The sequence below is a fragment of the bacterium genome (genome assembly GCA_026708055.1).
GTDB lineage: Bacteria > Actinomycetota > Acidimicrobiia > Acidimicrobiales > CATQHL01 > VXNF01.
On record JAPOVS010000060.1, the window covers coordinates 57,672 to 106,749 of the forward strand.

The 49,078-nt window shown below is 69.4% G+C and carries 48 protein-coding genes and 1 pseudogene (1 of these 49 running past the window's edge); 21 read left to right on the plus strand and 28 right to left on the minus strand.

What is annotated here, in order from left to right; all coding sequences use genetic code 11:
- From OXG55_13680 to kynU, 5 genes are all read left to right on the plus strand, one after another.
- Positions 1-498, plus strand: partial view of an ornithine cyclodeaminase family protein gene (locus tag OXG55_13680; GenBank protein ID MCY4104290.1) — the 3' portion only. It extends 519 nt beyond the left edge of the window; only the last 498 of its 1,017 coding nucleotides appear in the window; its start codon lies beyond the left edge, outside the window; the stop codon is at positions 496-498.
- The gene (locus OXG55_13685; GenBank protein MCY4104291.1) at positions 498-1,934 is read left to right on the plus strand and encodes an NAD-dependent succinate-semialdehyde dehydrogenase; all 1,437 of its coding nucleotides are present in this window, start codon (positions 498-500) and stop codon (positions 1,932-1,934) included. Before OXG55_13680 ends, OXG55_13685 begins: the two co-directional genes overlap by 1 nt.
- 19 nt (positions 1,935-1,953) lie before the next feature.
- On the plus strand, positions 1,954-2,907 hold the full coding sequence (locus tag OXG55_13690; GenBank protein ID MCY4104292.1) for a dihydrodipicolinate synthase family protein: 954 nt from the start codon (positions 1,954-1,956) through the stop codon (positions 2,905-2,907).
- A gap of 54 nt (positions 2,908-2,961) precedes the next feature.
- Positions 2,962-3,513, plus strand: a complete 552-nt coding sequence (locus tag OXG55_13695) for a 3-hydroxyanthranilate 3,4-dioxygenase (protein ID MCY4104293.1) — start codon at positions 2,962-2,964, stop codon at positions 3,511-3,513.
- Positions 3,514-3,604: 91 nt separating this feature from the next.
- Positions 3,605-4,936 (plus strand): kynureninase, encoded by a 1,332-nt coding sequence (kynU, locus tag OXG55_13700; protein ID MCY4104294.1) that lies wholly within the window; start codon positions 3,605-3,607, stop codon positions 4,934-4,936.
- A 5-nt stretch (positions 4,937-4,941) separates the two neighbouring features.
- On the opposite strand, the gene OXG55_13705 is transcribed toward kynU, so the two are convergent.
- The 7 genes from OXG55_13705 to OXG55_13735 form a co-directional block, all read right to left on the minus strand.
- A complete protein-coding gene (locus OXG55_13705; protein ID MCY4104295.1) occupies positions 4,942-6,195 on the minus strand; it encodes an NAD(P)/FAD-dependent oxidoreductase in 1,254 nt (417 codons plus the stop codon).
- The gene (locus OXG55_13710) at positions 6,192-8,210 is read right to left on the minus strand and encodes a VanW family protein (GenBank protein MCY4104296.1); all 2,019 of its coding nucleotides are present in this window, start codon (positions 8,208-8,210) and stop codon (positions 6,192-6,194) included. The genes OXG55_13705 and OXG55_13710 overlap by 4 nt, the downstream gene beginning before the upstream one ends.
- Positions 8,211-8,425: 215 nt before the next feature.
- Positions 8,426-9,085 carry an endonuclease NucS gene (gene nucS, locus OXG55_13715; GenBank protein ID MCY4104297.1) on the minus strand — a complete coding sequence of 220 codons (660 nt, stop codon included), beginning with the start codon at positions 9,083-9,085 and terminating at the stop codon, positions 8,426-8,428.
- Positions 9,086-9,092: 7 nt separating this feature from the next.
- Positions 9,093-9,968: a 3'(2'),5'-bisphosphate nucleotidase CysQ gene (locus tag OXG55_13720; protein ID MCY4104298.1), complete on the minus strand. Its 876-nt coding sequence runs from the start codon at positions 9,966-9,968 to the stop codon at positions 9,093-9,095.
- A 291-nt stretch (positions 9,969-10,259) separates the two neighbouring features.
- Positions 10,260-11,897, minus strand: a complete 1,638-nt coding sequence (locus OXG55_13725) for a hypothetical protein (protein MCY4104299.1) — start codon at positions 11,895-11,897, stop codon at positions 10,260-10,262.
- A gap of 356 nt (positions 11,898-12,253) precedes the next feature.
- The gene (locus tag OXG55_13730; GenBank protein MCY4104300.1) at positions 12,254-13,003 is read right to left on the minus strand and encodes a glutamine amidotransferase; all 750 of its coding nucleotides are present in this window, start codon (positions 13,001-13,003) and stop codon (positions 12,254-12,256) included.
- A 136-nt stretch (positions 13,004-13,139) separates the two neighbouring features.
- Positions 13,140-14,585 (minus strand): MurT ligase domain-containing protein, encoded by a 1,446-nt coding sequence (locus tag OXG55_13735; protein ID MCY4104301.1) that lies wholly within the window; start codon positions 14,583-14,585, stop codon positions 13,140-13,142.
- A gap of 184 nt (positions 14,586-14,769) precedes the next feature.
- Between OXG55_13735 and OXG55_13740 the strand changes: the two genes are divergently transcribed.
- Positions 14,770-16,080 carry a cytochrome P450 gene (locus tag OXG55_13740; protein MCY4104302.1) on the plus strand — a complete coding sequence of 437 codons (1,311 nt, stop codon included), beginning with the start codon at positions 14,770-14,772 and terminating at the stop codon, positions 16,078-16,080.
- Positions 16,081-16,194: 114 nt separating this feature from the next.
- Here OXG55_13740 and OXG55_13745 read toward each other — a convergent pair whose 3' ends face one another.
- On the minus strand, positions 16,195-19,962 hold the full coding sequence (locus tag OXG55_13745; GenBank protein MCY4104303.1) for a 2-oxoglutarate dehydrogenase E1 component: 3,768 nt from the start codon (positions 19,960-19,962) through the stop codon (positions 16,195-16,197).
- Between the two features lie 295 nt (positions 19,963-20,257).
- Between OXG55_13745 and OXG55_13750 the strand changes: the two genes are divergently transcribed.
- Both OXG55_13750 and OXG55_13755 read left to right on the plus strand, forming a co-directional pair.
- The gene (locus OXG55_13750) at positions 20,258-21,052 is read left to right on the plus strand and encodes an exodeoxyribonuclease III (protein MCY4104304.1); all 795 of its coding nucleotides are present in this window, start codon (positions 20,258-20,260) and stop codon (positions 21,050-21,052) included.
- A gap of 190 nt (positions 21,053-21,242) precedes the next feature.
- Complete coding sequence (locus OXG55_13755; GenBank protein ID MCY4104305.1) at positions 21,243-23,696, plus strand: cation:proton antiporter; 2,454 nt, start codon at positions 21,243-21,245, stop codon at positions 23,694-23,696.
- A gap of 66 nt (positions 23,697-23,762) precedes the next feature.
- On the opposite strand, the gene OXG55_13760 is transcribed toward OXG55_13755, so the two are convergent.
- The gene (locus tag OXG55_13760; protein ID MCY4104306.1) at positions 23,763-23,978 is read right to left on the minus strand and encodes a hypothetical protein; all 216 of its coding nucleotides are present in this window, start codon (positions 23,976-23,978) and stop codon (positions 23,763-23,765) included.
- A 223-nt stretch (positions 23,979-24,201) separates the two neighbouring features.
- Between OXG55_13760 and OXG55_13765 the strand changes: the two genes are divergently transcribed.
- The 3 genes from OXG55_13765 to OXG55_13775 all read left to right on the plus strand — a co-directional run bounded on the left by OXG55_13765 (position 24,202) and on the right by OXG55_13775 (position 28,147).
- A complete protein-coding gene (locus tag OXG55_13765) occupies positions 24,202-25,458 on the plus strand; it encodes a P1 family peptidase (GenBank protein ID MCY4104307.1) in 1,257 nt (418 codons plus the stop codon).
- 127 nt (positions 25,459-25,585) lie between these two features.
- The gene (locus tag OXG55_13770) at positions 25,586-26,632 is read left to right on the plus strand and encodes an LLM class flavin-dependent oxidoreductase (protein MCY4104308.1); all 1,047 of its coding nucleotides are present in this window, start codon (positions 25,586-25,588) and stop codon (positions 26,630-26,632) included.
- Between the two features lie 63 nt (positions 26,633-26,695).
- Positions 26,696-28,147 (plus strand): amidohydrolase family protein, encoded by a 1,452-nt coding sequence (locus OXG55_13775; protein ID MCY4104309.1) that lies wholly within the window; start codon positions 26,696-26,698, stop codon positions 28,145-28,147.
- On the opposite strand, the gene OXG55_13780 is transcribed toward OXG55_13775, so the two are convergent.
- A complete protein-coding gene (locus tag OXG55_13780; protein ID MCY4104310.1) occupies positions 28,144-28,731 on the minus strand; it encodes a PhzF family phenazine biosynthesis protein in 588 nt (195 codons plus the stop codon). The two genes, OXG55_13775 and OXG55_13780, sit on opposite strands and share 4 nt — an antisense overlap.
- Between OXG55_13780 and OXG55_13785 the strand changes: the two genes are divergently transcribed.
- Positions 28,648-29,175, plus strand: a complete 528-nt coding sequence (locus OXG55_13785; protein ID MCY4104311.1) for a hypothetical protein — start codon at positions 28,648-28,650, stop codon at positions 29,173-29,175. The genes OXG55_13780 and OXG55_13785 overlap by 84 nt on opposite strands.
- A gap of 96 nt (positions 29,176-29,271) precedes the next feature.
- Here the strand turns inward: OXG55_13785 and OXG55_13790 are convergent, their stop codons facing one another.
- The 5 genes from OXG55_13790 to OXG55_13810 form a co-directional block, all read right to left on the minus strand.
- A complete protein-coding gene (locus OXG55_13790) occupies positions 29,272-30,090 on the minus strand; it encodes an oxidoreductase (protein MCY4104312.1) in 819 nt (272 codons plus the stop codon).
- Positions 30,091-30,198: 108 nt separating this feature from the next.
- Complete coding sequence (locus tag OXG55_13795; protein MCY4104313.1) at positions 30,199-31,017, minus strand: oxidoreductase; 819 nt, start codon at positions 31,015-31,017, stop codon at positions 30,199-30,201.
- A 96-nt stretch (positions 31,018-31,113) separates the two neighbouring features.
- Entirely contained in the window at positions 31,114-31,941 is an 828-nt protein-coding gene (locus tag OXG55_13800; protein ID MCY4104314.1) for an oxidoreductase, read from the minus strand.
- 99 nt (positions 31,942-32,040) lie between these two features.
- On the minus strand, positions 32,041-32,538 hold the full coding sequence (locus OXG55_13805; protein MCY4104315.1) for a hypothetical protein: 498 nt from the start codon (positions 32,536-32,538) through the stop codon (positions 32,041-32,043).
- Between the two features lie 227 nt (positions 32,539-32,765).
- Positions 32,766-33,041 carry a hypothetical protein gene (locus OXG55_13810; GenBank protein MCY4104316.1) on the minus strand — a complete coding sequence of 92 codons (276 nt, stop codon included), beginning with the start codon at positions 33,039-33,041 and terminating at the stop codon, positions 32,766-32,768.
- Between the two features lie 161 nt (positions 33,042-33,202).
- On the opposite strand from OXG55_13810, the gene OXG55_13815 reads away from it, so the two are divergent.
- From OXG55_13815 to OXG55_13830, 4 genes are read left to right on the plus strand one after another with little or no spacing between them, the layout of a single operon-like run.
- Positions 33,203-33,367: a hypothetical protein gene (locus OXG55_13815; GenBank protein ID MCY4104317.1), complete on the plus strand. Its 165-nt coding sequence runs from the start codon at positions 33,203-33,205 to the stop codon at positions 33,365-33,367.
- Positions 33,360-33,821 (plus strand): ASCH domain-containing protein, encoded by a 462-nt coding sequence (locus OXG55_13820; GenBank protein ID MCY4104318.1) that lies wholly within the window; start codon positions 33,360-33,362, stop codon positions 33,819-33,821. Before OXG55_13815 ends, OXG55_13820 begins: the two co-directional genes overlap by 8 nt.
- 58 nt (positions 33,822-33,879) lie before the next feature.
- Positions 33,880-34,302: a CopG family transcriptional regulator gene (locus OXG55_13825; protein MCY4104319.1), complete on the plus strand. Its 423-nt coding sequence runs from the start codon at positions 33,880-33,882 to the stop codon at positions 34,300-34,302.
- Entirely contained in the window at positions 34,299-34,655 is a 357-nt protein-coding gene (locus OXG55_13830) for a DUF5615 family PIN-like protein (GenBank protein MCY4104320.1), read from the plus strand. Before OXG55_13825 ends, OXG55_13830 begins: the two co-directional genes overlap by 4 nt.
- A 77-nt stretch (positions 34,656-34,732) precedes the next feature.
- Here the strand turns inward: OXG55_13830 and OXG55_13835 are convergent.
- Positions 34,733-34,876 (minus strand): annotated as a pseudogene (locus OXG55_13835) (phytanoyl-CoA dioxygenase family protein).
- Positions 34,877-34,990: 114 nt separating this feature from the next.
- Positions 34,991-35,152: a hypothetical protein gene (locus OXG55_13840; GenBank protein MCY4104321.1), complete on the minus strand. Its 162-nt coding sequence runs from the start codon at positions 35,150-35,152 to the stop codon at positions 34,991-34,993.
- Between the two features lie 101 nt (positions 35,153-35,253).
- Between OXG55_13840 and OXG55_13845 the strand changes: the two genes are divergently transcribed.
- The 3 genes from OXG55_13845 to OXG55_13855 all read left to right on the plus strand — a co-directional run bounded on the left by OXG55_13845 (position 35,254) and on the right by OXG55_13855 (position 36,812).
- Positions 35,254-35,595 carry a DUF2283 domain-containing protein gene (locus OXG55_13845; protein MCY4104322.1) on the plus strand — a complete coding sequence of 114 codons (342 nt, stop codon included), beginning with the start codon at positions 35,254-35,256 and terminating at the stop codon, positions 35,593-35,595.
- 636 nt (positions 35,596-36,231) lie between these two features.
- Entirely contained in the window at positions 36,232-36,687 is a 456-nt protein-coding gene (locus OXG55_13850; protein ID MCY4104323.1) for a hypothetical protein, read from the plus strand.
- Positions 36,684-36,812, plus strand: a complete 129-nt coding sequence (locus OXG55_13855) for a hypothetical protein (protein ID MCY4104324.1) — start codon at positions 36,684-36,686, stop codon at positions 36,810-36,812. Before OXG55_13850 ends, OXG55_13855 begins: the two co-directional genes overlap by 4 nt.
- Positions 36,813-36,819: 7 nt before the next feature.
- On the opposite strand, the gene OXG55_13860 is transcribed toward OXG55_13855, so the two are convergent.
- The 4 genes from OXG55_13860 to OXG55_13875 form a co-directional block, all read right to left on the minus strand.
- The gene (locus tag OXG55_13860) at positions 36,820-37,434 is read right to left on the minus strand and encodes a DUF4276 family protein (GenBank protein MCY4104325.1); all 615 of its coding nucleotides are present in this window, start codon (positions 37,432-37,434) and stop codon (positions 36,820-36,822) included.
- A gap of 11 nt (positions 37,435-37,445) precedes the next feature.
- Positions 37,446-38,696, minus strand: a complete 1,251-nt coding sequence (locus OXG55_13865; GenBank protein MCY4104326.1) for an AAA family ATPase — start codon at positions 38,694-38,696, stop codon at positions 37,446-37,448.
- Positions 38,697-38,741: 45 nt separating this feature from the next.
- Entirely contained in the window at positions 38,742-39,524 is a 783-nt protein-coding gene (locus tag OXG55_13870; GenBank protein MCY4104327.1) for a hypothetical protein, read from the minus strand.
- Positions 39,525-40,174: 650 nt separating this feature from the next.
- Positions 40,175-40,606, minus strand: coding sequence for a phytanoyl-CoA dioxygenase family protein (locus OXG55_13875; protein ID MCY4104328.1), 432 nt, complete (start codon positions 40,604-40,606; stop codon positions 40,175-40,177).
- Positions 40,607-40,904: 298 nt separating this feature from the next.
- Between OXG55_13875 and OXG55_13880 the strand changes: the two genes are divergently transcribed.
- Together OXG55_13880 and OXG55_13885 are read left to right on the plus strand one after the other, a co-directional pair.
- On the plus strand, positions 40,905-41,762 hold the full coding sequence (locus tag OXG55_13880; protein MCY4104329.1) for a hypothetical protein: 858 nt from the start codon (positions 40,905-40,907) through the stop codon (positions 41,760-41,762).
- Positions 41,763-41,791: 29 nt separating this feature from the next.
- Positions 41,792-42,355 (plus strand): hypothetical protein, encoded by a 564-nt coding sequence (locus tag OXG55_13885; protein MCY4104330.1) that lies wholly within the window; start codon positions 41,792-41,794, stop codon positions 42,353-42,355.
- Here OXG55_13885 and OXG55_13890 read toward each other — a convergent pair.
- The 7 genes from OXG55_13890 to OXG55_13920 all read right to left on the minus strand — a co-directional run bounded on the left by OXG55_13890 (position 42,345) and on the right by OXG55_13920 (position 48,693).
- Positions 42,345-43,082 carry a phytanoyl-CoA dioxygenase family protein gene (locus OXG55_13890; GenBank protein ID MCY4104331.1) on the minus strand — a complete coding sequence of 246 codons (738 nt, stop codon included), beginning with the start codon at positions 43,080-43,082 and terminating at the stop codon, positions 42,345-42,347. The genes OXG55_13885 and OXG55_13890 overlap by 11 nt on opposite strands.
- A 163-nt stretch (positions 43,083-43,245) precedes the next feature.
- Entirely contained in the window at positions 43,246-43,911 is a 666-nt protein-coding gene (locus tag OXG55_13895; protein ID MCY4104332.1) for a DUF2290 domain-containing protein, read from the minus strand.
- Between the two features lie 28 nt (positions 43,912-43,939).
- Complete coding sequence (locus OXG55_13900) at positions 43,940-46,099, minus strand: ATP-binding domain-containing protein (protein MCY4104333.1); 2,160 nt, start codon at positions 46,097-46,099, stop codon at positions 43,940-43,942.
- Between the two features lie 305 nt (positions 46,100-46,404).
- Positions 46,405-46,548 carry a phytanoyl-CoA dioxygenase family protein gene (locus tag OXG55_13905; GenBank protein ID MCY4104334.1) on the minus strand — a complete coding sequence of 48 codons (144 nt, stop codon included), beginning with the start codon at positions 46,546-46,548 and terminating at the stop codon, positions 46,405-46,407.
- 20 nt (positions 46,549-46,568) lie between these two features.
- The gene (locus tag OXG55_13910) at positions 46,569-47,165 is read right to left on the minus strand and encodes a hypothetical protein (GenBank protein MCY4104335.1); all 597 of its coding nucleotides are present in this window, start codon (positions 47,163-47,165) and stop codon (positions 46,569-46,571) included.
- The gene (locus tag OXG55_13915; GenBank protein MCY4104336.1) at positions 47,165-47,716 is read right to left on the minus strand and encodes a hypothetical protein; all 552 of its coding nucleotides are present in this window, start codon (positions 47,714-47,716) and stop codon (positions 47,165-47,167) included. The genes OXG55_13910 and OXG55_13915 overlap by 1 nt, the downstream gene beginning before the upstream one ends.
- A complete protein-coding gene (locus OXG55_13920; protein MCY4104337.1) occupies positions 47,716-48,693 on the minus strand; it encodes a nucleotidyltransferase in 978 nt (325 codons plus the stop codon). The genes OXG55_13915 and OXG55_13920 overlap by 1 nt, the downstream gene beginning before the upstream one ends.
- Between the last annotated feature and the right edge of the window lie 385 nt (positions 48,694-49,078).

Below are 49,078 nucleotides of genomic sequence, written 5' to 3' on the forward strand. Positions count from 1 at the left end.
TGGGCGCAGAGGACGTTCGATGTTCCAACTCGGTTCGAGGCGGACATCCGCGACGCACTCGCCGGGGCGGACATCGTCTGCACCACGACGTCGTCCAATGACCCGCTGGTGCTGGAGGACCTGCTGGCGCCGGGGATGCACATCAATGCCGTCGGTTCGAGCGTCTCGTCTGCCCGCGAACTCGATGCGGGCGCCATGAAGCGCTGCCGTCTGTACGTCGACAGCAGAGAGTCGGCGCTCAACGAATCCGGCGACCTCATCCTGGCCGTGCGCGAGGGCGTCATCGACGAGGACCACATCGTGGCGGAGATCGGCGAGGTCCTCGACGGACGGCGGCCCGGTCGCGCCGGCACCGAAGAGATCACGCTGTTCGACTCGCTCGGATTGGCGATTCAGGACATCGTGGCCGCCCGCTTGATCTACGACCGCGCCGTCGCCGAGGGCAGGGGCGCCATGGTCGAGCTGGGAGGCGGCCGTGTGCCGCTCGGGTGTCCGTGATGACCGGCTACCCGGACATCGGTCTCTACATCGGCGGTTCGTGGCGCACGACGGCGGATGGTCTGCCGGTGGTGAACCCGGCGAATGAGCAGGTCATCGGCCGGCTCTCCTGTGCCGGGCAGCAGGACCTGGACGACGCGCTGGAGGCGGCCGCTGAGGGCTTCAAGGTCTGGAGCCGGACCGCCCCGAGGGACCGCGCCGATGTCCTGCGGGCGGCTGCGGCTCTCCTGCGCCGGCGGCAGGACGAGATCGCCCGCGACATCACCTTGGAGCACGGCAAGCCGCTCCGGCAGGCCGCCTTGGAGGTCGTACGGGGCTGTGAGTTCTTCGAGTGGGACGCCGGTGAGGCGGTCCGCGCCTACGGGCGGGTGGTCCCGAGCGGGCCGGGCATCAGCTATGTCGTCCATCAGCAGCCGATCGGCCCGGTGGCCGCTTTCTCGCCGTGGAACTTCCCGATGAGCCAGCCGGCGCGCAAGGTGGCGGGTGCTCTGGCGGCGGGATGCTCCATCATCCTCAAGGCGTCCGAGGAGACGCCGGCGGGCGCCATGCACATCGCCCGGGCGTTCGGTGATGCGGGCCTGCCGGCGGGCGTGCTGAACCTGGTGTTCGGCGTGCCGTCGGAGCTCTCGGAGTACTTGATTCCCCACGGGGCGGTCCGGCTGGTTGCCTTCACCGGTTCGACGGCGGTGGGGCGGCGGCTCGCCGGGCTGGCTGCCGAGCACATGACCCCGGTGCTCATGGAGCTCGGGGGTCACGCGCCGGTGATCGTCTGCGAGGACACCGACGTGAAGGCCGCGGCGGTCGCCTCGGCGGTGCGCAAGATGCGCAACGCCGGGCAGGTGTGCACGTCGCCGACGCGTTTCTTCGTGCACGACAGCGTCTTCGAGGAGTTCCTGGACGTGTTCACCGAGCGCGCCGCGGCGACGGTGGTCGGCGACGGCATGGCACCCGGCGTCGAGATGGGCCCGCTGGCCAACGACCGCCGGCTGGCGGCGCTGAGCGAGCTGGTGGCGGACGCACGCGGCAAGGGAGCCACCGTCACCACGGGCGGGGAGAGGATCGGATCCTGCGGCTATTTCCTCCAGCCCACCGTGCTGGCCGAGGTGCCCGCCGATGCGCGGGTCATGCAGGTGGAGCCGTTCGGGCCATTGGCGGTGGTGAACCGGGTGGGGTCGCTGGACGAGGCCATCGACTGCGCCAACGCGGTGCCCTACGGGCTGGCCGCGTACGGGTTCACTGACCGCGCCGACTACGCGGATCGCATGGTCGAGCGGGTCGAGGCCGGGAACCTGTCGATCAACACGCTGGAGGCGTCGGTGCCCGAGACGCCGTTCGGAGGCGTGAAGTCCAGCGGCTACGGCCGTGAGGGCGGCGTCGAGGGCCTGCACAACTACATGGTCGTCAAGAACGTCTCGCACAGCATCGAGATCGTCTGAGCAGGGTTCCCGCCGCGACATGCGCTACGCCAGAGCCGACGCCAAAGCCCACGCCCGGGCCAACCTGACCGGCATCTGGGCGGCCGCTCTGACGCCGTTCACGGGCGATCTGCGGCTGGACGAGGACGGGTTCCGCCACAACGTCCGCCATTGGGTTGAGGACCTGGGCATCGCCGGGCTCTTCATCTCCGGGAAGCAGGGCGAGTTCTTCTCGATGAGCCTCGACGAGCGCAAGCGGAGCCTGGAGTTGGCCGTTGAGGCCGTCGGGGGTGGGGCGCAGACCATGATGTCCTGCTCGGACCAGAACCTGGACGTCGTCCTGGAGCTGGCCCGCCACGCCCAGGACGCCGGGGCGGACTACATCGTGGTCCACGCCCCGACGCTGCACTTCGCCGCCGAGCACGACGAGACGGTCTTCCGGTACTACGAGACGATCTCGGAGACCGTCGACGTCGGCATGGCCCTGTGGAGCCACCCCGACAGCGGCTACCTGATGTCGCCGGGGCTCTGCAACCGGCTGGCCGACCTGGACAACGTGGTGGCCATCAAGTACAGCGTGCCGCGCCCGCTGTACGCCGAACTCACCGCCGCGGCCTCGGATCGCATCGCCGTGAGCACCGCCTCGGAGGACGACTGGCTCGACAACATCCTCGAACTCGGCTGGAAGCTGTACCTGTGCTCGTCGCCGCCGTACCTGCTGCAGACGGCCGCAGACCGGCGCATGCACGACTACACGCAGGCGGCGTTCGCCGGGGACGCCGCCGGGGCGCGCCGCATCAGCGAGAGCCTGAACCCCGTGCGCGACGCCCTGAAGCGGACCAGGCCCCCCGAGAAGCCCCACGCCCACCAGAAGTACTGGCAGGAACTGCTCGGACAGGTCGGCGGCCGGGTCCGCCCGCCCCTCCTGGAGCTCACCGACGCCGAGAAGGCGGCTACACGAGCGGCCTTCGAGGGGTGCGGCCTGCAGGCGTGAGAGCCCGATCGCAGCCCGGAAACCAATAGGGCCCGAAACCGATAGGGGATCGATATGACAAACCCGGCGCGGCTCAGAACGTTCAACTTCCAGGCGTGGATAGAGGAGCACCGCGATCTCCTCAAGCCGCCGGTCGGCAACCGGCAGATCTGGGAGGACGCCGACCTCATGGTGACCGTCGTGGGTGGCCCCAACCGCCGTACCGACTTCCACGACGATCCCGTCGAGGAGTTCTTCTACCAACTCGAGGGCGACATGGTCCTGAAGGTCATCGAGGACGGCGTGCACTGCGAACTCCCGATCCGGGAGGGCGAGATCTTCCTCCTGCCGCCCCATGTGCGCCACTCCCCGCAGCGCCCCCAGCCCGGATCGGTCGGGCTGGTCGTCGAGCCCAAGCGTCCCGACGGGGCGAAGGACGCTTTCGAGTGGTACTGCTTCGAATGCGAGTCGCTCGTCCACCGCGTCGAGGTGATCCTGACCAGCATCGTGCGCGACCTGCCGCCGCTGTTCGAGCGCTTCTATCGGGACGAGCAACTGCGCACCTGCCCGCAGTGCGGGGCGGTCCACCCGGGCAAGGAATCACCCCCAGGATGGGTGAGGCTGTAGGGCCCGAGATGTCCCGAGCACCTGCGACGTCCCGCCCGCTACGGGCCGCCTCCGGCCAACCGGGCACCGACTGTCCTGTGCGCTCGAGGCCATGACCGCTCCGGACATCCCGCTCACGACCGGTGCCGAGACGGCTGCGGCCCTCGACGCTGCCGATCCGCTGGCGGGGTTCCGCGACGAGTTCCACCTTCCGGCGGGCCGCGACGGAGCGCCGCAGATCTACCTGGCGGGCAACTCGCTGGGGGCCGCGCCGCGCGCCGCCGCCGGCTACGTGAACGCCGAGTTGGATCGCTGGGCCAGCCTCGGGGTGGCCGGACACTTCGCCGGCGAGTCAGCGTGGGCGCCGTACCACGAGTTGCTGACGGACCCGCTGGGGCGGCTGGTCGGCGGGCGCCCGCACGAGGTCGTGGCCATGAACTCCCTCACCGTCAACCTGCACCTGCTGATGGTGAGCTTCTACGACCCCACTGCGGACCGGCACAAGGTCCTCATCGAGGACCACGCCTTCCCCAGCGACCACTTCGCCGTCGAGAGCCAGATCCGCCAGCGCGGCGGCGACCCGGCGCGCTCGCTGGTGCTGGCCCGACCGCGCCCCGGCGAGCAGACGCTGCGGCGCGAGGACCTGCTGGCGCTGATCGCCGAGGCGGGTGCCGAGCTGGCGCTCGTGCTGCTCCCCGGCGTGCAGTACTACACCGGCCAGGTGCTCCCGCTGGCGGAGATCACCGCCGCCGCCCACGACGTCGGCGCCCGGGCGGGTTTCGACCTGGCGCACGCCGTGGGCAACGTCCCGCTGGCGCTGCACGACTGGAACGTCGACTTCGCCGTCTGGTGCAGCTACAAGTACCTCAACGGAGGCCCGGGCGCAGTCGGGGGCGCCTTCGTGCACGAGCGCCACGTGATCGACCGCTCGCTCCCCAAGCTCCTGGGGTGGTGGGGGCAGCGCCCCGACATCCGCTTCGAGATGGGCACCGTCTTCGAGACCGTTCCCAGCGTGGAGTCCTGGCAGCTCTCGAACCCGTCGATCCTCGCCATGGCGGCCCTGCGGGCGTCTCTCGACATCTTCGACCGGGCGGGCGGCATGGTGCCGCTGCGAGCCAAGTCGGAGCGGCAGTTCGCCTACCTCGGCTTCCTGCTCGCCGAGGTGATCGGTGACCGGGCCGAGAGCATCACACCGGTGGCGCCGGCTGAGCGCGGCTGCCAGAACTCCCTGCGGATCCGGGCGCCGGGCATCGACGGGCGCGCCGTGCACCGGGGATTGACCGAGGCCGACGTCGCCTGCGACCGGCGACACCCCGACGTGATCCGCGTGGCGCCGGCGCCTCTCTACAACTCGTTCTCCGACATCCGGCGATTCGTCTACATCCTGGACCGCGTGCTCGACGAGGCGGGACGCTCACGGGGGCGCCGTCCGGTATGTCCGTGATTCATCTACGTCCTGGATCGCGTACTTGAAGAGGCGGCCCGATGGGCGCGCTCGTCCGCGAAGGCGCCGCCGCCGAGCGCGCCCCGCTGCCAGCGGTCGGGGGTCAGCACCAGGGCGCGGGGGTAGTCCTCGAACAGCCAGCGGGCGAAGTTGCGGCGCGTCCACGGTGTCGCCCCGGAGATCCCCACCGCCGCGTTGCAGCCTGCGGGGCTGCGCAGGGCGCTCCCCAGCATGCGGGTGAACCGGAAGTCTCGCCAGAGGTGGTGCGCCACGCCTGAGCGGTAGAGCCGCCGGGCAGCCGCCTCATCGTCGGGCCCCGCCCGGACCAGGGCCTCTGCGGCCAGCAGCCCGCTGAGCAGCGCCTGGCCGATGCCCTCACCGGTCATGGGATCGCCCACCCCGGCCGCGTCGCCGCAGAACAGCACCCGCCCCGACGCCAAGGGCAGATCACCCAGCCGGGTGGGGATCGGCCAGGCCCGGGGCCGGTCGGCGGGGGTCGCCTCGGATCCCAGAACGGCGGCGATGTGCGGGCGGCTGCGGAGCTCGTTCCACAGCCGGGCGAGGCTGCCGGTGCTGTGTGTGGACCGAGAGACGCCGAAGCCCACGTTCGCGGTGCCGTCGGGCAGGGGGAACATCCAGACGTAGCCGGGCAGGATCTCCGGCTCGAACCAGACGCGCAGCGCCTCGCCGGCCTGCGGTCCGACGCCGGTGTAGTACTGGCGGAAGGCATGCCAGTCGCCCCGGTACGACGGCAGCGAAAGCCCCAGCATCCGCCGCACCGGCGACCACATGCCGTCGGCGGCGACGGCGTAGCGGGCGTGTACCGCGCCCGACGCCGGCGTGGTGAGCGCCACCCGGTCGCTCCCGACGGCCACCCCGTCGCAGGCGCAGCCGTCGAGGACCTCGACGCCGACCCGCCGCGCCAGGTCCACGAGGGCGGCGTCGAGATCGTGGCGCTGCGCGGTCGCCGCGTACTGGCCGTCGGGGGGGAACGGGTAGGCCACCTCACGCCCCGAGGGAGAGCGGATCACCAGGCCCGTCGCCGCGCGCCACGACGGAACCGACGCCGGGTCCAGCCCCAGGTGTTCCAGCAGGCGCAGCGCCCCCGTCGTGAGCCCGTCCCCGCAGTACTTGTCACGGGGGAAGCGCGTCCTGTCCAGTACGACGACGCCCCGTCCCGCCCGCGCCAGACCGATGGCCGCGGCGACGCCCGCCGGGCCGGCCCCGACAACGGCGACATCGGCGGTGAGGTGCTTCACGTGCCGTCGATGGGCTGGGCCTCCGTCTCCGCCTCGGCGTCGGCAGGTCCTCCCTCGGGTTCGATCTCGGTGGCCTCGCCGCCTTCGCCGGTCTGGCCCTCCGCCGGCGGCTCAGCCGGCTCAACCGGCTCGGTCTGCAGGCGGGGGATGTCCTCGGGGTGGGCGCAACTGCCGGGCGAGGCGTCGGCGTCGTCAGGCCCACACAGCGGGATGCACGCCGGCGGCTCCTCGCCTGCCAGGACCCCCTCTGGCAACTCGCTGCAGACCGGCACGCAGCTCAGTCCGGCGGGGTCGGTCCCCGGCGTGGCCGCGGCCCCTTCGCCGATTGCCCCGTCACCGGCAGAGTCGGGCACGGGGCACAGCGCCCGGCAGGACTCCACCCAGCCGTCGTTGTCGGTGTCCACGGCCCCCTCGCCGGGCGCGCAGTCCGGCGGGGGCACGAAGGGTTCGCCCTGGCAGTTCAGCCCCTCGGCGGGCTGGTAGAGCGCCGTCACGATGTCCGTCGTGGAACTGCCGTCGGCGAAGGTGCGGGTGCGCTCGGTGAAGACCTTCGTGCACTGGTCCTCGGGCTCAGTGGTCTGGTCGCTCTGGACAACGGTCATGTGGAGGGTGCTGTAGATCCGGACGGTGACCGAATCCTCGGTGGAGGTCGGCCACAGCAGCATCGAGTAGGGCGTCTTGTTGATGAGCTGCAGGTCGGGGTGCGGGTAGGAGATCGTGGCCTCGCGACCGTACGGGTAGCGGCTGATGTAGATGGAGTGCGCCTGGTACTCCCCGAAGTCCAGGCCGGCGAAGAAGGCCGCATTGAACATCGTGGTGGCGAACTGCGAGACCCCGCCGCCCACGTCCGCCTGGAACTTGCCCAGGTAGATCACCCCGGCGGGCACGAAACCCTTCGCCTCGGTGCGGCGCCCCACGTAGTCGTTCACCGACCACGTCTCGCCGGGCCCGATGATCGCCCCCTGCACCAGCTCGGCGATGCGGCGGATGTTGTTCACCCTGGCCTGGCCGGGTTTGAAGTAGGTGGTGAACTCGCCGACGAGCTCGCGGATGCCGGTCTCGGCGATCAGGTCGCCCTCGCTGCCCGGAACGTCGGTGAGGTGCAGCGCGATCTCGTGCTGGCCGGCGAGCAGGGCGGTCAGGGCCGTCTCGCCGGCGTTCGGCGCGCAGCAGCGGCGGCCCGGCCGAGCGTCCACCGCCACCGGCGCCCCGTCGACGATGGCGAACCTGCCGGGGTCGCCGGGCACGGCCACGTTCGCCAGGCGGGTCTCGATCACCTCGGTCACATAGGCGGTGTCGAGGCCGATGGCCGGCGGGTTGCCGGGGGTCACGCTGAGCCAGGTGCGGACCTCGGCGGGCAGGAAGTCCCGGATCGTGTCCTCGACGTAGACGGTGAGTCCCCGCGCCGTGTAGGAGTTGACGTAGTCGGCCGTCGCCTGCAGGTCGAAGGCGGTGACCGGCGGGGGGTACGAGGAGGGCTCCACCACGATCACCTCCGGCAGGGCGCGCTCGGCCGCCGTCCGCCGCACCGCCGCCCGGATGTCCTCGCGGGTGACCTGCAGGCCCGTGACGCCCGGCTCCACCACGAAGGCGCCGTCCCGCAACTCCAGGCGGGCCGGCGAGGCCTCCCGGACGAGGTCGGGATGGATCGCTTCGATGAACTGCTGCGCCACGACTTCGTCCCACGTCACGATGGCGCGCAGGTTGTTCTCGCCGAAGAACGAGGACGCCCAGGCGATGGGCGAGGCGCCCCGCTGCCCGGCGGCCAGGGCGGCGGCGACGTTGGCCTCCACGTCGAGGGCGAACCCCAGCTGACCGGCGCTGGCCGCCAGGGTGCCGGTGGGTGTGAGCAGCGGCAGGGAGCGGTTGGCGTAGTCGGTCGACAGCTTCTGGACCTCGCTGCGGATCTCCTCCTCGGAGAGCCCGCCCACGTCGACGCCCTCGATCTGCACGTTCTGCACCGAGCGGCCCGAACGCACCACCACATCGGCGATGTAGACCCCCAGGAAGCCCATCGCCAGGGCTCCCACGAGAATTGCGAGGATCCGCCCGTAGCGCGGGCGCCGACGCCCGCCCCCGTGGCTGTCCGAAGGCCCCCGGTCAGGGTGCGGGAACTCAGGTGCGACTATGCCCTCAGGGTACCGGTGCCTGCCACGTTCAAAGGAGACGGAATGCCGTTCGGTTGCCGCCGACCCGTGCCGGTTCCCTCAGACTCGTTCAGGGCCTCCGCTCAGAAGAGACGCAGATCCTCGGGCGCCTCGCCGCGGAGTGTGGCGTAGTCGACCAGTTTGCAGCGGATCCCCCGGGCGTCGGCCAGCACCCGTGCCTGCGGCTTGATCTCCTCGGCCACGAACAGGCCCTGCACGGGGCCGAGTGCCGGATCGGCGTTCAGGAACTCGAGGTAGCGGCTGAGTTGCTCCACGCCGGCGGTCTCGCCGCGCCGCTTCACCTCCACCGCGACCGCGACGCCGCCGGCGTCGCGGCACAGCAGGTCGACGGGCCCCACGGCGGTCGGGTACTCGCGGCGCACCAGCCGGTAGCCCTCCTCCAGCACCGAGGGGTCGGCCGCCAGCAGCTCCTGGAGGTGGGCCTCCACGCCGTCCTTGCGCAGCCCCGGGTCGCTGCCGAGGTCGTGGGTGACGTCGGAGAGGACATCCAGCAGGTCGATGACCAGGATCTCCGAGCGGGTGTTGGTGACCGTCCAGCGCTCGGGGCTCTCGGTGAGGGTGTTGGGCGGGTTCATCCAGTTGAGCGGCTTGTAGGCGCCGCCGTCGGCGTGGACCGCGATGCTGCCGTCGGCCTTGACCATGATGAGGCGCACCGCCTCGGGGAGGTGCGCGGCCAGCCGCCCCTGGTAGTCGACGGTGCAGCGGGCGACGAGGATGCGCATGGCTGGTTCAGCCGGCCGCGGGGGCGGCGCGGGCAACGGTCGCGGCGAGGGCCGCCGCGGCGACTTCGGGGCGGCAGATCAGCAGGTCGGGAAGCTCCACGTCGGGCCGGTTGTAGCGCAGGGGCCGGCCGTCGAGGCGGGAGGCGTGCAGCCCGCAGGCCAGCGCCACGGCCACCGGGGCGGCCGAGTCCCACTCGGACTGGCCGCCGGCATGCACGTAGGCGACGGCCCGCCCGCGGATCACCTCGGCCACCTTGGCGCCCACCGAGCCGAGCGTGACCAACTCCGCGCCGAGCGCCGCCGCCACCGCCCGGCCGTCGGGGACGGGCCTGCTGCGGCTGGTGATCACCTGCTTCCTGGCCCCCGAGTTGTCGCCGCCGGGTAGCCAAGGGGACAGCGTCGGAGGTTCGGCGGTGCTCAGCGTGATCCCCTCGGCGGGGAGTGCCACGGCGCCGACGGTCGGTGTGCCGTCGACGGCGAGAGCGACGTGCACGCCCCAGTCCGTGCGTAGCGGCTCACCGTACTGCCGGGTGCCGTCCAGCGGATCGATGATCCACACCCGCCGATGGTTGAGGCGCCGCCGGTCGTCGGGGGCCTCCTCGGACAGGACGGCGTCGCCGGGCCGGGCCTCGGCGAGCGCGGCGGCGAGGAACTCGTGGGCCGCCCGGTCGCCCTCGTCGCGGAGTTCGTCGAGATCGTCGCGTGGGTCGGGCGCCTCGAGCCGGTGCCGCTCCAGCAACTTCACGAGGAGCGCCCCCGTCTGCATCGCCAACTCGACCGCCAGCCGGTGGTCGTCGACATCGGACCCGGTGGGACCGGCCGGCAAGTGGTCGCCGGCACCGGTCGCCGCGCGGGCCGCGGGCGGGGTGCCGTCGGCGGTCACCCCCTCACCCTAACGATGCGGGCACTGCCGGGAGATCCCCATCATCGCCCACATGTGCGGCCAAGGCCCCCACCGTCGACGGCACCGCCGGCTTGAACCCTGACACCGCCCCGTCGCGCCCGACCGGAGCCGGTCCACGTTATCGATAGGGGTGGCGCCGACCAGCAGCGGAGGGGTCGCGCGGTCATCTCCCCTGATGAGCGGGCTCTGAGCAGAGATCTCCCAAGGGGATCCCTCGGTGGCCTCTGCCTGTCCGCGCATGCTCTGACTCCGCCACGCGGCTATCAGGCCTCAATTGTGGCCTCCGTGCCCTTCCATGCCTTCGTGCCCGCCCATTCCGTCGTCGGGGGCCATGGCGGGCAACTCGCGGCTATCCGCAGCGGTGACGGGCGGATCGAACCAGGTGGTGGTGGCGCGCATGCACCCCCAGGAGTTGAGCGCGCAGGTGGGATCCGCCTGCAGCAGTCGGAAACTGTCTGAGCCGAACAGGTCGTCTGCGGAGAACCTCAGGCGCTGACCGTGGGACGTCACGTAGTCCGTCCGGTTCAGCGCTTCCAGGAACGACTCGGTGCTGAGCGGGCCGTCCACACGCGAGATGGCGCCGAAGGTGACGTCCAGATAGTCGCATATCGACATCATGAGGTTCCAGGCGTCGGAGTGGTAGCGGTGAACGAACGGCCCTGCGACGATCCAGCTGTTGCGCAGGCCCAGACAGCCCCGATCGAGGCCGTCGACGGGGTCGTCGGCGGCTCTCCGCACACTCATCATCACGAGGTTGGCGCCCTGTGCCGGGGGCGTGCCGGTGAGCACCAGCATGGCGTCGTGGGCGTCGCTGACAATCCATTTGGGATGCCAGCCGACCAGTTCGGCGGCGCGCATGAGGTTCCGCACGTCGTTCCAGTCGCTTGTCGCCACGACCGCCGTCACCCCCACGTCGCTCATCTGCTGGGCCGTCTGGACGAAGTGACTGCGCATGGCGGTGAGCGTCTGCTCCTGATCGGGAGGCAGCAGCGCCGACGCCTGCTGAAAGCTCCCCTCGTCCGCGTCGAACAGGTCGCCGCCGACACCTTCGAATCGATCCATCAGGTTCAGCACGGCCGTGCCGGAGAAGTCGGGCACGACCCCCAGCCAGCCGGTCACCTGCAGATTGAGACGTTCGGTCGCGGCGTCGAAGGCGGCGACACCCGGCTGGTTCGGATCGTGAACGTGGCCGCCGAAGAGGTGTGCGTCCCCCGTCGTCATCTGGTGCGCCTGCTGTCCCGTACCGGGCATCTGCTCCATCCCGGGCATGTCGTGGCCGGGTTCGGACATGTCGGTCATCTGGTGCGCGGGATCGGTCATGTCCATCGCCGATGCTGCGGTCCGGTGCAGGAGGACCAGCCGGTCGGCGCGGGTGAGCACCCCGGCGGCGGCGGCGGACTCGACGGCGTTGGCGACCAGGAACTCCACCGAGCCGTGATCCACACGCAGCAGACCGCCGGCGTCAGCGAGTGCGTCCGCGGGATACTCGCTGAAGAGGCCGATGACGGGGATGCCGGCGCCTCGCACGGCGCACTGATCGATGGATTCGATCGGTTCGTACACACCGATGCTGAACAGCACGAGCGGCTTCCGCTGCTCCAGGTCGGCGCAGATTCGTTCGATGTCAGCGACCGGATCGGCGAAGCCGAGGGTGTGGGAACTGGCTTCGAAGCAGCGCCCGCCGAGGCCGCCGTAGCTGTTCACCTGGTTGACGTAGGCGTCGAGAATCCGATTCGGCTGTTCGAACACGAGATCCGAGAGGCCCACGAAGTCCAGGTTGAAGACGTCGTGGGAGACCATGGCGATCGTTACCACCTCGCCGGCGCCGGCGGTGCCGGGTTGTGGACATGGCTCGCCGGAGGCGACCACGGTGCCCCCGGCGGCGGCGATCCCTTCGCCTGTTCTCAAGCCCTCCGCCCCGCCTGCGGGCTGGGCCGGCGGGTCAGACCCGACGACGTTGATTGTGACCCCGCCCGGCTGTCCGGAGGTGCGGCCGTCGCCGCAGGCTGACACGACGAGCGCCGTCGCCGCGACCGCACATAGTGTGAGCCTCAATATGCGGCCGTCAGCTATCAATGGTTGCCTCCGTTCTGCGGCCAACCATGGTCGGTTCCAAGGGGCGGGTCTGCGTTCGGGGGGGGGGGGTGAGGATATCCAAGATTGGGGGCGAAGCTACTCCCGACGCTGAACCCTAATTGTCGGAGCGACCGAAGGCCCGCATGGCGGCTTCGAGCGCGTCTTCGGGGGAACCCCACCGGGTACACCTAGCGGCGGCGGTTGGCGCGGGCGACGGCGGCCCGGTGGGCGGCGTGCTCCAAGCGGTCGTCCAGCGGCTTGAGTTCGATGTCCCGGCCGTAGCGGTGCTCTAGCGCCCACATCAGCAACAGGTCGGCCAGCCAGGGGTTCTTCGGCAAGAGCGGGCCGTGCAGGTAGGTGCCCACGGTGCGGTTCGCCACGGCGCCCTCGGTGCGGTCACGCCCGTTGTTGCCGTGGCCCGTGGTGACGCGCCCGAGCGGTCTGGCGCCGTCGCCGAGGGTGGTGCGCCCGGCGTGGTTCTCGTAGCCGACGAGTTGTCCGGGCACCGGCCCGAGTTCGCTGCGCAGCACGATGTCGCCGATGAGACGGTCCTTGCCGGCCGTCGTCGTGATGTCGAGGACGCCGATGCCCTCCACGGTGGTGCCGGCGGCGGTGCGGTAGCGGTGTCCGGCGAGTTGGTAGCCACCGCAGACGAACAGGCCGACCGCGTCGGCGCCGAGCAACCGGCGCACGTCTTCGGCCTTGGTGGAAATTAGGTCTGCGGCGACGGTGAGTTGATCACGATCCTGCCCGCCCCCCAGGTACAGCAGGTCGGTACCGCCTGCGGGGAGCGGCTCGCCGGGGCCCGCTTCGTACAGGTCGAGGTCCAGTCCGCGGCGCCGCAGCCGGGCACCCAGCACGGCGATGTTTCCCCGGTCGGCGTAGATGTTCATCTCCCGCGGGTACAGATGGCAGAGCCTGACGGTGGGAGCGCTCATCGGCGACTCGCGGGTCTGTGCGGGCCGTCAGCCCGCCGGAGCCGGTGCCCCCGGACACTCGAGCCCGGCGCGGTCGGTCGAGAGGTGCCGGCTGGGCAGGACATGAGGACACGGGCCGTGTCCTCGGGTTGGGCGCTCATGTCTCCTGCCAGAAGTCGTGGGTGGTGCCGCGGCGCACCAGTTCGGCCCGCAGGTCCAGCAGTGCGGTGTAGGTGGGCAGGACGTGCAGCGTCCCGCCCACCGGTGTGGCGGCCACGGCGGTGTCGAGAGCGTCCGGGAGGCTCTCCCGGACGTCGAGCCTCTCCGGGTCGAGCCCGCCGTAGGAGAAGCGCAGCGCCAACTCCCAGCAGCGGTTGCCGGCCAGGGTCACGCTGCCGATGTGATCCCACAGGGGCTCGTAGTCCACGTCCCAGATCCACGACGGGTCGCGGCCGTCGGCGGTGCGGTCGTTGAGCACCACCAGCAGGTGCAGCGGCGCGGGCTCGGCCAGCACGCAGCGGATGTTCTCGTTGGCGCCCGTGGGGTTCTTGGCCAGCAGCAGCCGCAGCGTGCGCCCATCGAGGCTCACCTGCTCGGCCCGCCCGAACGCCGCCTGCACGCCGGCGATGCCTTCCCTGATGGCCTCGGCGGGTACGCCGAGGGCGGCCGCCGCCGCGATCGCGGCGGTCACGTTGTAGGCGTTGTGCAGGCCTCCCACCCCGGCGACCACTTCGAGGTCGGCGCCGCTGGGGCCGTTCACCCCGGAGATCGTCAGCTCTAGGCGGTCGAGGCCGTCGAGCCGGGCGCGGCGGGCGCTGATGTGGGGTCGGGGCCGCCGCAGCCCGCAGCCCTCGCAGCGCCAGTGGCCGAGGTGCCCGACGGTCACTAGGTCGTGGCTCAGCGCCCCGCCGCAGTTGCCGCAGCGCACCGTGTCGGCGGCGTGAGGAAGCTCGCGGCGTCCCACGCCCGGATCGTCGATGCCGAACAGCACCACGTTGTCGGGTTCGGCTCCGATGCGCTCCAGCGCCGGGTCGTCGGCGTTGAGGATCATGGTGGTGGCCGGGCCCAGGCTGCGGCTGCGGGCCAGATCGCTCCAGCGCTCGGCGATGGCCTCCAACTCGCCGTAACGGTCGAGCTGGTCCCGGAAGAGGTTCATGAGCACCACGGCCCGAGGCTGCAGCGCACCGGCGATCTCGCTCAGCGCCGCCTCGTCCACCTCGAAGACGCCGATGCCCCCGCAGCGGTCTGCGGGCTCTCCACGCCGGGCGAGCCCGAGACGGTTGCGTCGCTGCTTGCGCCGGCGCCGCTCGCGCGCCAGCAGGGCAGTCGTCACCCCGCTCGCCAGGTTGGCGCCGGCGGCATTGGCGGTGACGTCGCGGCCGTCGGCGCGCAGGCAGGCGCTCAGCAGGCGGGCGGTGGTGGTCTTGCCGTTGGTGGCCGAGATGTACACCGCGCCGCCGCCGAGGCCCCCGCCTAGCCGGCGGAGCGCACCCGGTTCCAGCCTGTTCAGCACCATGCCCGGCAGGCTGGTGCCGCCGCCGCGCCCGGTGGCCCGGCTCAGGGCGCCGGCCGAGGTTGCGATCATCTCGGCGAGGCGACCCACGCACCGCATCGTACCGACGCCCCGCCACCGCCCAGGGCCCCACTCCGCCGGCACCCCCACCTCCGGACAGGGGACAAGTGCCACAGGAACGCCATTCCGGCTCACAGCCGGAATCCATGGTCGTCGAGTTGCGGCCGAGTTGCGACCTCTACGGTGCCCGACCGGTCTCCATTACTCTGGGCCGATGACCACAGCGACCGTCGTCGGTCCTCCGGATCTGACGCCCGGCCCCCTGCCCGACGGGGACGAGGCCGTCGAGGCGGCCCTGCACCCGCCGTCGTTCACCACCGACCCGTACCCGGTCTATGACAGGCTGCGGGCCGAGGCCCCCGTTTACTGGAGCCCCTACTTCCAGCAGTGGCTGGTGACCCAGGGCGAGCTCGTCACCGAGATCGCCCGCACCTGGGAGATCTTCTCCAGCGTCGGCTGGGACAGCTTCTTCTTGAGCCAGCTGCCGGATGACCTGCGACCTCAGATCCCCACGGTCATCGATCACTTCCGCACGGTGAACATCTCCACGCAGGATCCGCCGGTGCACACCCGCCTGCGCCGGCTGCTGTCCAAGGCGTTCACCCCGCGTCGCATCGCGATGCTGGAGGGCAAGGTGCGCGCCCGTGCCGAGCGCCTGCTGGACGACCTCGGCGACGGTGACGGGGGCGGCGCGGTCAGCTTCGATCTGATCGAGTCCCTTGCATATCCGCTGCCGGTGGCGGTCATCGGCGAGCTCTACGGCGTCGGCGACAGCGACCACGCCGATCTGAAGCGCTGGTCGAAGGCGGTCGTGGCGTACACCGGGTCGTCGGTCGCCCACCCGCACCTGGCCAAGGAGCTCGACGTGGCGCTGGCGGAGTTCCGGGCCTACCTGCGGGCGCTGGTCGTCGAGCGCCGGCAACGACCGCGCGATGACCTGCTCAGCGATCTGGTGGATGCCGTCGACGAGGGCGACCGGCTCAACGAGGACGAGTTGGTGGCGACATCGATCAACCTGCTCTTCGCCGGCCACGAGACCACCACCAACCTCATCGGCAACGGCACGCTGTCCCTGCTGCGCCACCCGGAACAGCTCGCGACACTGCGCCGCCAACCGGAACTGCTGCCGGGCGCGGTGGAGGAGTTGCTGCGCTACGACAGCCCGGTGCAGCGGGTGCGCCGCATCACCACCTGCGACATCCTGATCGGCGGCCGCGAGATCCCCAAGGGCACGCCCGTCACCGCCTTCCTGGGCTCGGCCAATCGCGATCCCGCACTCTGGGACCGGCCCGACGAGCTGGACGTGACCCGCCCCGACGTGTTCCCGATGAGCTTCGGCGGCGGCCCCCACTACTGCATCGGCGCCGCCTTGGCCCGCCTGGAGGGCCGCGTCGCCTTCGAGATGCTGCTGGAGCGCTTCGCCGAATTGCACTTGGTCGACAGCTTCCAGAACCGCTGGCACCCCAACGTGGCGTTCCGCGGCCTGGTGGAGTTGCCGTTGCGGGGAGTTCTGGCCGACCGCTGAGCCCGAGGCCCGATCTTGGTCGGCCTCGTCAACCCTCGCGCCACACATTGAGCAAGGCGCCGTATCGATCCCGATGCGGCGCAGGCCGGAATCCACTGTCCGGCCGGCGGGCGCTCAGGTCAGCAGCATCTCGATCGCATCCAGCGAGGCGAAGGCGGCGTTGAGGAGCTGGGTCTGCTCCTGGAGATGGATCTGGCGGGAGCCGGTGGCGGGGCTGGCCGACTCGGGGCGGCTGACGCAGACCAGGCGGGTGCCGTCGAGCGTGTCCGCCAACCGGTCCCGGGCGAAGTTCCAGGCCCCCATGTTGCGGGGCTCGTCCTGCAGCCACACGACCTCGGCGGCGTGGGGATAGCCGGCCAGGGTCTCGGCGATCTCGGCGGCCGGCCACGGGTACAGCTGCTCGATGCGCACCACCGCCATGTTGGCTGCGAGCGAGTCCCGCTTGGCGGCGGCCTCGTGGCCCACCTTCCCCGAGCACAGCACCACCCGGTCCGCCCCCCTCGGCGGCGCCGGGTCGTCCAGCACCGCCCGGAACGATCCCCCGGCGAACTCCTCCAGCGGTGAGCGGGCCGGCCGGGCCCGCAGCAGCGACTTCGGGCTGAACACCACGAGCGGCCGACCCAGGTCCCACAGGGCCTGGCGCCGCAGCAGGTGGAAGTACTGGGCGGCGGTCGTGGGCTGGGCGAGGGTCATGTTGTCCTCGGCCGACAGAGAAAGGAACCGCTCGATGCGGGCCGAGGAGTGCTCGGGGCCCTGGCCCTCGAAGCCGTGGGGCAGCAGCAGGACCAGCCCGCTGCCCTGGCGCCACTTGTCCACGGCCGCCACTAGGAACTGGTCGATGATGATCTGCGCCCCGTTGGCGAAGTCCCCGAACTGCGCCTCCCAGAGCGTCAGCACCTCGGGGTTCGCCAGCGAGTAGCCGTACTCGAACCCCAGCGCCGCGTACTCCGACAGCAGCGAGTCGTAGATCCACAGGCGGGTGCGGGGGGCGCACAGCGCGGCCAGCGGCGTGTGCTCGGCGCCGGTGACGTTGTCCACGAACGTGCTGTGGCGCTGGGAGAAGGTGCCCCGGCGGGAGTCCTGGCCCGAGAGGCGCACCGAGGTGCCCCGGCGCAGCAGGCTCCCGAACGCCAGCGTCTCCGCCAGCGCCCAGTCGGCCTCGGAGTCCGCGAACATCCGGTCACGGGCACCCAGGTGTCTCGCCACCCGGGGATGCACCGAGAAGCCCTCCGGCAGCCGGCTCAGCACCTGGTAGATGTCGCGTAGCTCGTCGAGGGGAACGGTGGTGTCGATGTCCGGCAGCGCCCCGGTCGGCGGCTTGGGCGGCAGCGCCAGAGACTGCACCTCGGGAAGCTGCGCCCGGGTGTCGTCCAGCGCCTCGTGCAGCATCGACTCGAAGCCGTCCAGCGCCCCGGTCGCGGTGGTCATGTCGATCTCGTCCTGCAGCACCAGCCGCTCGACGTAGCCCTTGCGCACCGGGCGGTGCTCGGCGATCCGGTTGTACATCAGCGGCTGGGTGATGCTGGGGTCGTCGCCCTCGTTGTGGCCGTGGCGGCGGTAGCACCACAGGTCGATCACCACGTCCTTGCCCCAACGCCGGCGGTAACGGAACGCCAGCCGGCCGGCCCGCACGCAGGCCTCGGGGTCGTCGCCGTTGACGTGGAAGATCGGCGCCTGGATCATGCGGGCCACGTCGGTGGGGTAGGGGCTGGAGCGACCTTCGCTGGCCGTGGCCGTGAAGCCCACCTGGTTGTTGATGGCCAGATGGATCGTGCCGCCCACCCAGTAGCCGTCGAGTTGGGACATGTGCAGGGTCTCGGTCACGACGCCCTGGCCGGCGAAGGCGGCGTCACCGTGCAACACCAGCGGCAGCACGCCGGCGGTGCAGGCTCCGGGCAGCGCCCGGGTGCCCGGCGCCCGGGCCGTCTCCCCCTCCGAAGGCGAGCGGTCCGGGGCGGCTGCGTCGTCGCGGTCCGTCTCCGCGGTGGCCGGTGCGAGAGCACACTCCGTCGCTCCCTCGGTCTCGAGGCGGTCCATGCGGGCCTTGGCCATGCCCACCACCACCGGGCCCACGGCCTCCAGGTGCGACGGGTTGGCCGCGAGGTCCACTCGCAGCGGGTTCCCGGCGAGGCTGGTGAACTTGCCGCTCATCCCCAGGTGGTACTTCACGTCGCCCGAGCCCTGCACGGCGTCGGGATCGATGGCGCCCTCGAACTCCCGGAAGAGCTGGCCGTAGGACTTGCCGACGATGTTGACCAGCACGTTCAACCGGCCCCGGTGGGCCATGCCCATGATCGCCGAGTGCATGCCGGCGTCGGCCGCCTCGCTCAGGATGGCGTCGATGGTGGGGATGACGCTCTCGGCGCCCTCGAGGCCGAAGCGCTTCTGGCCCACGTAGCGGGTGCCCAGGAAGCGTTCCAGGGCCTCAGCCGCGTTCAGCCGGTCCAGGATGCGCAGCTTGTCGTCGTTGCTCAGCTCCGGCTGGGGCCCCTCCACCTGCTCGCGGATCCAGCGCTTCTCGGCGGGGTCCAGGATGTGGGTGTAGTCCACGCCGAGGGTGCGGCAGTAGGCGTTGCGCAGCAGCCGCAGGATCTCCCGCAGCGGCAGGCGGTCACGGCCCCCGGCGGCGGCCGCCAGCCCGTTGGCCTCGTTCACCTCGAACTCCCGGTCGAGGTCCCAGATGGTGAGCCCGTGGCCGGCCGGGTCGAGGTCCTGGTGGAGGTCGGGTTCGTTCAGCGCCAGGGGATCCAGTTCGGCGATGAGGTGGCCCCGGTCGCGGTGGGCGGCGATGAGGGCGTCCACCTGCGACTGCTTCACCGCCATGGCCGTCGTGGCGTCAGTGCCCATGACGTCGCGCCGCCACTCCACCTCCTTGTAGGGCACGTCCAGGTCCCGGAAGATGTCGTGGTAGAAGCCGTGCTCGCCGATGAGCAGGTCGTGGACGCTCGCCAGGAAGTCGCCCGACTGGGCTCCCTGGATGATGCGGTGGTCGTAGGTCGAGGACAGCACCACCACCTTGGAGACCCCCCAACCCGCCAGGGTGTGCGGGTCGGCCCCCTGGAACGCAGCCGGGTAGTCGATGGCTCCCACGCCCACGATGAGTCCCTGGCCGGTCATCAGCCGGGGCACCGACCAGCGGGTGCCCAGCATCCCCGGGTTCGTGAGCGTGACGGTGGTGCCGGCGAAGTCGTCGGCGGTGAGGCGGTTGCCGCGGGTGCGCCGGATCAGCTCGTCGTAGGCCTCGATGAAGTCCCGGAAGCCCAGCTCCTCGGCGTGGCGCAGGCACGGCACCAGCAGCGTGCGGGTGCCGTCGGAGCGCTCGTGGTCCACGGCCAGACCCAGGCCCACATGAGGATGGCGCACCACCCTCGGCCGGCCGTCGGGGCCGTGATGGAACGAGGTGTTCATCTCCGGGTTGCGATCGGCGACCGCCCGCACCACGGCGTAGGCGATGAGGTGGGTGTAGCTGACCCTGGCGCCCCGGGTGCGGCCCAGATGGCCGTTGATCACCATGCGGTTGACCTCCAGCAGCTTCGCCGGGACCTCCCGGAAGCTGGTGGCCACCGGCACCGCCAGGCTGGCCTCCATGTTGGCGGCGAGGCGGGCGCTGGGGCCGCGCAACGGCTCGCCCTCGGGGGGCGCTTCGGTCACCGGGGCCAGGTCGCTGCGGGCGGGCACCGCGGCGGGACCGGCGGGGGGCGCCGCCGGCTCGGCCTCGGGGGGCGCCGCCTCGGGGATGTGCGAGCGGTAGTCGGCGAAGAAGTCGCGCCAGCCGGCGCTGACCGATTCGGGGTCCGCCTGGTAGCGGGCGAACATCTCCTCGATCAGCCAGGCGTTCTGGCCGCTCGGGAAGGCGGAGGGTGGAGCCTCGTCCGACGCCACGATTCGAGTCTACGAGAGCGCCCCGTTCGGCTGCGAGTCGGCGGCGGCCCTCCCCGCCCCTGTCGCGTCGTCATTCCGGCGGAGGCCGGAATCCATTCGGCGGCGGCCCCCGCTGTCCCCGCCCCTGTCTCGTCGTCATTCCGGCGGAGGCCGGAATCCATTCGGCGGCGGCCCCCGCTGTCCCCGCCCCTGTCTCGTCGTCATTCCGGCGGAGGCCGGAATCCAGTAGGCGGCGGCCCTCGTGTGGTCCCGTTGGCCGGTCCTTAGGAGATGGCGCCGCGGCTAGGGTGCGCCCGTGCGCCTGGCGACGTGGAACGTGAACTCGCTGCGGGCACGGATGGAGCGGGTGGAGCCCTGGCTGGCGGCCGTCGAGCCCGACGTTCTGTGCATGCAGGAGACGAAGCTCGCCACCGAGGATTTCCCCCACATGGCGTTCGAGGCGCTGGGCTACGAGTGCGTCCACCACGGCGAGGGCCGCTGGAACGGGGTGGCCGTCTGCAGCCGCTTGGGCTTGGAGGACACCGCTGCCGGGTTCGCCGACGGGGCGGGCGAGGACCGCGACGCCCGGATCGTTTGGGCCACATGCGGCGGCGTGCGGGTGGCCAGCGTGTACGTGCCCAACGGCCGCGAGGTCGGCCACGACCACTACCACTACAAGCTGGCCTGGTTCGGCCGGCTGCGGGCGCACTTGGAGGCGGTCTGCGACCCTGCCGGCGAGGTCGTCGTGGCGGGCGACTTCAACGTGGCGCCCGAGGACCGCGACGTCTGGGACATCGAGGTGTTCGCGGAGTCCACCCACGTCACCGAGCCCGAGCGTGCTGCCTGGCGGGCCGTCGGCGACTGGGGCCTGGTGGACGTGTTCCGCCGGCGCTTTCCCGGCGTCGACGGCCTCTACACCTTCTGGGACTACCAGGCGGGCCGCTTCCACAAGCGCCAGGGCATGCGCATCGACCACGTGCTGGCTTCGGAGTCGCTGGCCGCCCGCGCCGCCGGCATCGTCGTGGACCGCAACGCCCGCAAGGGTGCCAAGCCCTCCGACCACGCCCCGCTCGTGGTGGACTTCGACCTTTACGAGCGAGCGCGCCAATGATCGATCGCTCCGCGACTCCGGCCCGCCGTCATTCCGGCGGAGGCCGGAATCCAGCCGCGCGAGGCTCGACCGGCGTGGCCCATCCTGCCCGTCGTCATTCCGGCGGAGGCCGGAATCCAGCCGCGCGAGGCTCGACCGGCGTGGCCCATGATCGGTCCCGCGGGCACGCCGCGCGGGGCGGTTGCTCCTGATGTTCGCCGCCGCCAGTGATCTGGCGCACGCCGAGTACGACCTGCTGGTCTTCTGGGTGCAGTTGCTGGCGCTGGTGGTGGGCGCCCGCACTCTCGGCTGGGTGATGGTGCAGCTGGGCCTGCCGCGGGTGATCGGCGAGCTGGGCGCCGGCGTGATCCTCGGCCCGTCGCTGTTCGGGCATTACTTTCCCGAGCAGTTCGAGTGGTTCCTGCCCGCCGGCGCCGAGCAGGCCGCCGCGCTGCTGACCGTCAGCTGGATCGGCGTGGCGCTGCTGCTGGTGCTGGCCGGCTTCGAGACCGACCTGGGTCTGATCACCAAGCTGGGCCGCCCGGCGGTGCTGGTTGCGGTGGGCAGCATGCTGGTGCCCGCCGGCGCCGGCAGCATCGTGGGCTGGCTGATCCCGGGGGAGTTCCTGGGCCCCGATGCCACACGCAGCACTTTCCTGCTGTTCGTGGCCCTGGCCGTCAGCGTCTCGGCGCTGGCGGTGGTGGCCAAGATCCTCTCCGACCTGGGCCTCATGCGGCGCGACTTCGGCCAGATCACCGTGGCGGTGGGCATGGCCAACGACGTGGTGGGCTGGGTGCTGCTGGGCGTCCTGACCAGCGTGGTGGCCGCCGGCGGCGTGTCCGCGACCGACATCCTGATCTCGGTCGGCGGCCTGCTGCTGTTCCTGGTGCTGGCGCTGACGGTGGGCCAGTGGCTGGTGGACCGCTGGCTGCGGCGCACCCGCCGCAGCAGCGACACCCTGGGTGCGGCGGTGACCGTGGCGGTGGTCACGATGCTGGGCTTCGGGGTGGTGACCCAGGGCCTGGGGGTGGAGGCGGTGGTGGGGGCGTTCGTGGCCGGCGTGGTGCTGCACCGCTCCCGCTTCGTGGACGAGCGGCTGGAGCACTCGCTCGAGCGGCTGACGTCGTCGTTCTTTGCCCCGGTGTTCTTCGCCACCGCCGGCCTGCAGGTGAACCTGTTGCTGCTGGACGACCCGACGATCCTCACCTGGACTCTCGTGATCGTGGCGGTGGCGATCGCGGCCAAGTTCGCCGGCGCCTACGGCGGGGCCCGGGCAGCGGGGCGCAGCCATCGGGCCGGGATGGCGCTGGGGGCCGGGCTGAACGCCCGCGGAACCCTGGAGATCGTCATCGCCTCGGTGGGCCTCAGCCTGGGGGTCTTCAACACGGCCTCGTTCACCATCATCGTGCTGGTGCCGCTGGTGACGTCGCTCTTCGCCTCGGTGGCGCTGCGGATCGTGGTCTTCAACTGGCGCGGCGACGCGGCGGAGATCCGCCGGCTGGACCGGGAGAAGGCGCTGAGCCAGAACCTCGTGGTGCGCACGTCCCGCCTGTTGATCCCCTCCCGCGGCGGGCCGGCCTCCATCACCGCCGCCCAGCTCATGCACTACTCGTGGCCTCCCGAGGCCGAGGTGACGGTGTTCACCGCCGCCGACCGGCGGGCAACGTTCGACTTCGGGCCGATGGAGAACGTCCTGCACGGCCGGGAGGTGGACTTCCAGCGGGTGCGGGAGCGCGACGTGGCCGAGCGCATCGCCAGGGAGGCGGCGCTGGGCTACGGGGCGATCGGCATGGGCGTGGAGAGCAGCGAGGAGATCGGCCAGGTGATCTCGCCGCTCGTGGACGAGGTGCTGCGGGTGAGCCCCATCCCGGTCGTGGTGGTGCGCCGCGCCCGCAACCTGGACCGCCCGCTGCCGGGGGCCTACGCCAAGGCGCTGGTGCCGGCTTCGGGCGGCCCTGCCAGCCGGGCCGCGGCCGAGGTGGCGGCCCATCTGAGTTCCCAACTCGGCACGCAGATGGTGCTGGCCCACGTCGTGGGTTCCGCCGACGTGATGGGCGGCCTGCGACGCCTGCCCGGGATGGCGTCCGGCGTGATGTGGCCGGGCATCGGGCACGACGATGAGGAGACCGCCGAGGCGATCAGCGTGCTGGCCGCCGATGGACTTCCCGGGCCGCCGGCCGACCTTGACGACCCGGCCGGCGCCGAGCCTGACACCGGGACCGATGGCGGATGGGTGGAGAGCGAGGCGCCCGGCACGCCGTCAGAGAGCGACGCCGCCCCTGGCCTTATGGGGTCGCTGGCTATGCGGTCGCTGGCGGCGAGGGTGACGAAGCTGCTGCAGGCCCCGTTGGATCTGCTGCGGCCCCGGCGCCTGGCGATGCTGCGCTCACCGGCGCGGGCCACCGGGATCGGCGAGCAAGTCCTCGGCCAGGCGGCGCAGCTGGTCGAGGGGCTGGGGGTGCAGCCCGAACTAGTGGCCCGCCCCGGCACGTCGGTGGCTGTCGAGTTGCTGGATCTGGTACACGAGACGGAGGCCGACCTGGTAGTCATGGGCGCCAACCTCAGACGGCTCAGGGACCGTCCCTTCCTGGGTCACACCGTCGAGACGGTCCTGCGCCGCTGCGACGCCACCGTGGCGCTGGTGCTGGTGCCCTTCGACCTGTAGAGATCGGTCGAGATCAGTCGAGACCAGTAGCGGGCTGTCGCGCTGTATTCACTCGACGGCCCGGGCCTAAGGCTGTTCGACCTCCGGAGGTGGCAGCGGCTCGACCGGCCGTGGCGGTTCCTGGATCCTCGGTGGCGGTTCCCCCTCGGCGATGGTGGTCGGCGGCAGGCGAACCGGCCGGACGGGCTCGGTGTCGTCGTCCGAGCCGCAGGCACCGGCGAGCGCCACGACGAAGAACAGGACGGCGATGAGCCGCGATCGGCGCGATCTGGCGACATCCATGACCAATGGTCTCACCTCCTTGGCAGACGCCTCGCCGGCACGCCGTTTGCCGGGCCCGGCGTAGGGCACGCGCTGGCAGGCCCGAGGTCGAATTCTTCCGTGCGTGACACACTTGTCTCCCCGGACGATCTCCCGGTCGGTCGCCCGCGGTCGTGTCGAGTCCGCATGAGTCCGCATGAGTCAGCATGAGTCAGAATCATCGCAATTCCCTCCGGGCACTGAGATGAGAGCCCACAGAGCGCGCGCCGTCGGGTTGTTCGCGGCCTCGGGGCCCACTGGGCCGCTCAATGCCATCGTGGATGTGGGGGGCGTGGCGGTCGGCCACGTGACGCACATCGTCGGCGAGGGGCCGCTGGTGGTGGGCGAGGGTCCGGTGCGCACGGGGGTGACGGTGGTGGTGCCCCGGCCCGAGTCGGCGGCGCTGAACCCGGTGTTCGCAGGCATCGGCCGGCTGAACGGCAACGGTGAGATGACCGGCAGCCACTGGATCGAGGAGTCGGGCCTGCTGACGTCGCCGATCGCCCTGACGAGCACCCACTCGGTGGGGGTGGTGCGGGACGCCCTCGTGGAGGTTGAGCGGTCGCAGCGTGAGGGTTCGGACTGGTGGTCGCTGCCGGTGGTGGCCGAGACCTGGGACGGGCTGCTGAACGACATCAACGGCGCTCATGTCTCTGCCGATGACGTGTGGGCGGCTCTCGCTGCGGCGAGTTCGGGCCCGGTGCCGGAGGGCAACGTCGGCAGCGGGACCGGCATGATCTGCCACGGCTTCAAGGGCGGCATCGGCACGTCCTCGCGGGTCGTTGCCGGGTCTGTAGGCGACGCGGGTGGCGAGGCGGCCGGCGACGCGGGTGGCGAGGCGGCCGGCTACACGGTGGGTGTGCTGGTGCAGGCCAACCACGGCTCCCGTCGGCGCTTGGTGATCGACGGTTTCCCCGTCGGGCGGCATCTGGACGACAGCGTGATCCCCCTGCCGGGCGGCGACCTGCCCGAGGGCATGGGCTCGATCATCTCGGTGGTGGCCACCGACGCGCCGCTGCTGCCGCACCAGTGCCGCAGCCTGGCGGCCCGGACGGCAGTGGGCATCGGCCGGGCCGGCGGGGTGGGGGAGCACTGGTCGGGCGACCTGTCGATCGCCTTCGCAACCGGCCACAGCGACCTGGGCAGCGGCCGGCTCGGCGGTGGCCGGCAGGCGGGGAGTTCGGAGCAGGTGGTGAGCCCTCGGGGGCGAAGCCCGGATTCCGGAGGGGACGCGCCGGGACCTTGTGGGGACCTGCAAGAGCTCCCCGGCGCCTGGCCGCTGTTGGTCGACGCCGCCACTCTCGTGGCCCTCTACGAGGCCACCGTCGACGCCACCGAGGAGGCCATCGTCAACGCCCTGTTCGCGGCTGAGACCATGACCGGTCGGGACGGCATCACCGCCCACGCTCTGCCGATCGAACGGGTCTGGGAGCTGATGTCGACCGCCGGGCCGCCCTCGTGAGCGTCCCGGGGTTCGGATTCGGAGTGAAGCCCGGCGGGGTTGGCGCCGAGACCCCGGATCTCGGGGCGGTTGGCGTCGACCGCATCGGAGTCGGCGGCGGGTTGGCGGCCGGTCGGGCATCGAGGCGATGAGCGTTCCGGGCTTCGGGTTCGGTGTGACGCCGGGGCCACCGGACGGCGTAGCGGCCGAGATCCGGGAGGCCGAGGCGCTGGGGTACGACCGGATGGGCGTGTGGGACTCGCCGGCGCTGTTCCGGGATCCGTGGATGACCCTGGGAGCCGTGGCCCGGGAGACCAGCAGGATCCGTCTGGGTACCTGGGTGTCCAACCCGGTCAGCCGCCACCCCGTTGTGACCGCCTCGGCAATCGCCACCCTGGAGGACCTGGCACCCGGCCGAACCTACTTCGGGATCGGATCCGGCGGCACCGGCGTCTGGCACCTGGGACACCCCGCAGCCCGCCTGGACGACCTGAAGGAGTACGTCTCGACCGTGCGCGCGTTGCTTGCCGACGGCACGGCCACCTACCAGGGTTCGGAGTGCCGGCTGGAGTGGGGCCGGGGCACCTCGGTGCCGATCATCATGTCGGCGCACGGGTCGCGGGCGCTGCGCCTGGCCGGCGAGATCGCCGACGGGGTGATCTGCGGCCTGGGGGTCCTGCCCGAGGTGGTCTCGGGCTGCCTGGAACTGATATCCGAGGGCGCCGAGTCGGCCGGCAGGACGCTCGCCGACCTGGAGGTGTGGTTCACGTGCTTCTGGTTCGTGGATCCCGAACCGGGTGCGGCGCTGGCCGAGGGCGCCTGGGCGGCGACGGCGTTCGCCATGCACTTCTCCCAGGGCCGGGTGGAGGGCAAGTTCGTGCCCGAGCAGTACCGGGAGGGCATCGCCAAGCTGGGCGAGCAGTACGACCTGGTGACCCACGGTCGTGTGACCGACGAACTGAAGCGCCGTTACGTCGAGCGGGCCGATGCCCTGGGCATCGGCGACTACATCCGCAGCCGCTTCATGTTCTGCGGGACCCCCGGCGAGGTCGAGACCCAGATCCGGGTGGCGATGGCGGCGGGAGCCCGGAACTTCGACGGCGCCCTCGACGCCGACCTTCCCGAGCGCCGGCGCCGCATCGGCAACTGGGCCGAACTGGTGCGGCCCCGCTTCGGTCGGGGCCCCGATGCTTGATGCCGTCGTTGCCGCTGCCCTTGGCGGGCTCGGCCAGGCGTCCGGGGCGTAGGGTCGGGACCGATGCTTGACACGGTGATCCGGGGCGGCTGGGTGGTCACACCCCACAGCGAGGGCCACCTGGATATCGGCATCGCCGGCGAGCGGATCGCCTCCGTCGGGTCGCCGGGCCTGGTGCCGGTGCCCGAGGGCGCCGCTGTGATCGACGCCGCCGGCAAGGTCGTCACGCCCGGCGGCATCGAGTCGCACGCCCACATCCACGAGCCGATGTACCGGGGCTGGACCGGCGGAGCGGACGTCTGGCTGCAGCCTCCCGAGGGGGCCACCCGGGCCGCTGCGTTCGGGGGCACCACCACGGTGCTGTCGTTCGCCTTCCTGGACGTGCACGTCACCGACCGGGCCTACGACACCACCGAGGCGGTCGCCCAGCGGAGGGAGATCTTCACGGGTCGGTCGTTCGTGGACTTCGCCTTCCACCCGGTGATCACGGGTTCGGCCTCGGCGGAGACCTTGGCCAGCATCGCCACCACCATCGATCAGGGCACGCCGTCGTTCAAGGTGTTCACCACCGATGTGACGACGGGCCAGGCGGGCATCCGGATCGACCATGGGTCGGTACTGGCTGCCATGCGGATCGCCCAGGAGGCCGGCGGCATCGTCATGGTCCACGCCGAGGACGACGACCTCATCAAGTACAACGAGGCAAGACTCAAGAGTGAGGGCCGCAACCAACTCCAGAACATCCGCTGCGCCCACACGCCGTTCGGCGAGGCGCTGGCGTTCCGCCAGGTGGCGGCGTTGGCCGCCGAAGCCGGCGCGGCCGCTTATTTCGTGCACACCACCGCCGGGGAATCGGTCGGGGTGGTGGCCGGCGAGCGCCGCAGGGGCCGGCCGGTCTACGCCGAGACGCTGCACAACCTGCTGTGCTTCTCCGAGGAGGACTACCTGAAGCCCGACGGCGCCCGCTACCACATCGGGATGGGCCTGCCGTCGCCGGAGGACCGCGCGCAGCTCTGGGAGGGAGTGACCGGCGGCGACATCGCCACCGTCGCTACCGACGAGTACACGACCTCACTCGACGTCAAGCTGGGCGGTCACGACATCGAGACGGTGCCCGGCGGCCACGTCGGCATCGAGACCCGCGGCACGATCCTGCTGTCGGAGGGCCACAAGCGGGGACGGCTGTCGCTGCGCCGGTTCGTGGAGCTGTTCGCCACGAATCCCGCCCGGATCTTCGGCCTGTACCCCCGCAAGGGCGTGATCGAGCCGGGCGCGGACGCGGACCTGGCGATCTGGGACCTCGACGTCGAGCGCACGATCACGATGGCCGACCTTCATCACGACGGTGATTACAGCCCCTGGGAGGGCTGGGAGGTCTCAGCCTGGCCGGTGATGACTGTTCTGCGTGGCAAGCCGATCGTCTCCGGCGGCGAGCTCCGCGTCGGTGCCGACTACGGCCAGTGGCAGCCCCGGACCATCGACCCCGAGATCCTGGAGCACCCGGTCGTCACCTAGATCTCCACGGTTCCCCGGACGCAGGTGACCACCTCGCCGCCCACCCAGATCGTGCCTTCGGGATCCTGATCGATGTAGATCCGGCCGTCGCGGCCGAGGGCCGCGCCCTGGCTCGCGGTGTACGGCGCGGTGGCGTGGCCGGCTGCGGTCAGCCACTGGCCGAGTGATGTGTTGAGGCTGCCGGTCACGGGGTCCTCGGCAAGCGCCCCACGCAGCGGGAAGAAGGCCCGTACCTCGAAGTCGCAGTCGCCGGCGGGGTCGGCTGAGTCTGGTGCTGGCTCCGGCAGGTGCGGTCCGACGACGCTGATGAACAGGCCTCGGGGATTGGCCGCCGCAGAGGTGTCAGGGCGAAGATCCAGCACGTCGGCGGCGGACCTCAGCAGCACCGCCATCCAGGGTGGTCCGTTGTCGACCCAGTTCGAGTCCACGACCGGCGTGTCGGGCGAATAGCGATGGTTACCGCGGCGGACGGTCCGGTGCCGGTCGGTAGCGTCGTAGCCATGAAGCCAAAGCGGATCTGGCGACGGCTCGCTCTGCTCGTGGGCGCGCTCGTGGCCGTGCTTGCGACCTCGTGTGACTACCAGACGTTCCGGCTGGCGTTCGGCGACGTCGAGTACAACCTCAGCGGACTCATCGACGAGCGGGTGCGCCTCGACGAGAGCGGCTATACCCCCGACGCGGCGGCCATGATCGACTCGGCCTTCATCACCGGGGCCGCCGGCGATCTGAATGGCGACGGTCTGCTCGACGGGGTGGCGGTTCTGACCACGACCACCGGCGGCACGGGGTTCTTCTACACCGTCCACGCCATCCTCGCCGACGGCGACGGCGGGTCCCGCGACGTGGGCAGCGTGTTCATCGGCGACCGCGTCACCGTGACGGGCGTGGAGTTGAGCGGTCCCAGGATCGAGGTGTCGAGACTCGTCCGGGCCGATGACGAGCCGTTCGTCGCCAAGCCCACCATTCCCTCCCCGGTGCATCTGATACTCGAGGACGGAGAGTTGCTGGTCGTGACGCCGACCGAGTGACGCCGGGGCCGCTGCCTCTGGCCCGCCGGCGAGCCGTCCGTAGCCGAACCTTGCCGGTCGTGCGGATTCCGTCGGAGCCCGTCGAAGCGAAACCGGTCAGAGGAGTCCGCGGCAGACGGTGAACTCGTAGACGGCGTCGCCGAACCACTTCCGGGTGTACATCCAGGGTCGCGCCAGTGCTCCTGTGACGTAGCGCCGGCGTGGGCGGCGGGTCGTGGCGGCCTTGGCGTAGACCTTGGCGGCGGCCGTCACATGCGTGCGGTGCTCGACGGCACCCGGGTCTCCCATCAAGCTGCTGAGCGACTCGATCTGAGCGTGATAGGGGCTGTCGTCGGGGAACTTCTCCATGAGGGCCACCATCACGTCGCCAAACTCGGTGTGGATGGCACCCGGTTCGATAAGGACGACCTGGATGCCGAAGGGCGCGGCCTCCAGGCGCAGGCAGTCCGACCAGCCCTCCAGGGCGTGCTTGGTGGCGACGTACCAGGCCCCCATCGGCGTGAAGACCTTGCCCACCATCGAGGAGATGTTGACGATGCGCCCCGAGTTCTGCGCCCGCATGTGCGGCAGCACGAGTTGGGTGAGGTGGGCGAGGCCGAAGATGTTCACCTCGAACTGGTAGCGGGCCTCGTCGATCGGGATCTCCTCGACGGGCCCGTAGAGGCCGAAGCCGGCGTTGTTGATGAGGACGTCGATCCGCCCCTCGCTCTCGATGATCCGATCCACGACCCGCTCGTTGTCGTCGCGCTTCGTGACGTCCATCTCCGCCGCGGTGACGCCGTGGTCGGCCAACTCGGCCAGCCGGTCCACCCGGCGGGCGCCGGCGTACACCGTGTGACCCTGCTTCGCCAGCAGGGTCGCGGCCTCACGGCCCAAGCCCGCCGACGCGCCGGTGATCAGGATGACCTTGCTCATCGTGTGACCCTCCCTGTCGTGTGGAGGTGATCCTGCCAGACGGGGAGACCGACGGCGGGCAGTCGCCCGACACCTCCGGAGTCGCCGCCGTGCCCGGGCGGCGCCAGGTCAGCGGACGATGCCGCGCAGGGCGAACTCGTAGACGCCGTCGCCGAACCATTTCCTGATGAACAGGACAGGTCGGGCGAAGGCCCCCTTGACGTAGCGCCGGCGTGGCCGGCGGGCCGTTGCGGCCTTGAGGTACACCTTGGCGAGCACCGAGGCGTCGGTGGCGCGGTCCATGGTGCGCGAGTTGTCCCGCAACTTGACGAACAGACCGACCAGATCCTTGTAGGCCGTGTCGCCGGCGTACCTGTCCAGCCCCGCGTTGGTCACGTCGCCGAACTCGGTCTTGATGGCGCCAGGTTGGATGATCACGACCTGGATGCCGAAGGGCGCGGTCTCATGGCGCAGGCAGTCCGACCAGCCTTCCAGAGCGTGCTTGGTGGCGTGGTACCAGGCCCCCAGCGGTATGAAGATCCTGCCGCCCACCGACGAGACGTTGACGATCCGCCCCGAGCCCTGCGCCCGCATGTGCGGCAGCACGAGTTGGGTGAGGTGTGCCAGCCCGAAGAGGTTGACCTCGAACTGGTAGCGGGCCTCGTCGATCGGGATGTCCTCGATGGGCCCGTACAGGCCGAAGCCGGCGTTGTTGATGAGGACGTCGATCCGCCCCTCGCTCTCGATGACCTGGTTGACGGCCCGCTCGTTGTCGGCGCCCTCGCTGACGTCCATCTCCACCGGGATGACGCCGTGGGGGGCCAGCTCGGCCAGCCGGTCCACCCGCCGGGCCCCGGCGTACACCGCGTGGCCCTTCCGAGCCATGAGGATCGCCGCCTCGCGCCCCATGCCTGCCGACGCACCGGTGATCAGCACGACCTTGCCCATTGCGTTACTCCCTCGCTCGCATCGAACCGCATCGGGTCGAGTGGGCAGCATTGCGGGGAGGAGCGAATCGCCCGCGTCGCATCCGCCGAACCGCCCTCACCGGACGCTGCGGTGCAACACGTATTCGAAGGCCCTGTCGCCGAGCCACTTCCTGGTGAACATCCAGAGCCGTGCCCGCGCTCCGGTGACGTAGCGGCGGCGGGGCCGGCGGGCGGTCGCGGCCTCGACGTACACCTCGGCGACCTCCCGCGCCCCGATCGGGCGGTCGGTGGCGCCGGGGTCGGTCACCCGCTTGCGGAGCATGTCGATGTGCGCCCGGTAGGGGCTGTCGGCGGGGAAGTCGTTCAGTTGGCTCGCCGTCAGGGAGGCGAACTCGGTATGGATCGAGCCCGGCTGGACCAGCACCACCCGGATGCCGAAGGGAGCGGTCTCGTAGCGCAGGCAGTCCGACCAGCCCTCCAGGGCGTGCTTGGTGGCGATGTACCAGGCCCCCATGGGCGTGTAGATCCGGCCGACCATCGAGGAGATGTTGACGATGCGGCCAGAGCCCTGCGCGCGCATGTGCGGCAGGACGAGCTGGGTGAGGCGGGCCAGGCCGAAGAGGTTCACCTCGAACATGTGGCGGGCGTCGTCCAGCGGGACGTCCTCGATGGGCCCGTAGAGCCCGCAGCCGGCGTTGTTGATGAGGACGTCGATCCGTCCCTCGCTCTCGATGATCCGGTCCACGGCCCGCTGGTTTTCGTCGTCCTTGGTGACGTCCATCTCGACGGCGGTGACGCCACCACCGGCTAGGTCGGCCAACTCGGCCAGCCGGTCCACCCGGCGGGCGCCGGCGTACACCGTGTGGCCCTGCTCACCCAGCAGGATCGCCGCCTCCCGCCCGATGCCCGACGACGCCCCGGTGATCAGGACGACCTTGCCCACAGCGCTATCCCCTCACGCTCCGGCCGGGCTGGGCACCTGGGTGGTGCCGCCGTCCTCGACCCGCAGTCCCACGTGCATCCGTCGCATCACTCACTCCCTTCAGTCGCCCGTGCCGCCGACCACCGCAGGCATGAACTCGCACTCCGCGTACTTGTCTAGCGCCCCCGCTGAGGCACCGCCCTCGAGCAGCGCCAGGGCATAGAGGTTCACGCCAGTCAAGCGCCACTCGTTGTCATCGCCGGTGCTGTAGCAGCCAGGATCGGCCGGTTCCGGGTTGATCGCCGGCAACCACCGGCAGTGCGCGTACTCGTCCAGAGCGCCGGCGTCATCGGCGGTCAGCGCCACCAGGTAGCGGTTGGTGTCGCGGGGATGCTGTGGCTGGTCGGCCTCGGTGGTGTAGCAGTCGCCCGGGTCGCCCCCCGCCGGCTGCCCGACCGGCTCGGGCGCCACTGGGTCGTCGGTCGCGCAGACCGCCGCCACGACGATCGCCGCCGCCAGGGCAACCCACACCAACCACCGCGTCGCCGGACGGTCCCTACCCGGGGACGTGTCGCTTGGAGCGGCGTCGTTGCCAGGGGTGGAGTTCTGCGATGTCATGGTGCACAACCTAAGGACACGGTGCGACAGCGCCGACGGCGGCCGGCACCCGACCCCCGACGCCGGTCGGCTACCAGCGGTGAATCTTCGGCGCCGCGGTCCCGAGTTGTCCGGCGAGAGCGATGAAGTCGTCGGCGTCGGAGGTGATGATGCTGTGCCCGGTGCGCACGGCGAGCACCACGAGGTGTGCGTCAACAACATCACCGGTGCCTGATAGGGCTAGGTCATTAGGGCTTGTCCAGTCCGACGAGGTCGTAGCTGATGGCGACGAGCCGCCGTGCGGTGTCGATGTTCTTGGCGTTCGGGTTCGGGGTCTCCATGGGCCAGCCGCCGGCCCGGCACTGCTTGTCGCGGTAGAGGATGCTTGACTGGCTGAAGTAGGCGCCGGAATGCCGGGGGGCGTCGTCGAGCGACCCGTGTTGCGACACCGGCTTGTGCGCTCCGGGGATGCGCACCTCCCAATCGCCGTGTCGATTCCTAACGACAAGTCGCTTCTCGCCCATCTCATCCCTCAGCCGCCTCGGCATCCCAGTGCGCTCACTCTAAGCAGCATCCTCGGACTCGTGCGCCGACCGCGGCTCGTCGGCTATACTTGCTGTAACCGACCCGGTCCCTGCGGGGGCCGGGCCTTTCTTTTTCCAACCTGGTGAGGCACCGGCGCGGCATGGATGAGACACGACATAGACCACTGCCCACAGACGACGTCTCGACCGACGAGGTGCCGCCTGAGGCGTGGCAGCACAAGATCACACCTCGCGACTTCTACGCCAAGGTGGAGGCAGACCCGCGGGCACGGAAGCGAGTTCAGGCCACCAGGCGTGATGACTGAGTATTCCGTGGGCGGCATGGCGCTCGATCGTGATCGGATGATGGTCCTTTCGCTCTGGCCGCGATTCGCCGATGCGATTCTCAGCGGAGCCAAGACCGTTGAACTTCGCCGCACCGAGCCGAAGATTCGCGTTCCGACACTTGCCCTCATCTATGCGTCGACGCCGGTGCGGGCGTTGCTGGGGACTTGCGTCGTGACGAGCGTCGAGCCCGGTCGTCTTGCTGCTCTCTGGCGGGCGCACGGCGCGGGCAGCGGTCTCGATCACGGGGAGTTCCTGGACTATTTCGAGGGTGTCGAGGCGGGAACCGCTCTGAGCCTGGCGAGCCCAAGCCGACTCAGCCGGCCGATTCCTCTCGTGGAGTTGCGTTCGAGGCCGGAGGGGTTCCGCCCACCGCAGAGCTTCTCCTACGTCGACGCTGAGACCGGCAATCGCCTTCTGCAGACGGCCGCGTAGCGCCGGCCGGCCAAAGCGGCCCGGACAGATTCGGACGACAGCTGACTACACTGTAGTAATGCCTGTTGTGTCAATCCGATTCTCCGACGGGCCGTTGCACGGACGGTTGAAGGAGAGTGCCCGTCGCCACGGCCAGGGCGTCTCGCCGCTCGCCGAGCGGCTGATCGACGAGGGTCTGCGGATGGAGGCCCACCCGGCGGTGCTGTTCCGGCACGGTCCGGCGGGCCGCCGGGCCGTGCTGGTTGGCGGTCCCGAGGTGGCCGACGTGATCGGAGCCATCGTCGGCGGCGATGTGCCTGCGGCGCAGCGGCGGTCCCGGGCGGCGGAGTTGCTGGGGCTGAGCGAGGCGATGGTCGACGCCGCGCTGGCCTACTACGCCGAGTTCACCGACGAGATCGACGCGGCGCTGGCCGAGCGGGCCCGGGCTGCCGAGGAGGCCGAGGCGGCCTGGGTGCGCAGGCAGGCGCTGCTCGAGACGTGAGGCTGCTGCTCGACGAGATGCACGCGCCGGCCGTCGCAGATGCGCTTACTGAGGCTGGCTTCGATGTGGTGGCCGTGGCCGCCGACCCGTCGCTGCGGGGATGCGGCGACGCCGACCTGCTCGACTACGCAGCCGCCGGTGGCCGGGCGCTTGTTACCGAGAACGTGGGCGACTTCTCGGTTCTTGTCGCCGACCGGGCGGTCGACGGCGAGCCTCATGCCGGTCTCATCTTCACGAGCCCGAGCCGCTTCAACCGGGCGACGCTCGCCTATCCCGGCAATCTGATCGTCGCGCTCAGGACCTTCCTGGACGACCCGCCAATCAGCGGCGACTCCTGGATCCGGTGGCTGTAGGTGACACGCAACGGCGGCTCCGACCGCCATCGCCGTCCCTCGGCAGCGAAGATCACCGGGGCAGGCAACTCGCCTGAGCCGCAGCGGCGGCGGTTGGAGCGGTTGGGTTCGGAGCCGTGCAGGATCCAGTCGCTGTGCAGCGAGACCTGACCGGCCCGCATCTCCAGGGCGACGGGCGTACTTGTTCCGTTCTCCCGCCGGACCCCCGGCCTCGATGGCATGGAGCGAACCCCTGATGTCCTCGCAGGCCTATCACGAAGTCGGCCGCTCATCCAGCGCATCATGGAGTTGAATGAAACTTATGGTCATATAGTGATACATGACAATGCCATGCTTCACTTGCGCCGCTTGAGATGGGATGCCTTGGCGAGCGCCTCGTCATCACGGATCATGCACGTCAGCGGCTGGAGGAGCGCCGGATCACTGTGGCCGACGTCGAATCTGCTCTGCGGCACTGCCTGCGCCACGATGCCGGCGACCACGGCAACATCGTGCATGTTGGCCCCGCGGCGGGAGACACGCTTAGAGTGGTGACCACGCCGACGGACCCCGAGGGACGAGTGATCCTCGTCATTACAGCGATGTGGAGTTGAGCGACGTGAGCACTCTGCGGTACTCCTACGACAGCGTGAGCGATTGCGGTTACATCCGGATCGGTGACGGCGACGTGGCCCGAACCGACTCGCTCGCCGCTTCGCTCCATGTGGATCGGGACGGCTCGGACAACATCGTCGGCATCGAGGTGCTCACCGTGACCGATCCGAGTTGGGTTCCGCACGTCACGGACCTCCTCGCCGGAAGCGTTCCGGACGCGCCGCTCGTCTCCGCCCGACTGCAGGAGATGGTGTCCACCAGTCCCCGTGGGGGCCGGCGAGAGGGCCCGCCTGTGGCCTCCGGTCTCCCGGCCGCTGGGACCACCGGGAGCACGCCAGTCGCTTGAATCGGGACGGCTCCACAGAGCCGGCCCACTCCCGGCGCCGCCCCTAGCGGCTGAGCGAGGCGTCTCTGACGGGGTCGGGGGCGTTGTCGGGGGTGGGGATTTCTTCGCCGGCGGGGCGAAGGAGCGATCCGCCGGTGGGCAGAGGACTACGACCAAGCGGGATCGAACACAGCCACGGCGTTCCTCGAACCGCGGGGTCTGGCGGCGATCATCGGGAAGCTCCAGGCGGGGCCGGTCACCTACGCGGCGACGGGCGCCTTTGCGGCGCAGCGTTTCGATCCCGTCGCACCGGCGAGAGCCGCCACGCTCTACGTCACAGACGCGGTCGGAGCCGCTGAGAGCCTTGGCCTGCGCGGGACCGACGCCGGCGCCAACGTCGTGTTCCTCGAGCCCTTCGATCGGGTCGTGTTCGATCGGACCGCCGAACGAGACGGGCTCCGATGCGTCGCACCGAGCCAACTCGCCGTGGACCTGCTCACGGGCCCTGGTCGCGAGCCGTCCCAGGGCGAGCAGATGCTGAGCTGGATGGAGCAGAACAAAGATGCCTGGCGTACCTCATCTGCTGTACGCGCGCACCCGCAAGGTGCAACTGGATGCGGGGTGCCGGGTGGCCGCAGCCCGCAGTAGCGTGGCCACATGGCGATAGACATCGAGCGGTGGCGGCCCGCTGGCCCGTTCCCCCGGACGGAGGTCAAGCACGTTGATCTGTCGCGTCTGCGGCGATTCCGCGGTGTCAGCGACATGCCTGCGCTGATGGCCGAGCCCACCAGCAGGGGTCAGTTCCGGCCGCTGGTCCAGTTCGTCATGGTCTGGAATCGTTACCCCGAACTGCGCGGCGGGATGCTCGATGGTGCACCGCCCGACGGCGGGGATCGCTTCCATCTCGCGGCGGTCGCCGCGGTCGTGCACTGCCTGTGTGCTCGGGACGGATTCGAGGTGCCCGGATGGGCGAGCCTTTACCGAGCCGAGCCCGAACGAACGATCTCCGGCATGCCGGTGACAACCGATTTTGGCCGCATCGTCAAGGCCGGGGCGCCGCCGCAGTGCGCCCATCACGGTGCCTATTTCGACGCAGAGTTTCTGGATCGGTGACCACCCCGCCGAGCGATCGCCGGCACACTCCGCTTGACGCCGACACGCTGCTCGTCCTGCTGGACGAGGTCAACGCCGAGCTTCCCGAAGGGTCGACCGCCGAGGTTGCGGCGGGCCGTACCTGATTGAGGCTCAGGCTGCTACTTCTGCGATTGCGTTCCAGAAGTGGGCGAAGCTTCGCGAGCGATTCCGATCTACCGAGATGTGCGCTGCAACGGCCTGCGCCGCCTCGATCTTCCGGAGTCCTGTGGTGAAGTAGCCGGACCGCTTCAGGATTCGCTCGAAGGCTTCCCAAGTTCCACCTCGGATGTCGTCCGGATCGCGATAGCCACTTCGTTGAGGAATACCCGGGTTGACTCTCGGGTACGCGGCACACACGGCATCCCAGTTGCCGAAATACCAGGCCTCGAGTTCTTCGATGACGACGCGGTTGACGAGTTGCCAGGCGCTGGTTCCGGTTTGGGATCGCGTGCGTAGCCCGGCATTCGTGGCCGACTCCTCCAGTTGTGCCTTGAGTTCGTGACAGTCGTCGTTGTCTCGGTCCACTATGACCACTAAGCGCCAGTCGGGGGGCAGCCAGCGCTGGTAGGCACGCAGTCGTTGGTCGAGCTTGCCGAGGAGGTCGGCCTTGCCGCCGAAGACGCGGATGCCGAACGTCGGTCCATCGGGGAGCATGCGCGGCAGCAGCGTCTTCAGGAATTCCTCCATGGACGGCTCCTCGACGAGCAGCACAAGATGACTCGCCATGACCGTCGGCGTCAGGCGAGAGCGTGGATCGGTGCGCCGTGTGCGGTTAGCGGATCGCCCACCCCAAAGTGTCCTTCCATCCAGAGGGAGCCGAGCTGAGCTCCTTGCTCGACGAACTCGGCGATGCCGCGCAGTGCGGAGAGGGGTTGGGCCTGCGTGTGCCCGTTCTCGTCGCGCCAAAGAATCCGAACCTCGTCGGGCCCGAGCGAGTTGATGAAGAAGGGGGAATGGGTCGTGACGAGCAGTTGCGTGCGTTCGGCTGTGCCGCGGCACTCCTCGGCGAGTCCGGCCAGGAGCCGAGGGTGCAGGAAGTTCTCCGGTTCTTCCAGGCCGATGAAGGGTGGGGGCTCCGGGTCGTGCATCAGCACCAGGTAGGCCAGCATCTTGAGGGTTCCGTCGGACGCGAAGCGTGCCAGTACCGGATCGTCGAAAGGCAGATCCTTGATCTTCAGGAGGAGGCGGCCATCGGCCATCGTCGCTGCCGAAACACTCTCAATCTGTGGGACGCGTCGACCGAGTAGCGCGAAGATGCGCCGGAGCCTGCGCGGATGCTGCTCGTTGAGATACTGGATGACGTTGGCGAGGTTGTCGCCGGTTCTACTGAGACGTTCGTGCGGTCCCGCCTCCGGTTGCGATCGTGCACTGTCAGCAGCGAGGTACGACACATACCAGCCGCTGATGAAGTCGCGTAGGGCGGCGACGCGTGGATGTTCCTGGAATTGCCCGAGGGCGTTGACCGCCAACAGATCGGGTGAACTCAGTTGGCGACCTTCTCGCTCGGCCCTCTCGTCGGGCTCATTGCCCCAGACGGCTTCCCCACCGCCGCGCTTGAATTCCAGGAAACGAAACGGCCTGCCGCGGCTTCCCCGGGTCCAACTCAACCATTCGTGTTCGACGACCGGCCTTCCGCGGAACTCATCAACGGAGAGGTGATAGGTGATCAGCGGCGTCTTGGGCTGTGTGCTCTCGCGGTACTTGATCTCGATCGTCACCGGGCCTGGTGAGCCGCGGGTCTTGAGTTCCAGTGCTCGCCCGCGGCGGTCCCAGGCACGCCGTAGCCCCGCGTCGAAGCATTCTGCGAGGAATGCGAACACGTCGAACACCGTGGACTTGCCACTGCCGTTGGGGCCGAGCAGCACGGTCAGCGGCGTCAGCTTCTTGAACTCGACACTCCGGAGCGCACGGAAATTCCGAACCTTCAGGTACTCGATCCGCGGAGGCGATGTCGCGGCGGTCGGAGCTGCCGTCCGGGCGGGGGTCACGGGCGAAGGCCTCCAGCGACGAATCGGTGCTGCATCCGGTTCACCCTACCCTCGACGATTCTCGGGGGTGTTCTGCGCAGGCATCGAAACCGGCTTCCCGTCGACGTCTTCGGTCGGTTGCCTGGCGGGTCTCTCGTCCGCAGTCTTCGGCGCGGACCAGTGGCTCTGCTGCTCCGACGCTCGCTCGTCGGCGGACGGGACGGTCCGATGGCTCGTATGGTCGGGGTGCTGTCGGATCGTTGAGAGCCGGCCCTCAAGTTCGCACTTGCCGCAGTAGTGCTCTCCGGTTGGCTTGTGGAGGCAGGAGATGTCCGTCGGGCAGAACCATCCTCCTTCGATGCCGCTGTCGCCGAAGAAGTTGTGGTCTCGCCGTCGTTTGCCGTACTTGGTGCCACATCCGCCGGCGCACACCGTCTTCTTGTGGACGCGGCCTCGGTGCCGAGCCTGCCGTCTGTTCCAGTCGTGCTTGGCGACGGCCGCCGCTTCGATCACCAGCGGGTCGCAGTCGGGCGGCACCGGCGAGTGCTCCGGACGGTCGTATGCGACCCTCAGTTGCTCGAGGAGGTCGTGCTGGGCGATGCGGTGGGCTCGGGTCATCAGGTGGTGAGTCAGGCAGAATCCGCGATTCTGCCTCCACCGGCGCAGCCTTCGCCGCCGGGGAAGCGCTCTCGCCTGTTCCCGAGCTAGAAGATCGGCCCAGTGCATCTCGCTGTAGAGGCGCAGGAACTTGACTGTCGCCCAGCGGTTGATGGCGGGCTTGGCATGGACGTATGCCAGGATCAGCAGGGCGACAACGGTCGCGATGGCGGCAACGTCTGCTAGCTGCACGAGAGCTGTCTCGCGGTGTGGGCTGCGCCGGTTCTCGTGAGCCGACCGGTGGGGTGAACGCTCGTCACGCCCAACCGGCCTCCGCCTCGGGCGGTCAGACCAGGTCTCATGTTTCCTCCATCGCCTGGTGGTTCGTCACGGCGTAGCCCGGTGGTGTGCAGGGCGTACCGCTGGTCTGTGCCCAACACAGTACGAAGGGGGTATGACAGCAATGAGGAGGTCCAGTGCGCGTTGAGCGGCGGGCCTACCCCTGGGGCGGCCTCGACCTTGCCTCGCCAGCGGTGCCGCCGCCCCTCGCGGTTGAGGGAGGCGTCTCTGATGGGGTCGGGGGCGTTGTCGGGGGTGGGGATTGTTTCGCCGGGTGGGCGGGGGTGGTTGGCCCAGTGGCCAGCGGCGTCGGTGCCGCGGCACCAGATGGAGTTGGTGTTCCAGTCTCCTAGTGCCCTGAGTTCCAAGTTCATGAGGATATGGCGTGGCCTCAACCGTTCGCCTTGGCGCGAAACCGCTGTTGAGAGGCTTGCTAACCTCACCAGATACCCCCGACGAACTTCCGGCTCAGGACACTAGGCGCGCACGTCGGAGGAGAGGCAGCGCATCGCTGGCCCGCAGCGGCGCCGGTTGGAGCGGTTGGGTTCGGAGCCGTGCAGGATTCAGTCGCTGTGCAGCGAGATCTGTCCGGCCCGCATCTCCAGGGCGACCGGCGGGTCGCCGTAGTTGCCGGGGTCGTCCACGGTCTGGACCAGCACGCTGTTCTCGGCTGTGGTGCTGTCGCGGAAGGCGACCTGCGCGTGGTGGTGCGAGCGGGGGATGACCTGCATGGCGGAGTTGTCGGCGTCGGCGTCGTCGATGGCCAGCCAGGCGGTGACCACCCGGCTGGGCGACAGCGGCCAGTAGGAGGCGTCCTGGTGCCCGGCGACCCGCTTGGCGTCGCCGGGCAGTTTGGCGAACAGGTGGCTGTGGCGCAGGATCACCGAGTCGCCCAGCAGGTCCGCGACGACGTCGATGATGCGGGGTTCGGTCACGATGTCCCAGATGCCCCGGCAGCTCTTGTGCCAGTTGACCACCTCGTAGCTGCTCCACACACGCTCCGTCGCTCGCCCGAGCCGCATATGGGGCGTGACGATCCTGTTGGATCGGCCAGTACTATCCTTACGATTGGTGCTGAGAACAAGCGTCCAGCGCGAATGGTTGGAGCAGGTTCCCGAGGGGACGTGCTTCCGCTCCGGTGATGTGCCCGGGGCGAGCCGTGGAGCGGTCTACGCGTTCTTGTCGCGTGAGTCGGCGAAGCCGCGCACCGTGGCGGCGTGTTGGCGTGTGGGTCCGAATCTGTACTGGAGACCCGCCCGTGGCGAGGGCAGGGGTCCGCGGGGGCCGGGACAGTTGGACATCGCGCGAGCGATCGCCGGCGAGGGCTGCGGCCTGACCGGTCACCAGGCGGGGAAAGCGGCGGGATGGTTGACCCACACTGTCACGACTGTCGCGGAGGTCGCGGTCGTCGGCGAGCCGAGTGTGCGCCGTCCCCACCCCGGCCTGATACTGCGCCCTCGCGCGAATGAGATCCGCCGCGGCCTGAGCCCCCTGGAGGTCACCTACCTCGAGGCGGTCATGAACTTCGATGACTGCGCGGAGTTGGCGTGGCCGGAGGCACTCCGCTTGACCGCGCAACGAGTCGATCATCTCGCGCGTTTGCGCGCCGACGCGTTGCGAGAGGTCGCCGACGCCGAACGAGGTGCGGGCGCGGTCGCAATGCGCGCCAGAATGCAGGAACTCTGCGCGGTCCTCGATGGGATCGCACCCCCACCGTCCCCGGCGGGCGCCACCGCTGCGCCGCGTCGGCGCGGTGAGCCAGTAACAGCGGCGCACCTTCCCGAATGGATGTCCGCTGGGCAGGGATCGAGGATCGCCGCGCTCTCAAGCTTCGTGAATCATTGGGCGCTGCACCCCGAGCGCCGGCCCGCGATGTGTGCGGCACCCCCGAGCGGACAGAATCGTCTCGATCTGGTGCGGATTGCCGCGACGGTGCACGCGCTCTGCGATCGGGACGGCGTCGGCGCGCCGGACTGGGTCTGGGCGCACACATGGCACGAGGACGTTCGCATCTACGATGTCGGCGAAGCGTCAGCCGAATTCCGCGGCAACGCTCTTGGGACTTGCGCGCACCATCGTGTCTGGTTCCGCGGCGACCACATCACGTGCATTCGCGTGCACGGGATGTGGAGCCCCGAGGGATCACAGTGAGCGATAGCGGGGGTTTCTCGCTCGCCCGGGTGCTCGAACTCGTCGCCGCCGTCGACGCGGCGCTGCCCGAGGGTCCGCCAATCGAGGTTGCCGTCGGCGGCGCGGTGGCCATGATGCAAATCGCGCCCGGACGGCTGTCGGAAGACATCGACGTGTACGAGGCGTCGCTGCACCCCGACCTGGCGGCTGCGGTCGAGGTGGTGGCCGAACGCGAAGGGCTCGACCCGGGATGGCTCAACAATGCCGCCGCCCAGTTCGGGCTTCCGGTGTTCGACGTCCAGCCCGAGCCGCTGTACGAGGGCCGGCGGCTGGTCCTGCGGGTAATGGAACCGGTGACGATGCTCCTCCTGAAGCTCAACGCCGGCCGCGACAAGGACGTGAACGACATCTTGCTGTTGATGGACGAGACCGGGTTCACGACTGAAGACGACGTGTTGATGTTGATCGATTCGTACTTCGAGGATCATCCGGACTCGAATCTCGATCGAGCCTGGATGGAGGACACAGCCAAGGTTTCCGCGACGCTCTTCGGCGCGCAGCACTGGGGCTCGGGACTCGATCCGCCCGGCGGCCCCGCCGCCCCTAGCGGCTGAGGGAGGCGTCTCTGACGGGGTCGGGGGCGTTGTCGGGGGTGGGGATTGTTTCGCCGGGTGGGCGGGGGTGGTTGGCCCAGTGGCCGCCGGCGTCGGTGCCGCGGCACCAGATGGAGTTGGTGTTCCAGTCGAGGTAGGCGCGCACGTCGGAGGAGAGGTAGCGCATCGCCAGCCCGCAGCGGCGGCGGTCGGAGCGGTTGGGTTCGGAGCCGTGCAGGATCCAGTCGCTGTGCAGGGAGATCTGTCCGGCCCGCATCTCCAGGGCGACCGGCGGGTCGCCGTAGTTGCCGGGGTCGTCCACGGTCTGGACCAGCACGCTGTTCTCGGCTGTGGTGCTGTCGCGGAAGGCGACCTGCGCGTGGTGGTGCGAGCGGGGGATGACCTGCATGGCGGAGTTGTCGGCGTCGGCGTCGTCGATGGCCAGCCAGGCGGTGACCACCCGGCTGGGCGACAGCGGCCAGTAGGAGGCGTCCTGGTGCCCGGCGACCCGCTTGGCGTCGCCGGGCAGTTTGGCGAACAGGTGGCTGTGGCGCAGGATCACCGAGTCGCCCAGCAGGTCCGAAACGACGTCGATGATGCGGGGCTCGGTCACGATGTCCCAGATGCCCCGACAGCACTTGTGCCAGTTGACCACCTCGTAGCTGTTCCACCCCGTCGCCAGCGCGTATCGGAAGGAACTGATCTTGTTGCTAGTTCGCTTCCGGTCGCCTTGGTGAACGAGGTGCACGCCGACTCTGGCCAGACGATCGACCGCGGCACCACCCTCGGCGGCGCGAATGACCCGTCGGCTGAACCGAGCCTGCTCGCGTGCCTAGACCGCCCAACCCGAGATGGCGAGTCCTGGGTTCGGCCTGCCTGCGTTCGACAATCGAGAACCGGAGTAATCGGCCTCAGGCGCCGTTGGTATGCGTCGGGACGCCGACGTGGATCGTCCGTCGCTCTTCCGGAGTGATGCAGTCCTCAAAGCGAAGTAGGGGGTTCGGGAGGCGCACGTCAACGATAGAACTCGCGGTGTTGTAGAAGCTTCGCAGTACGAAGTCCACGAAGGCGTGCGGCGTCACGCCCGCGGAGACCGGAATCCGGCATCCGGTGTATTGGCCGAGGGTTAGGTGCGACACTGGATGAGCTAGCTCGACTGCGACGCTATCCCGACTGTCATAGTCGAATCGGCAGGGCACGGTTGCGACGCCTTTCTCAACGACGTCCGCGAATATGCGCTCCTCCAGGTAGTGCTCGGGATCGTTCTGGTATTCGAGAAGGTCGGGTGACGGGAGGAACGCGAGGCGATGGCGCAACAGGCGTCGTTCTCGAAACTCGTACTCCATCTGCAGCATTGCCCCGTCGAGCATCAGGACGTTGAACGATCGCGCTTGCCGCAACTCTCGGTAGGCGTCGTCGTACGGCGTGTTTCGGGGTGCCGATCCGACCACGCCGTGTCGCCGGTACCGAACGAGGTAGTCGTCGGTGCCAACCTTCGATTCGAAGGCCGGGTTCTGATCGTCGGCGAGCCCGGACTCGACCAAGGCTGCGGTTGCGCCGTTGATCTCTTGGACCACTCTGCGATGCGCGGTCACCATTGGGCTATCACTCCCCGGCCGCTCCCAGCAGATCGCGGAGGGTCGCCAACTGTTCGCCGTCGATGTCCTCGAGGAGGATGCGGCGATGTTGCAGATCGTCGATCAAGCCGGCCACTGACTTCAGACGCTTCTCCCAGTCCTTTTTCTCCTTTTCCGACATGTCCCGGTGGACGACGGTGAGATGTTCCAGTTCGGCTTGTGATGGATAGTGAAACGACAACTCGAAGTTCGCCTTCTTGATCTGCTCGTACTCTTCGATCAGAGAAGCCATTTGTGGGCCGATGCCACATACCCGGATCCAAGCCGTGCTTCGTGTTATTGCCGTGAAGAGCCGATTCCGAACATGAGCGAGATTGGCAGTCGAGCCGTGCGCCTCCTCCGCGTTGACCACGTAGACCATGGCTGCCTCGTTGCCCTTGGCCCTGTATATCCCAGTGCAGGTCACCGATCCGGCCTGGCGGAACACGTCGGCCTTCGTGTCGACGCCCGCAAGGTGATTCGGAATGTCTCGCGCGAGCAATTCTGCTCTGATTCGCCCCAGCTTCTTCCGTGCTGAGAGCGGGTCGGTGTTGATGACGATGACGTCGGCGTGTCGCAATTCGTCGTCGGTCAGGTTGTCCTCGATCTCCGAAGCCACCCACTTTGCTTGGTCTGTCTGATTTTCGAACTGGCGGAACTGGATCAGGTCTTCGAGAGGGGAGTGAGATTCCAGGAAGTGCGGACTTGTGTCTGGGGGCCGAGCCAACCGGACATCCTTGCCGAGTCCGAGTTCCTCGGAGAGAACCTCGTAGCCGACGTCGGTCCAGAGTTCGGGTCGATCGAACATTTGCACGAGTCCGGTGGGGCTCCAGGCCGGTGGTTCTCGATAGATGCCGAACCCCAGGCCATGTGCCGAGACGAGCACTGGGCGTGAGTTCCGGTAGCACTTCTCAAGGATGATGTCGCGCTGACCCCCGTCGCGGGCCCTGTCGTCGAAACTGACTCTCGGACTACCGTCGTCATCCAGACCGAAGATGTCTTCGGGTGACGGCAGCCCCTCGTTCGTCAGATTCTGCAACTCGTCGTATGCGTAGACGAGGCGTTTCGGTCGCTTGAGGATCTGATGACACAGCCTGAGGAACCCGGGAGGAAAATCCTGCGCCTCGTCGACAAGAATGGCGTCGTACGATCTTCGAACCTCACCGACGCTGTCGAGAGCGGTCTCCACAGCACCCTCGAAGGCGTCTTCGAACCCGAATCTGGCCTTCGCCGCGAAGAAGTCGAGGTACTCAAGATCGTGGGTTCGGCAGAACTCGTAATAGATCCCGTCCCGGTCGGCTCCACCCGACGCACCCCAGGAATTGACGACGCGAAGCCTGTCCCAATCCGGTTCATCACCGGTCTGTTCGATCGAGAAGATCGTGATGAGACGTGTGAAGTGGTCCTTGAGGGAGCGCGTGTGGAATGTAACCGCTATCCGCCAGTCCGGATGGCGGGCATGGAGGTACGCCGCTTTCAGCGCGAGGACGATCGTCTTGCCCGAGCCAGCCAGTCCCCTGATTCGCTGTACGCCATCCACGGTCTCGATCACTGCCTTGCTCTGACTCCGGTCCAGCGTCGCGATGGAGTTCTCGAGTGCGTTGAGCCTGGCAGCTCTCGAATCAGGCATCCGGAGAGCCCGCGCTCCACCGGGCCGGCGGATCGCCGTGATGCTCTGAATCGCCGAGAGCGTCCTGTCATAGAGTTCCGGTGTCGAGGATTCCCAGACGAGTTGCCGCAGATAGGGCACGAGGGAGGAGTTATCCAGGACGGGGTAGTCCTGATCAGCCGCCGTGCGCGGGATCGCTGGAGCGTAGGTCAATGCCTCAATGTTGGTGAGCAGGTTCCGGCGGCGAACGAGACCCTGATGCGGCATAAGCCGCGCGTACAGCAGGCTGTAGGCTTCGTCCTGCCTCACGATGTGGTCCCCCAGATCGGGGCCTTCGACGAGATCGAAGCAGACCAGCCCATGGTCAGGAGAGACGAGCAGCGCATCGATGGCGTACCGACCATCGGGTGAAGCGATGACCGGGTACCCGATCAGCAACTGGCCGTCAAAGTCCTGATCGCGTAAGGCGTCGATCAGTGCATCGGTTGCCACGGGCTTGTCGGTGGTGCCGTGGACGATGTTCAGGGTGGGGGTGCTCATGGCTCGGGGCCTCGGTTCGGGGAACCTGACGTTCTACGGATCTGCCGATCGATGGTGAGGGGGTCTCGGCGCGGGTCTTGCCGGTCGCAGCGATCATACGCGCCGGTCGGATTCCCAGATGGGGGCGGTCCCAGTATTACGGGGACGCGAATTGGGTGGTCGACATGGTGTGCGTGTCCAACCCGGGGCTGCTGTCCCTGACGGCATGGAGCGATCATCGTGGAACGGACATGAAAGCTCAGCGAGATCGTGACCTTATGGCCCCTTAGTTGCAATTCCAACCCGAACACGCATGGCACCTCGACTCACAACCGGGTCTCGCCATAGCGGCGCCGGTCGGAGCGGTTGGGTTCGGAGCCGTGCAGGATCCGGTCGCCGTGAAGCGAGATCTGACCCGTCCGCATCTCCAGGGAGATCGGCGGGTCGCCGTAGTCGCCGGCGTTGTCCACGGTCTGGAACGCCCTAGCGGCTAGTCGCTGGCGCCACGAGCAACGCCCAGCAGCGTTCGTGCGACGGAACGCGCGGCCCGGAGCGAGCCGCGGGCCGCCAGCCGCCCGCCCCTGAGCCATGCCCGAAATCTGCGGAGGCCGAAACGGTTCTGAATCTGGCACTGGACTTCGGCGATGGCGTCTCGGCACTCGTCGCTCGGGCCCCATCCTCGGAGATTCATCGCCGAGGCCTTCCCGGTGGGGCGGTGGTCCCATGCTTCGCTGATCAGGGGACCGACGAGGCGGTTGAGGGTGGCTCGGGTGGCGGCGTAGGTCTGCGCCAGGGCTGGATTTTCGGTGGCGATCCAGGCTTCGTGGAGCGCGAGGCGCTCTTGGAGGTCGTGGCCGTGGTTGGCGAGCGTGGTGAGGGTGGCCGGGCTGTCGTCGGTGCGGCGTCGGACCCGGTAGGGGTACTCGGTCCAGGCGACGAGGGTTTGGATTGCCTCCGCGTAGCGGTCACGGCGACGATTGGTGGCCTCGTTGACGCGGGTGAGGGTCATCGTCACGATCGCGCCGAGGACTGCAGCGGATGGTATGGCGATGGGTGTCCAGAGCGAACTGGTGGCGAGGACTGACATCAGGCGACCCGCAATTCCGGCGTGAGGATGGGGTGTGGATGGCCGTCGGGGCGATGGCCGTGGGGTACGTCTTCGACCGGCCAGGATCCGTGCCGGCGCCAGTATTCCTCGTACCAGAGGTGGCGCTGGACGACTCGGAGGTACGCGTCGATGCCGTCGGACCATTGCCAGCGCAGGTGGTCAGGGTCGTTGGGGTACTCGAGACAGAGCGCTCCGACGATGAGCTCCCACGGCACCGTGGCCGATTTCGGGAGGGCCAGCAGTGCGGCGATCGACGAGCGCGGGTACCGGTGCAGCCACTCTCGGTCGTCGCCACTGACGGGCACGGCGAGAACCTTGCCATTGGCTCGAACGGTTACTCGGACTTGCTCGGCGGGGTAGTCCAACAACTCGGGAAGCGCGGGGGACTCGAAGCGTACGTCGAACGTGGTGGCCCGGCTGTCGTGCAGGACGACCGTGACCTCGGCGCCCCCGACCACGTCGGCGGCACTGAGCCAACGAGCACAGTCCTGTGGGTTCCGCCGGAGGTGGTCGAGTCCTCCGCGTGTCATCAGGGCCTCCACGCCCGGGTGATCGGAGTGTGACGGGCGGCGGTCGCACCGGTTGCGGCGGCGCCGGCGCCGGTGTTGAGGCTCTGTAGGCGGCTCTTCTCGTCGGCCCGTGGGTGGGGGAACGGATCACCGAAGATCTCCACCCAGATATGGGCGGCTGCAGTCTCCTTGCCATCGGCTGCAAGTCGCTGGGCTTCGGCGGCTCGACCGGCGAGATGTTGCATCCCGCTCTTGGCCCGCGCCACGGCAGCCGCCGAGAGTCGGGCGGAAATCTGGTCGGTACCGGTGGGGTCGCTGTACGTGCCACCGAGGAGTTGGGCGCCAATTGCCAGCGTGGCTGCGACTGCGTCGGCATGATCAACGGCGGCGGACACCGCGTAGTAGGTGAAGGTCTCGACGTGCAGGCCGGGGAGCACGTCAGACAGCCCGGCGTTGTGGACCGCCTGCTTGACCATTCGCACCTGTCGCACGAACTTCCCGTCGCACTGCTGGTTCCGGACGGTGATGGTGTCGATCAGGATGTACGAGTTCGACGGCTCCCAGCGGTCGTCCTCGGTGTCGGCGATATAGATCCAGTTGGAACCGTCCTCGGGGTTGAAGGCCGGCACGGCGTCGAAGTTGAACTCCTTCCCAGGGAGCGTGATGGCGAGGGCGTGCTTCTTGACCTCGAAGCGGGTGCCAGGCAGGTGGGGAGCGAGGGCGTCGTGGATGAGCGAGATCGCCTTCTGAGGTCCGCCCGCACAGTTCAGGGCGTCCCACAACTCGTCGTCCAACTCGACGACCTTGTCGATGTCCCGCAGCTTGGGGCCCAGCATCGTGTGGCGAGCGAAGCTGCCCTGCAGCCGGGTCCGCTTGGCCACGCCGGCATCCACGACCAGATCGCCCAGACGGTTGTGCACGTCCTGGGCCTCCTTGCGTACCGCGTTGCTCAGCTTGATGTTGTCGTCAAGTACGTCGAAGCGCTGTTTCAAATTCATTGCCAGTTCTTCCCTCTCTCCGTCTCGGCAGCCTCTTGCCACCGTGTCGATTATGTGCGGGGGGTATGACAGCCGACGGGGTTGCCGCGCCCTTTCCTCCCGGTACATACACGTGTTCGATCAGCGTACGGCCGAATGACACGTTGATAGTTACAACGCTGAGATCAGACGAGTTATTCCCGGCCTCGCGATAGCCGGACTCAATCGCTGCTTGACCACGTGCGGCTCCGTGCTCGAGGCCGCTGGCATCGTGGTGGCACCGCTCGCAGCGAGCGGCCCGCCGCCGCCCCTAGCGGCTGAGGGAGGCGTCTCTGACGGGGTCGGGGGCGTTGTCGGGGGTGGGGATTGTTTCGCCGGGTGGGCGGGGGTGGTTGGCCCAGTGGCC

Bases quoted from the DNA above. Each gene is read 5' to 3' on its own strand.
- OXG55_13695 (MCY4104293.1), top strand. From the start codon at position 2,962: ATGACAAACCCGGCGCGGCTCAGAACGTTCAACTTCCAGGCGTGGATA.
- OXG55_13805 (MCY4104315.1), bottom strand. From the start codon at position 32,538: ATGACATCGCAGAACTCCACCCCTGGCAACGACGCCGCTCCAAGCGAC.
- OXG55_13820 (MCY4104318.1), top strand. From the start codon at position 33,360: ATGACTGAGTATTCCGTGGGCGGCATGGCGCTCGATCGTGATCGGATG.
- OXG55_13690 (MCY4104292.1), top strand. From the start codon at position 1,954: ATGCGCTACGCCAGAGCCGACGCCAAAGCCCACGCCCGGGCCAACCTG.
- OXG55_13685 (MCY4104291.1), top strand. From the start codon at position 498: ATGACCGGCTACCCGGACATCGGTCTCTACATCGGCGGTTCGTGGCGC.
- OXG55_13910 (MCY4104335.1), bottom strand. From the start codon at position 47,165: ATGTCAGTCCTCGCCACCAGTTCGCTCTGGACACCCATCGCCATACCA.
- OXG55_13775 (MCY4104309.1), top strand. From the start codon at position 26,696: ATGCTTGACACGGTGATCCGGGGCGGCTGGGTGGTCACACCCCACAGC.
- OXG55_13795 (MCY4104313.1), bottom strand. From the start codon at position 31,017: ATGGGCAAGGTCGTGCTGATCACCGGTGCGTCGGCAGGCATGGGGCGC.
- OXG55_13915 (MCY4104336.1), bottom strand. From the start codon at position 47,716: ATGACACGCGGAGGACTCGACCACCTCCGGCGGAACCCACAGGACTGT.
- kynU (MCY4104294.1), top strand. From the start codon at position 3,605: ATGACCGCTCCGGACATCCCGCTCACGACCGGTGCCGAGACGGCTGCG.
- OXG55_13765 (MCY4104307.1), top strand. From the start codon at position 24,202: ATGAGAGCCCACAGAGCGCGCGCCGTCGGGTTGTTCGCGGCCTCGGGG.
- OXG55_13850 (MCY4104323.1), top strand. From the start codon at position 36,232: ATGGCGATAGACATCGAGCGGTGGCGGCCCGCTGGCCCGTTCCCCCGG.
- OXG55_13730 (MCY4104300.1), bottom strand. From the start codon at position 13,003: ATGAGCGCTCCCACCGTCAGGCTCTGCCATCTGTACCCGCGGGAGATG.
- nucS (MCY4104297.1), bottom strand. From the start codon at position 9,085: ATGCGCATCCTCGTCGCCCGCTGCACCGTCGACTACCAGGGGCGGCTG.
- OXG55_13815 (MCY4104317.1), top strand. From the start codon at position 33,203: ATGGATGAGACACGACATAGACCACTGCCCACAGACGACGTCTCGACC.
- OXG55_13825 (MCY4104319.1), top strand. From the start codon at position 33,880: ATGCCTGTTGTGTCAATCCGATTCTCCGACGGGCCGTTGCACGGACGG.
- OXG55_13755 (MCY4104305.1), top strand. From the start codon at position 21,243: ATGTTCGCCGCCGCCAGTGATCTGGCGCACGCCGAGTACGACCTGCTG.
- OXG55_13740 (MCY4104302.1), top strand. From the start codon at position 14,770: ATGACCACAGCGACCGTCGTCGGTCCTCCGGATCTGACGCCCGGCCCC.
- OXG55_13860 (MCY4104325.1), bottom strand. From the start codon at position 37,434: ATGGCGAGTCATCTTGTGCTGCTCGTCGAGGAGCCGTCCATGGAGGAA.
- OXG55_13920 (MCY4104337.1), bottom strand. From the start codon at position 48,693: ATGAATTTGAAACAGCGCTTCGACGTACTTGACGACAACATCAAGCTG.
- OXG55_13770 (MCY4104308.1), top strand. From the start codon at position 25,586: ATGAGCGTTCCGGGCTTCGGGTTCGGTGTGACGCCGGGGCCACCGGAC.
- OXG55_13790 (MCY4104312.1), bottom strand. From the start codon at position 30,090: ATGAGCAAGGTCATCCTGATCACCGGCGCGTCGGCGGGCTTGGGCCGT.
- OXG55_13760 (MCY4104306.1), bottom strand. From the start codon at position 23,978: ATGGATGTCGCCAGATCGCGCCGATCGCGGCTCATCGCCGTCCTGTTC.
- OXG55_13785 (MCY4104311.1), top strand. From the start codon at position 28,648: ATGAAGCCAAAGCGGATCTGGCGACGGCTCGCTCTGCTCGTGGGCGCG.
- OXG55_13810 (MCY4104316.1), bottom strand. From the start codon at position 33,041: ATGGGCGAGAAGCGACTTGTCGTTAGGAATCGACACGGCGATTGGGAG.
- OXG55_13900 (MCY4104333.1), bottom strand. From the start codon at position 46,099: ATGAGCACCCCCACCCTGAACATCGTCCACGGCACCACCGACAAGCCC.
- OXG55_13840 (MCY4104321.1), bottom strand. From the start codon at position 35,152: ATGCACGATGTTGCCGTGGTCGCCGGCATCGTGGCGCAGGCAGTGCCG.
- OXG55_13710 (MCY4104296.1), bottom strand. From the start codon at position 8,210: ATGGGCTTCCTGGGGGTCTACATCGCCGATGTGGTGGTGCGTTCGGGC.